The sequence below is a fragment of the Pseudomonas sp. JDS28PS106 genome (genome assembly GCF_036706555.1).
In the GTDB taxonomy this organism is placed as follows: Bacteria; Pseudomonadota; Gammaproteobacteria; order Pseudomonadales; family Pseudomonadaceae; genus Aquipseudomonas.
Genome location: NZ_JBAJGT010000001.1, coordinates 573,723 through 631,108 on the forward strand (window position 1 = coordinate 573,723; position 57,386 = coordinate 631,108).

General features: G+C 62.9%; 49 protein-coding genes and 4 pseudogenes (2 of these 53 cut by a window edge). 21 read left to right on the top strand and 32 right to left on the bottom strand.

All coding sequences use genetic code 11. The annotated features are described in order from the left end of the window. The 7 genes from TRP66_RS02445 to TRP66_RS02475 form a co-directional block, all read right to left on the bottom strand. Positions 1-605, bottom strand: the 5' portion of a protein-coding gene (locus TRP66_RS02445) for a DUF4892 domain-containing protein (RefSeq protein ID WP_333399726.1). Its footprint begins 214 nt before the window's first position; 605 of the gene's 819 nt are visible here — the first part of the coding sequence; it begins with the start codon at positions 603-605; its stop codon lies beyond the left edge, outside the window. Between the two features lie 139 nt (positions 606-744). After that, positions 745-1,599, bottom strand: a complete 855-nt coding sequence (locus TRP66_RS02450) for an alpha/beta fold hydrolase (protein WP_333399727.1) — start codon at positions 1,597-1,599, stop codon at positions 745-747. After that, positions 1,596-2,405 (bottom strand): alpha/beta fold hydrolase, encoded by an 810-nt coding sequence (locus TRP66_RS02455; protein ID WP_333399728.1) that lies wholly within the window; start codon positions 2,403-2,405, stop codon positions 1,596-1,598. The genes TRP66_RS02450 and TRP66_RS02455 overlap by 4 nt, the downstream gene beginning before the upstream one ends. Before the next feature lie 124 nt (positions 2,406-2,529). Then, positions 2,530-2,973, bottom strand: coding sequence for a hotdog fold thioesterase (locus tag TRP66_RS02460; protein WP_333399729.1), 444 nt, complete (start codon positions 2,971-2,973; stop codon positions 2,530-2,532). Between the two features lie 64 nt (positions 2,974-3,037). Further along, positions 3,038-3,496: a phosphohistidine phosphatase SixA gene (gene sixA / locus TRP66_RS02465; RefSeq protein WP_333399730.1), complete on the bottom strand. Its 459-nt coding sequence runs from the start codon at positions 3,494-3,496 to the stop codon at positions 3,038-3,040. Next, positions 3,493-3,837 (bottom strand): DUF4389 domain-containing protein, encoded by a 345-nt coding sequence (locus tag TRP66_RS02470; protein WP_333399731.1) that lies wholly within the window; start codon positions 3,835-3,837, stop codon positions 3,493-3,495. Before TRP66_RS02470 ends, sixA begins: the two co-directional genes overlap by 4 nt. Positions 3,838-3,848: 11 nt before the next feature. Beyond that, positions 3,849-4,874: an NAD(P)H-dependent glycerol-3-phosphate dehydrogenase gene (locus tag TRP66_RS02475; RefSeq protein WP_333399732.1), complete on the bottom strand. Its 1,026-nt coding sequence runs from the start codon at positions 4,872-4,874 to the stop codon at positions 3,849-3,851. A 315-nt stretch (positions 4,875-5,189) separates the two neighbouring features. Between TRP66_RS02475 and TRP66_RS02480 the strand changes: the two are divergent. The 4 genes and pseudogenes from TRP66_RS02480 to fabB all read left to right on the top strand — a co-directional run. Continuing rightward, positions 5,190-6,663, top strand: a pseudogene (locus TRP66_RS02480) (ATP-binding protein); the annotation flags it as partial. A 65-nt stretch (positions 6,664-6,728) separates the two neighbouring features. Next, positions 6,729-7,112 (top strand): annotated as a pseudogene (locus TRP66_RS23505) (response regulator); the annotation flags it as partial. A gap of 225 nt (positions 7,113-7,337) precedes the next feature. Then, positions 7,338-7,853, top strand: a complete 516-nt coding sequence (fabA, locus tag TRP66_RS02485) for a 3-hydroxyacyl-[acyl-carrier-protein] dehydratase FabA (RefSeq protein WP_125830753.1) — start codon at positions 7,338-7,340, stop codon at positions 7,851-7,853. Positions 7,854-7,863: 10 nt separating this feature from the next. Next, positions 7,864-9,084 carry a beta-ketoacyl-ACP synthase I gene (gene fabB, locus TRP66_RS02490; RefSeq protein ID WP_333399734.1) on the top strand — a complete coding sequence of 407 codons (1,221 nt, stop codon included), beginning with the start codon at positions 7,864-7,866 and terminating at the stop codon, positions 9,082-9,084. Positions 9,085-9,149: 65 nt separating this feature from the next. Here fabB and TRP66_RS02495 read toward each other — a convergent pair whose 3' ends face one another. Further along, a complete protein-coding gene (locus tag TRP66_RS02495) occupies positions 9,150-10,316 on the bottom strand; it encodes a DUF1624 domain-containing protein (RefSeq protein ID WP_333399735.1) in 1,167 nt (388 codons plus the stop codon). A gap of 66 nt (positions 10,317-10,382) precedes the next feature. After that, a complete protein-coding gene (gene folE2, locus TRP66_RS02500) occupies positions 10,383-11,288 on the bottom strand; it encodes a GTP cyclohydrolase FolE2 (RefSeq protein ID WP_333399736.1) in 906 nt (301 codons plus the stop codon). Between the two features lie 469 nt (positions 11,289-11,757). Here folE2 and oxlT point away from each other — a divergent pair, with 469 nt between their 5' ends. Together oxlT and TRP66_RS02510 are read left to right on the top strand one after the other, a co-directional pair. Further along, on the top strand, positions 11,758-13,032 hold the full coding sequence (oxlT, locus tag TRP66_RS02505) for an oxalate/formate MFS antiporter (RefSeq protein WP_333399737.1): 1,275 nt from the start codon (positions 11,758-11,760) through the stop codon (positions 13,030-13,032). Positions 13,033-13,084: 52 nt separating this feature from the next. Then, the gene (locus tag TRP66_RS02510) at positions 13,085-14,674 is read left to right on the top strand and encodes a gamma-glutamyltransferase family protein (protein ID WP_333399738.1); all 1,590 of its coding nucleotides are present in this window, start codon (positions 13,085-13,087) and stop codon (positions 14,672-14,674) included. 81 nt (positions 14,675-14,755) lie between these two features. Here TRP66_RS02510 and TRP66_RS02515 read toward each other — a convergent pair whose 3' ends face one another. The 5 genes and pseudogenes from TRP66_RS02515 to TRP66_RS02530 form a co-directional block, all read right to left on the bottom strand. Continuing rightward, positions 14,756-17,125 carry a glucose/quinate/shikimate family membrane-bound PQQ-dependent dehydrogenase gene (locus TRP66_RS02515; RefSeq protein WP_333399739.1) on the bottom strand — a complete coding sequence of 790 codons (2,370 nt, stop codon included), beginning with the start codon at positions 17,123-17,125 and terminating at the stop codon, positions 14,756-14,758. Positions 17,126-17,354: 229 nt separating this feature from the next. Then, positions 17,355-17,924 carry a phosphonate metabolism protein/1,5-bisphosphokinase (PRPP-forming) PhnN gene (gene phnN / locus TRP66_RS02520; RefSeq protein ID WP_333399740.1) on the bottom strand — a complete coding sequence of 190 codons (570 nt, stop codon included), beginning with the start codon at positions 17,922-17,924 and terminating at the stop codon, positions 17,355-17,357. Between the two features lie 186 nt (positions 17,925-18,110). Further along, a complete protein-coding gene (locus tag TRP66_RS23510) occupies positions 18,111-18,875 on the bottom strand; it encodes a methyl-accepting chemotaxis protein (protein WP_442965157.1) in 765 nt (254 codons plus the stop codon). Between the two features lie 90 nt (positions 18,876-18,965). Further along, a pseudogene (locus TRP66_RS23515) lies at positions 18,966-20,003 on the bottom strand (HAMP domain-containing protein); the annotation flags it as partial. Between the two features lie 1,045 nt (positions 20,004-21,048). Next, the gene (locus TRP66_RS02530) at positions 21,049-22,053 is read right to left on the bottom strand and encodes an alpha/beta fold hydrolase (RefSeq protein WP_333399741.1); all 1,005 of its coding nucleotides are present in this window, start codon (positions 22,051-22,053) and stop codon (positions 21,049-21,051) included. Positions 22,054-22,315: 262 nt separating this feature from the next. On the opposite strand from TRP66_RS02530, the gene TRP66_RS02535 reads away from it, so the two are divergent. Beyond that, positions 22,316-23,251: a LysR substrate-binding domain-containing protein gene (locus TRP66_RS02535; protein ID WP_333399742.1), complete on the top strand. Its 936-nt coding sequence runs from the start codon at positions 22,316-22,318 to the stop codon at positions 23,249-23,251. Positions 23,252-23,254: 3 nt separating this feature from the next. Here TRP66_RS02535 and pstB read toward each other — a convergent pair whose 3' ends face one another. From pstB to pstS, 4 genes are all read right to left on the bottom strand, one after another. Beyond that, entirely contained in the window at positions 23,255-24,034 is a 780-nt protein-coding gene (gene pstB, locus TRP66_RS02540) for a phosphate ABC transporter ATP-binding protein PstB (protein ID WP_333399743.1), read from the bottom strand. Beyond that, complete coding sequence (pstA, locus tag TRP66_RS02545; protein WP_333399744.1) at positions 24,034-24,918, bottom strand: phosphate ABC transporter permease PstA; 885 nt, start codon at positions 24,916-24,918, stop codon at positions 24,034-24,036. The genes pstB and pstA overlap by 1 nt, the downstream gene beginning before the upstream one ends. Then, positions 24,915-25,910, bottom strand: coding sequence for a phosphate ABC transporter permease subunit PstC (pstC, locus tag TRP66_RS02550; RefSeq protein WP_333399745.1), 996 nt, complete (start codon positions 25,908-25,910; stop codon positions 24,915-24,917). The genes pstA and pstC overlap by 4 nt, the downstream gene beginning before the upstream one ends. Before the next feature lie 86 nt (positions 25,911-25,996). Next, a complete protein-coding gene (gene pstS, locus TRP66_RS02555; protein WP_333399746.1) occupies positions 25,997-27,016 on the bottom strand; it encodes a phosphate ABC transporter substrate-binding protein PstS in 1,020 nt (339 codons plus the stop codon). Between the two features lie 421 nt (positions 27,017-27,437). Here pstS and TRP66_RS02560 point away from each other — a divergent pair, with 421 nt between their 5' ends. Both TRP66_RS02560 and TRP66_RS02565 read left to right on the top strand, forming a co-directional pair. After that, on the top strand, positions 27,438-27,746 hold the full coding sequence (locus tag TRP66_RS02560; protein ID WP_333399747.1) for a hypothetical protein: 309 nt from the start codon (positions 27,438-27,440) through the stop codon (positions 27,744-27,746). A 135-nt stretch (positions 27,747-27,881) separates the two neighbouring features. Continuing rightward, positions 27,882-28,175 (top strand): hypothetical protein, encoded by a 294-nt coding sequence (locus TRP66_RS02565; protein ID WP_333399748.1) that lies wholly within the window; start codon positions 27,882-27,884, stop codon positions 28,173-28,175. Between the two features lie 89 nt (positions 28,176-28,264). On the opposite strand, the gene TRP66_RS02570 is transcribed toward TRP66_RS02565, so the two are convergent. Next, on the bottom strand, positions 28,265-29,941 hold the full coding sequence (locus tag TRP66_RS02570; protein ID WP_333399749.1) for a VRR-NUC domain-containing protein: 1,677 nt from the start codon (positions 29,939-29,941) through the stop codon (positions 28,265-28,267). A 170-nt stretch (positions 29,942-30,111) separates the two neighbouring features. Here TRP66_RS02570 and TRP66_RS02575 point away from each other — a divergent pair, with 170 nt between their 5' ends. Beyond that, the gene (locus tag TRP66_RS02575; RefSeq protein ID WP_333399750.1) at positions 30,112-30,630 is read left to right on the top strand and encodes a nucleoside 2-deoxyribosyltransferase; all 519 of its coding nucleotides are present in this window, start codon (positions 30,112-30,114) and stop codon (positions 30,628-30,630) included. Positions 30,631-30,635: 5 nt separating this feature from the next. On the opposite strand, the gene TRP66_RS02580 is transcribed toward TRP66_RS02575, so the two are convergent. Next, positions 30,636-30,863: a hypothetical protein gene (locus TRP66_RS02580; protein ID WP_333399751.1), complete on the bottom strand. Its 228-nt coding sequence runs from the start codon at positions 30,861-30,863 to the stop codon at positions 30,636-30,638. A 121-nt stretch (positions 30,864-30,984) separates the two neighbouring features. Continuing rightward, positions 30,985-31,887 carry a LysR substrate-binding domain-containing protein gene (locus TRP66_RS02585; protein WP_333399752.1) on the bottom strand — a complete coding sequence of 301 codons (903 nt, stop codon included), beginning with the start codon at positions 31,885-31,887 and terminating at the stop codon, positions 30,985-30,987. Between the two features lie 111 nt (positions 31,888-31,998). On the opposite strand from TRP66_RS02585, the gene TRP66_RS02590 reads away from it, so the two are divergent. Continuing rightward, positions 31,999-33,087 (top strand): AbrB family transcriptional regulator, encoded by a 1,089-nt coding sequence (locus TRP66_RS02590; protein ID WP_333399753.1) that lies wholly within the window; start codon positions 31,999-32,001, stop codon positions 33,085-33,087. Here the strand turns inward: TRP66_RS02590 and TRP66_RS02595 are convergent. From TRP66_RS02595 to TRP66_RS23525, 4 genes and pseudogenes are all read right to left on the bottom strand, one after another. Continuing rightward, positions 33,059-33,712 carry an LpxA family transferase gene (locus tag TRP66_RS02595; RefSeq protein ID WP_333399754.1) on the bottom strand — a complete coding sequence of 218 codons (654 nt, stop codon included), beginning with the start codon at positions 33,710-33,712 and terminating at the stop codon, positions 33,059-33,061. The two genes, TRP66_RS02590 and TRP66_RS02595, sit on opposite strands and share 29 nt — an antisense overlap. A gap of 30 nt (positions 33,713-33,742) precedes the next feature. Next, positions 33,743-34,996: a D-mannose isomerase gene (locus TRP66_RS02600; protein ID WP_333399755.1), complete on the bottom strand. Its 1,254-nt coding sequence runs from the start codon at positions 34,994-34,996 to the stop codon at positions 33,743-33,745. Positions 34,997-35,092: 96 nt separating this feature from the next. Continuing rightward, the gene (locus tag TRP66_RS23520) at positions 35,093-35,956 is read right to left on the bottom strand and encodes a methyl-accepting chemotaxis protein (RefSeq protein ID WP_442965158.1); all 864 of its coding nucleotides are present in this window, start codon (positions 35,954-35,956) and stop codon (positions 35,093-35,095) included. After that, positions 35,951-36,718 (bottom strand): annotated as a pseudogene (locus TRP66_RS23525) (MCP four helix bundle domain-containing protein); the annotation flags it as partial. The gene TRP66_RS23520 and the pseudogene TRP66_RS23525, both read right to left, overlap by 6 nt. A gap of 208 nt (positions 36,719-36,926) precedes the next feature. Between TRP66_RS23525 and TRP66_RS02610 the strand changes: the two are divergent. Continuing rightward, the gene (locus tag TRP66_RS02610) at positions 36,927-37,409 is read left to right on the top strand and encodes a GFA family protein (protein ID WP_333399757.1); all 483 of its coding nucleotides are present in this window, start codon (positions 36,927-36,929) and stop codon (positions 37,407-37,409) included. A 212-nt stretch (positions 37,410-37,621) separates the two neighbouring features. Here TRP66_RS02610 and TRP66_RS02615 read toward each other — a convergent pair whose 3' ends face one another. After that, a complete protein-coding gene (locus TRP66_RS02615) occupies positions 37,622-38,758 on the bottom strand; it encodes a glycerate kinase (protein WP_333399758.1) in 1,137 nt (378 codons plus the stop codon). A 125-nt stretch (positions 38,759-38,883) separates the two neighbouring features. Next, positions 38,884-39,975, bottom strand: a complete 1,092-nt coding sequence (locus TRP66_RS02620; RefSeq protein ID WP_333399759.1) for a sugar diacid recognition domain-containing protein — start codon at positions 39,973-39,975, stop codon at positions 38,884-38,886. A gap of 210 nt (positions 39,976-40,185) precedes the next feature. Between TRP66_RS02620 and TRP66_RS02625 the strand changes: the two genes are divergently transcribed. Then, positions 40,186-41,307: an alpha/beta fold hydrolase gene (locus TRP66_RS02625; protein ID WP_442965159.1), complete on the top strand. Its 1,122-nt coding sequence runs from the start codon at positions 40,186-40,188 to the stop codon at positions 41,305-41,307. Positions 41,308-41,325: 18 nt separating this feature from the next. On the opposite strand, the gene TRP66_RS02630 is transcribed toward TRP66_RS02625, so the two are convergent. Then, the gene (locus TRP66_RS02630; RefSeq protein WP_333399760.1) at positions 41,326-42,039 is read right to left on the bottom strand and encodes a FadR/GntR family transcriptional regulator; all 714 of its coding nucleotides are present in this window, start codon (positions 42,037-42,039) and stop codon (positions 41,326-41,328) included. Positions 42,040-42,451: 412 nt separating this feature from the next. On the opposite strand from TRP66_RS02630, the gene TRP66_RS02635 reads away from it, so the two are divergent. The 7 genes from TRP66_RS02635 to TRP66_RS02665 all read left to right on the top strand — a co-directional run bounded on the left by TRP66_RS02635 (position 42,452) and on the right by TRP66_RS02665 (position 50,321). After that, complete coding sequence (locus TRP66_RS02635) at positions 42,452-43,777, top strand: MFS transporter (RefSeq protein ID WP_333399893.1); 1,326 nt, start codon at positions 42,452-42,454, stop codon at positions 43,775-43,777. Positions 43,778-43,811: 34 nt separating this feature from the next. Further along, entirely contained in the window at positions 43,812-45,164 is a 1,353-nt protein-coding gene (gene gudD / locus TRP66_RS02640) for a glucarate dehydratase (RefSeq protein ID WP_333399761.1), read from the top strand. A 226-nt stretch (positions 45,165-45,390) separates the two neighbouring features. After that, positions 45,391-46,356, top strand: coding sequence for a D-2-hydroxyacid dehydrogenase family protein (locus TRP66_RS02645; RefSeq protein WP_333399762.1), 966 nt, complete (start codon positions 45,391-45,393; stop codon positions 46,354-46,356). Between the two features lie 28 nt (positions 46,357-46,384). Beyond that, entirely contained in the window at positions 46,385-47,026 is a 642-nt protein-coding gene (gene pncA, locus TRP66_RS02650; protein WP_333399763.1) for a bifunctional nicotinamidase/pyrazinamidase, read from the top strand. 204 nt (positions 47,027-47,230) lie between these two features. After that, entirely contained in the window at positions 47,231-48,154 is a 924-nt protein-coding gene (locus TRP66_RS02655) for a formate/nitrite transporter family protein (protein WP_333399764.1), read from the top strand. Positions 48,155-48,247: 93 nt separating this feature from the next. Further along, complete coding sequence (locus tag TRP66_RS02660; RefSeq protein ID WP_333399765.1) at positions 48,248-48,931, top strand: response regulator transcription factor; 684 nt, start codon at positions 48,248-48,250, stop codon at positions 48,929-48,931. Next, on the top strand, positions 48,909-50,321 hold the full coding sequence (locus tag TRP66_RS02665) for a sensor histidine kinase (RefSeq protein ID WP_333399766.1): 1,413 nt from the start codon (positions 48,909-48,911) through the stop codon (positions 50,319-50,321). The genes TRP66_RS02660 and TRP66_RS02665 overlap by 23 nt, the downstream gene beginning before the upstream one ends. Positions 50,322-50,370: 49 nt before the next feature. Here the strand turns inward: TRP66_RS02665 and TRP66_RS02670 are convergent, their stop codons facing one another. The 3 genes from TRP66_RS02670 to TRP66_RS02680 are packed head-to-tail and all read right to left on the bottom strand — an operon-like array spanning position 50,371 to position 53,326. Further along, complete coding sequence (locus TRP66_RS02670; protein ID WP_333399767.1) at positions 50,371-51,216, bottom strand: amidohydrolase family protein; 846 nt, start codon at positions 51,214-51,216, stop codon at positions 50,371-50,373. 54 nt (positions 51,217-51,270) lie between these two features. Further along, complete coding sequence (locus TRP66_RS02675) at positions 51,271-52,554, bottom strand: MFS transporter (RefSeq protein WP_333399768.1); 1,284 nt, start codon at positions 52,552-52,554, stop codon at positions 51,271-51,273. Positions 52,555-52,594: 40 nt separating this feature from the next. Continuing rightward, complete coding sequence (locus TRP66_RS02680) at positions 52,595-53,326, bottom strand: GntR family transcriptional regulator (RefSeq protein WP_333399769.1); 732 nt, start codon at positions 53,324-53,326, stop codon at positions 52,595-52,597. Between the two features lie 278 nt (positions 53,327-53,604). Between TRP66_RS02680 and TRP66_RS02685 the strand changes: the two genes are divergently transcribed. Beyond that, positions 53,605-54,816, top strand: coding sequence for an MFS transporter (locus TRP66_RS02685; protein WP_333399770.1), 1,212 nt, complete (start codon positions 53,605-53,607; stop codon positions 54,814-54,816). Between the two features lie 30 nt (positions 54,817-54,846). Here the strand turns inward: TRP66_RS02685 and TRP66_RS02690 are convergent, their stop codons facing one another. Continuing rightward, positions 54,847-57,386, bottom strand: the final stretch of a protein-coding gene (locus TRP66_RS02690) for an amino acid adenylation domain-containing protein (RefSeq protein WP_333399771.1). It continues 6,136 nt past the right edge of the window; only the last 2,540 of its 8,676 coding nucleotides appear in the window; its start codon lies off the right edge, out of view — the gene reads right to left on this strand; its stop codon occupies positions 54,847-54,849.

Here is a 57,386-nt window from a genome sequence, read left to right on the forward strand (position 1 = left end):
TTTCCCGTGCTGCGCAACTGGCGCAGCAGAGTCGCCGAGGTCGGCAGCAGATCGCCCAGCGGCGCGGCGGCCTCCAGCTGTTCGACGTGCAGATAGGCGCGCCGGTTGCCGCGGGTAATCGCGTAGAGCGCCACCAGGGTATTGGCCTTGGGTTCGGCGAGTCGCAGTAGCAGGTATGCCTGCCGATCATCGGCGCCATACAGCCGGGCGTTGCCGAACACTTCATTGGCCCACAGGCTGCTTTCGCCACAGTCGCGTGCCTGGCACCAGAACAACAGCTCCGCGCCCTGCCCTTGCAGCGCCTCGCGGGCGGCGGTGAACGCAGCGTCGGAGCTGTGTTCGGCGGGTAACTGGTAGGTGACCGACGTCAGGTTGCCACGCGCACCAGCCTGATCGTCGAAGCGCAATTGGTTGCTGATCTTGCGGATCGAACTCATGGGGTAAATACGTTCCGCATCGGTGGCGGGACGGTAGTCGACAATCTGCGAGTCGGTCACGCGCGGCAGGATATCCAGATCCTGGCTGCCCGACGCGTCGGCGGCGGCAGCCGGAAGAACGGCAGTCATCAGACATAGGGCGAAAAGCGGAGCACAGGTTGAACGCATGGGTGCTCTCACTTGCGGGAAAAAAGATAAAGGAACGGGGCCGGGCCGTCCGGGCGGCACAGGCGCGAGGTTGCGGATAGGTCCATTTGCTTTGACTCCTGTTTCAACCCGCCCAGCCTCGGCAGTTGCCGGCCGCAAGTCAAGAAGCAGCGAAGAAGCGATTGAAACAGTCTGCAACAGCGCTCGCGCCTTCGGAGTCGTCCAGATGCAAATGATGCCCGCCGGGCAAGGTGCGGATTGCGAACGGCAGCCGCTCCAGCAATTCGCTGTTCTTTGCCAGCAGCCCGTCCCGGGCGACGATCAATTGCGTCGGGCATTCCACGCCTTCGACGAACGCCATCGCCTGCTCCGGCGTGAAGCGCACCGCCGAAGGCAGGGTCAGGCGACTGTCGCTGCGCCAGGTATAGCCGCCGGGGACCGGCATCAGCCCGCGCTGTGCCAGCAGCTCGGCGGCTTCGCGAGTGACGGCCAGCGTGCCGCGCATACGGGCCTGGACGGCACGCTCCTGCTCGGCATACACCGGCTTCTTCTTGTCGGCCAGCGCCAGCTGCGCCTGCATCGCCGTCCCAAGCCGCTCTGCGGAGGAATGAGCCTGACTGGTCAATGGCAGCACGCCGTCAATCAAGGCGAGACGCTTGACCCGCTCGGGCAGGGAACCGGCCAGCATCACCGAGATAATCGCCCCCAGCGAATGGCCAAGCAGGGAAAATCGCTGCCACCCCAGTTGCCCGGCGACCTGCAACACGTCGAAGACATAATCGGCCAGCGTGTAGCCGGCGCCGGGCGGCCTGTGGTCGGAGTGGCCATGGCCGGCGAGATCCAGCGCGACGATGCGCAGCCCTTTCAGGCGAGGCGCCAGCAGCGCGAAACTGTTCGCATTGTCGAGCCAGCCGTGCAGCGCGATCACCGGCTCGCCGTCCTCCGGCCCCGACAGGTGAGCGGCCAGTTCGATATGGCCCAGGTTCAGACGTACTTCTTCGACTGGATGAATCATGGAGAGGCTCTTGCGGTCAGCCGGGCATTCCAGCGGTTAAACAGGTCTTTGAGCAGTCGCGCGGTGTCATCCGGGCGTTCCAGAGGGAACATATGCCCGCCCGGTATCGACAGGTACTCGCCCTCGCGCAGGCGTTTGACCAGCAAGCCATGATGAGGCATGACCACCCGGCTGTGGCGGCCGCGAACCATCGCCAGCGGCACTCGCAGCCCGCGCGCGGGGCCGGGCCGGGTGTGGGGAACGCTGCGGTAGATGCTGATCTCGGTCGCCGGATCGAAGCGCAGGCGCAATTGCGCGCCGTCGGTCCGCAAACCGTGTTGCAGGTATGCATCGAAACATTCCGGATCGAAACGGCTAAACAAGGTTTTGCCGGCGAAGTAAGCGCGGGCCGCTTCCAGATCCTCGAACGCTTCCCGTCTGCCAAGGGTGCGGCCGGCGGGCGTGATGCGATCGATGAACCCCCAGCGCTTGGCGGCACGAATCAACAGCTGATCGGCCAGCCCCAGCACCGGTGAATCGAGCATGACCACGCCCCGATACAGCTCCGGACAACGCAGCGCGGCGTGAAAATGCAGCAGTCCGCCCAACGAATGGCCCACGCCCCACACAGGCGCCGGCTGCTCGCGCAGATGGTGAATCACTTCGTCGACCAGATAAGACCAGTTGTCGCTGACCGGAAAACGCGGGTCGTGGGCATGCTGCTCCAGATGAGCGACGCAAAATTCGGGCGCCAGCGCATCGAACAGCTTGCCGTAGGTGGCCGAGGGAAAGCCGTTGGCGTGGGCGAAGAAAATGGGTTCAGACATGCCGAAGCGCTCAGGGCCCGAAGGTTCATGATTGTGCGCAGCCGCCTCGCTCACCGGCAACGCGCGGAACTGCCATCGACGACGACACTCCGGCCAGCAAGGCAGGCGAGGCGGCGGAAAAGCTTCAGCGCGCCGGCGGTTCCTGACCGATCGGTACCACAGCGACTGTCAGGCGCGAGATGCAGGTCGGCTTGCCCTCCTCGTTCTGGATACGTATATCCCAGACATGGGTGGTGCGACCCAGATGAACCGGCCGGACCACACCGGTGACACGCCCGGTCTTCACGCTGCGCAAGTGGTTGGCATTCACTTCGATGCCGACGCAGAAAAACTTGTTGGAGTCGATCACCAGATAGCTCGCCATCGACCCAAGAGTTTCGGCCAGGACTACCGAGGCTCCGCCGTGCAGCAGACCGAACGGCTGATGGGTGCGGTGATCGACCACCATGCTGGCGGTCAGCGAATCTTCGGTGCAGGATTCGAAGCGGATATCCAGCGCTTCACCGATGGTGTTCTTCAGCGCGCCGGTCAAGGCGTCGGTGTCGGGAGGGGTAAGCCACACAGTCATTTCCATTCCTTTTGTCGTGAAGTGGGCGGCGCTACTCGGCTGTGGGCAGCGCCGTGTCGCGGGATCAGTCGCCGTGATGCAGACCGAGCAGCTCCATGCCGCCGGCGATCACGTCCTCGCCTTCCAGCTCGGCGAGGCTGGCGGTGCCCATCGGCTCGGCATGGCGATAACTGCCATGGGCCAGCAGGCCGACCAGGGCACCCACCAACGGCTGGTGGCTGACCAGCAGCACGGACTCGCCATCCAGTGCGTCGAGTTGCGCCAGCACGCCGCGCGGGTCGCTGTCGGGGGTAAGCCAGTCGACGATTTCGACCGGCCGGGCAAAATCCAGTGCCTGCCGAACCAGCTCGGCGGTCTGCCGTGCCCGTACATAGGGGCTGGCAATGATCCGGACCAGAGCAGCGCCGCGTAAGCGGGCGGCGCTGTGCAGCACCTGATCACGGCCATGCGCGGTCAATTCCCGAGCCGGGTCAGAAGCCGCCTTGGGCTGAGCCTCGCCGTGACGCAGTACCCAGAGTTTCATAGCCTGGGCTCGTCGTCGCGTACCGGGTGCGGCGCGGGTTCCACGTAATGGGCGATTTCACCGTCCGGGGAACGCGGCGCCGGCCAGTCGGCGAACGGCCAGGGTTTCTGGTCGGTATGGAAAGTACCGAAACGGCCGATCTGCGCCAGGAATTGGCTCAGGCTGTCGCCCAGGTTCATCAGGCTCAGGCTCGGGGCCCCGTAGAACAGCCGGTAGACCAGCTGGATCAGCACCACTGCCGCCAGGACAAGTTCCGCCACCTGCCAGACCACCAGATACACCAGCATCCAGAGGACGCGCAGCAGGATGGATTCATTCTTCTGGATCTTGGATTCGTTCAAAGCCTTCTCCGTTAATTGAAGCCGGTGGTCGAAATGAAATCGACGTCCGTCTTGGGCTCGGCGCGCATCAGCGCTTCGATGACCTGGTCGAGGGTACGACCTTCGAAAAGAATAGCGTGCAGGCCCGCGACCAGCGGCATGTACACCCCGGTCTCCTGGGCCTTGACCTTGAGCACCTTGAGCGTGTTGACGCCCTCGGCCACTTCGCCCAGGCGGGTTACCGCCTCGTCCAGGCTCAGGCCCTGCCCCAGCGCGTGACCGACCTGATAGTTGCGGCTCTTGGGCGAGGAACAGGTCACGATCAGGTCGCCCACGCCGGCCAGTCCCAGGAATGTCATGGGGTTGGCGCCCAGACTGACCGCAAAGCGGGTCATCTCCGCCAGCGCCCGGGTAATCAGCATGCTCTTGGTGTTTTCCCCCATGCCCAGCGCGACCGCCATCCCTGCCACAATGGCATAGACGTTCTTCAGCGCGCCACCCAGCTCGACGCCGAACCGGTCGGCGCTGGCATAGACCCGGAAGGTGCGACCATGCAGCGCTGCCTGGACTTCGCCACACAAGGCCTCGTCTTCGCTGGCCACCACCGTCGCGGTCAAGGCGCCCTCGGCGATTTCCCGCGCCAGATTGGGTCCCGACAGCACACCGATCCGGGCTTTGGGCACGATTTCTTCAAGGATCTGACTCATCAGCTTGAATGTCTGCGCCTCGATGCCCTTGGTCAGGCTCACCAGCATCCGGCCTTCGAGCACCGCGACATGCGGTGAAAGCACCGAGCGCAGCGCGCTGGACGGCAAGGCCACGAAGACCAGCTCACAAGCCTGCAAGGTGGCGCCAAGGTCGGTCACCGGCTCGACCTCCGGGCGCACCTTGATGCCCTTCAGATAGCGCGGATTCTCCCGATGGACGCGAATCGCCTCGGCCTGTTCGGGATCACGCATCCACTGAAGTACCTGGCGGCCGTTCTGCGCCAGCAGGTTTGCGATGGCGGTGCCGAAGCTGCCGCCGCCCAGCACCGCAACAGGTTGCTGTAGGGTCATAAAGCTTTCCATCCGGGGCCAGTCGACTGGCGATGGCCGCATTATACGGAGCGCCACGCTATCGGCCAGCGCTTCACGCATCGCGCGCCGGTATCGCCTTGCATCTTGAGCCGGTCGACGAGTTCACTGGCAAAGCTGTCTATCTCGGTTAACATGCGCCCACCGAATGACCTTATCGAGACGATCATTTTCCGGGTGCCGCCTGGCGGATGATCAGGATGCCATGACCAGAACCCTCCAGCGCACGGGCCTTTGCGCCATGAACCTGCCCGACGGCCACGCGCTTTCCGGCGGGCGACGCGGGAACTGCCGCCGATGATTCCACGCAGTTGGGACATTCATACCCGCACCCAGGTCATCAGCCTGGGCCCTGCCCTGCTGCTCACGCTGTTGTTGATCGGCTTCTTCACCTTCGTGCGCATCCAGGATTTGCGTCAGGAGCTCAATCACACCGGGCAATTGATCGCCAACCAGCTGGCGCCCGCCTCCGAGCCGGGCGTGGTGCTGGGCGACATGGATGCGCTGACCGGCCTGATGCGCGCCACGCTCTCGATGCCCAACGTGCGTTATGTCGAAATCCAGGACAGCGCCAACAATGTGCTGGTCTATATCGAACAACCGGTGCAGAACGACCATCAATCCCGCCAGATGGAGATTTTCCAGGCACCGATCCACGCGCCCCACGCCGGGCGCCTGCGCAACGCCGCCAGTGGCCGTGCCCATGAAGCGACCCTCGCGCCCGAGCATTATATGGGCCGGGTTCTGGTCGGAATGTCCAGCGAGGCCTTCAGCCGGCGGCAGCAGGAAATCCTGCTCAAGGCCGGAATCCTCGCGCTCTGCGCGCTGACGTTCACCTTTCTGCTGGCCCGGCGCCTGGCCAATAGTCTGGCGCAGCCGATCAGCGACATGGGCGAAGCGCTCAAGGCCATGCAGCAAGGCGATTACGGCACGCCGCTGCCGGTCAGCGACGACGCCGAGCTGGGCGCGCTGGCCCGGCACATCAACAATCTGGCGTTCAACCTGAACAAGGCCAGCCTGGAGCAGCAGCGTTCCATGGCCCAGTTGATCCAGACCCGCGAAGAAGCCGAGCAGGCCAACCGCGCCAAGTCCGACTTTCTGGCGATGATGAGCCATGAGTTGCGCACCCCCATGAACGGCGTGCTGGGCATGCTGCAGTTGCTCGAAACCACCCGAATGACCCACGAGCAGGCCGAATACGCCGCACTGGCGACCGAATCCACCGAGCACCTGCTGCGGGTCATCAACGACATCCTCGACTTCTCCCGGATCGAACGCGATGCGCTGCAGATAGAAGGCATCGAATTCAATCTGGCCGAGCTGATCAATGCTTCGGTGCATGCGTTCAGCCCGAGCGCGGCGCAACGCGGTCTGCTGCTGGACCTGCATATTCAGCCGGGGTTGCAGGACATCCACGTGCTGGGCGATCCGACCCGGATCCGGCAGATTCTGGTCAACCTGATTGGCAACGCGCTGAAATTCACCGAGGCCGGCAGTGTGCGGGTGGTCGTGACCTGGGAAAGATGGGGCCCTGACATGCTGGATTTCACATGTCGGGTCACGGATACCGGCATTGGCATCCAGCCCGATCGGCTGGAGTCGATGTTCGACGCTTTCCGACAGGCCGACAGTTCCATTTCGCGACGCTACGGCGGCACTGGTCTGGGACTGCCGATCGCCCGGACGCTGGCCGAGCGCATGAGCGGCAGCCTGGAAGCCCGGAGCGAAATTGGCGCCGGCTCGACCTTCACCTTGCGCATCCCGCTGCCGCTGGCGCCGGTCAGACACCCGCGCGCCGCGCTGCAGGAAATGTCCCTCGACCGCACAGACGGGCCTCGCAGGGTGTTGCTGGTTGAGGACAATGCTGTCAACCGTACCGTGGTCACCGCGATGCTGCACAATCTGGGCTGCGAGGTCGACGTTGCCGTCAATGGCGAGCAGGCCGTGAACATGGCTCGCGACGGACGGTATGGGCTGATTCTCATGGATTGCCGGTTGCCAGTCATGGACGGCTACCAGGCCACTCGTCAGATCAGACAGATTTCCGGCCGCGAAGCCGTGCCGATCGTCGCCCTGACGGCCAATGCGCTGCAAAGCGACCGCGAAGCCTGCCTACAGGCGGGAATGAACGATTATCTCGCCAAGCCCTTCAAACACGCCGATCTGCAGCAGATTTTGCAGCGCTGGCTTGCCATTCGGGCATCAGTGACTGGCGATTAATGCTAAATTGCGGCAGTCTTGTCGGACTGACAGACCAGCGTGGTCGTTCGGATGACGTATTTGAGTGCACAGGTGTACATTCATTTTTCCATGCACTGTGACTTTCACTACAACGCAACAGTCTATGACTAGGCTGCCAGACATGTCCTGGCGAAGCATTCCGTCAGGATTGGCGTTCGGGCCGGTGGCGCCCCAACTGCCGCACAAGAACATTGAGGAGCTCGCATGACCAAACAACACGCCTTTACCCGGGAAGATCTGCTGCGCTGCAGTCGCGGCGAGCTGTTCGGCCCAGGTAACGCGCAATTGCCCGCCCCCAACATGCTGATGGTCGATCGCATCACCTACATCAGCGAAGAAGGCGGCAAGTACGGCAAGGGTGAGTTGGTCGCCGAACTGGATATCAACCCGGACCTGTGGTTCTTCGCCTGCCATTTCGAAGGCGATCCGGTAATGCCGGGCTGCCTGGGCCTGGACGCCATGTGGCAGCTGGTAGGTTTCTACCTGGGCTGGCAAGGTAATCCCGGTCGTGGCCGCGCCCTGGGTTCGGGCGAAGTGAAGTTCTTCGGCCAGGTCCTGCCGACCGCCAAGAAAGTCACCTACAACATTCAAATCAAGCGCACCATGCGCGGCAAACTGGTCCTGGCGATCGCCGAAGGCACCGTGAGCGTCGATGGTCGCGAAATCTACAGCGCCGAGGGACTGCGTGTCGGCCTGTTTACTTCCACTGAAAATTTCTAAGGGTACTCGCATGCGCCGCGTCGTTATCACTGGTCTGGGTATTGTTTCCTGCTTGGGCAATGACAAAGACACCGTCACCGCTAACCTGCGTGCAAACCGCCCTGGCATCCGTTACAACCCGGAATATGCCGAAATGGGTCTGCGTAGCCAGGTTTCCGGCTCCATCGACCTCAACCTCGAAGAGCTGATCGATCGCAAGACGTTCCGCTTCGTCGGCCATGCGGCTGCCTACGCTTACCTGGCCATGAAGGACGCGATCGCCGACTCGGGCCTGACTGAAGAACAGGTGTCCAACGTCCGTACCGGCCTGATCGCCGGCAGCGGCGGCGCCTCGACACTGAACCAGATGGAAGCGCTGGACACCCTGCGCGAGAAAGGCGTCAAGCGCGTCGGTCCATACCGTGTGACCCGTACCATGGGCAGCACCGTGTCGGCCTGTCTGGCTACGCCTTTCAAGATCAAGGGCGTCAACTACTCCATCTCATCCGCCTGCGCCACCAGCGCACACTGCATCGGCAACGCGGTCGAGCAGATCCAGCTGGGCAAGCAGGACATCGTGTTCGCCGGTGGCGGTGAAGAGGAACACTGGAGCCAGTCCTTCCTGTTCGACGCGATGGGCGCGCTGTCCACCCAGTACAACGAAACCCCGGAAAAGGCATCCCGTGCCTACGACGCCAAGCGTGACGGCTTCGTGATCGCCGGTGGCGGCGGTATGGTGGTGGTCGAGGAACTGGAACACGCCCTCGCCCGCGGCGCCAAGATCTATGCGGAAATCGTCGGCTATGGCGCGACTTCCGATGGCTACGACATGGTCGCGCCAAGCGGCGAAGGCGCCATCCGCTGCATGCAGATGGCCCTGTCGACCGTCGATGGTTCCATCGACTACCTCAACACCCACGGCACCTCGACTCCGGTCGGCGACGTCAAGGAAATGGAAGGCGTGCGCGCTGTGTTCGGCGACAACCCGCCGGCCATCAGCTCCACCAAGAGCCTGTCGGGCCACTCGCTGGGCGCCGCCGGCGTGCACGAAGCGATCTACTGCCTGCTGATGATGCAGGACAAGTTCATCGCCGGTTCTGCCAACATCGACGAACTGGACCCGGCTGTCGCCGACATGCCGATCCAGCTCAAGACCGTCGAAGACGCCAAGCTGGATCTGGTCATGAGCAACAGCTTCGGCTTTGGTGGCACCAACGCCACGCTGGTACTCAAGCGCTGGCAGGGCCAGTGATACCCAGGTATCCGCAGCAATGAAAAGGCGCCCGTGAGGCGCCTTTTTTTATGGCCTTGCAGTGCTCAGAAGTACTTCAGCCAGCCAATGTCCCGACGACGTGCCTTCAGCTCGGCGAACCAGCGGACTGCGGGGAACAGCACGACCGCCAGTACCGCGGCACAGAGCCAGACCGCCCAGACGCCGTCGAACCCGAAGTAATCGCCCTGATTCGCGCCCCAGATCGCCAGTGCGATCAGATACAGAATCTTCAGGGCATACAGGTGCAGCAGATAGAAAAACATCGGCGCCGCGCCCAGGGTCACCAATGGCTTCAGCCAGCGCTGGTTCTGGTGGCGCTCGAACAGGATCAGGATCAGCAGACCGATTCCCAGAGTCAGGCTCAGGAACAGCAGCGACGGCGGGTATTTGGTGATGTTCAAAAAGCTCATCAGGGTTTGCAGCCCTGTTTCGCCGACCTGCCAGGGCTTCTCGCCGTAACCGTTGAGCAGACGCAGCACCAGGAACCCGATCAGCGCTCCGATACCCCAGCACGCCAGCTTCATGCGCCGTGAAGCGGCGTTCGCCTGGGCGCCGAACCACGGACCGGCGGCATACCCCAGCGCGATGACGCCGATCCACGGCAGCAACGGATAGGACGTGCGGAGCCGCAAGTTGTCGGACAGCTCGATCCAGCCACGGTCATGGAGAATCGCCCAGGGAATATGCAGCGTGGATTCGACCCCGAAGTGCACGCCATCGAGCAGGTTATGGCCGGCCACGATCAGCGCGCCAAGAGTCGCGATGGCCCAGCGCGGCAGAAACACTAGCGCCGACAGCGCAACCATGCTCAGCCCGATCGCCCAGATCACCTGGAGGTAGATCACCGTGGGCGGGAATTTGAAAGTCCAGGCGAAGCTGACCAGGGTGAATTCCAGCGCAATCAGAAACAGGCCGCGCTTGAGCAGAAATGCCGAGACGTCCCGGCGTCCGCTGTGCTTTTCGCCATAGAGATAAGCAGAAAGCCCCGTCAGCAGGACGAACAGCGGCGCGCAGAGATGCGCCAGCATGCGACTGAAAAACAGCTCCGGGGCCGTGGCACTGACGTCCATCGGATCGCCCACCTGGCGATGCAGAAAGAAGGTCTCGCGCACGTGGTCGAGCAGCATGAACAGAATGATCAGCCCGCGCAGGGCATCGATGGAGCGCAGTCGTGATGAGGGAGTCAGGTCAGGGTGAACGGCGGTAGTCATTGCAATAGAGAATCCATGGTAAAGGGCGGGCACGTCATGTGCGGCGATGGGCGAGTGAGAAAAGCTTCAGCGCAGATAATTGGAAGCCTGAGCCGTCGCGTCATGGGGGTGCAGACTTTCGAGGTGGCGAACGCTCACGCTTGCGGCCGGATAGCCATGTTCGAGCGCCTGCTGAATCCTGCGTGCGGCATCTTCCACATACATCAGATTGGCGCCGTTGAGCCGGGCGAAGGCCTGTTCGTCGGCACGCTTGACGGCAGTCTGCACAGGCGTGCCAAGCGCGTCTTCCACCGCGTCGATCAGCCGCGACAGAACCAGTTCGTCCTGCCTCGACGGGACGCGAACTCGCACTCGCGCCACGCTGCGCTGGCTGTGGGGCGTGGCGAACGAGCCGTGTTTCAGCAACCACTGGCTGACCGTTTCTGGCGTGACGGATGTCTTGTCGCCGAACTGCGTGGCGAACTCGTCGCTGAGCAGCTGACGCGAGAGCGCCGCCGAGCAGGGACAGGTCGAGGAGTAAGCGACATCCAGCGTCACGTCCAGGACCAGCCTGCCCTCCTGCCAGTGGGCGTTCAGACTGACCGGATAACGCTTCCAGCCGCTCAGGCCTTCGGTGACGAGCGCCGGCCGGCGCTGCATGAAGTCGAAACGCAGCCGCAGACGGGCTTTCGTCGAACGGCAATTGGCGTGACTGGCGACCATCGCCTGAAGCAGTTCGGCAATTCTGGAGACATCGAGGATCGCTGGCGCTTCGATCATGCCGAGCAGCCGATACAGTCGCGACATGTGAATGCCTTTGATGCCCGGATCAGGCAGGTCTACGTCCACATCGGCGCGCGCGTGCAGCGGCCAGGTGGTGCCAGCTTCGCCGAGCAGGATCGGCAGATCGATGCCCGACATTCCGACCCAATCGAGGGGCAAGGTGATGGCAGACGCCTCGCTAAGGGCGACGTCGGGTAATGGGCGGTGCATGAAATGGCTTCTCACTACAGATTCGAACAAAGCGGGCGTCGCACTCCAAATTGCAGCGCCTCGGTTACACTATAACATCTACATTTTTTGAAACAGCTTTGTTCATGGGCGCCCTGCAGCGGTGCGTCCGCCTCTTTGCGGGGCATGATGGGGCGAAGCGGCGCCACACGGATTTTCATTTTGTCCGTTAGGCGACATAGCTTGGCTCGTTAGCGGTAGATGACCTGCAATGGAAAGCGTAGAGTCATTGCCGCTGCCATTTATATTCTGAAGTTTCCCAAGATCATTTTGACTGTATTAGTTGCAGGGATTTATCGTGGGCATGGAGTTTTCCTTTTACGACTTCCGATTCAGACTCAACTTAGCGCGCAAGTTCATAGTTCGTAAATGGCACACCCCTTGCTAATTACAGATCAACCGGCCTGACATTTTGATCCGGACGATCCGTTTATTCAGCGAGGACTCTTTCATGATCAGCAAAACGCTCGATCTCAAGGTAGAAAGCACCGCCGGCGCTCAATCGCGCTGGTTCCAGCTGGTTGCCGCCATGGTGTGCATGATGGCTATTTCCAGCCCTCAATATGTCTGGACGCTGTTCACCGGCCCTTTGACCGTTAAACTGGGCGCGTCACTGGCGCAAGTTCAAATTACGTTTTCATTGTTGATTGTCCTGCAAACTTTCTTTTCCCCGGTGCAGGGTTTTCTCGTCGACCGTTTCGGTATTCGCAAACTGATTGCCGTCGGTTGTGCGGTGTCCGGCCTAAGTTGGGTGCTGGCGAGCCATGCCACTTCGCTGACCGCGCTTTATCTGACTTACGGCCTGCTGGGCGGCCTGGGAACAGGCATCGTCTATGTCGGCATCATCGGCCTGATGGTTCGCTGGTTTCCGGACCGTCGTGGTCTGGCGGCCGGCGCGGTGGCGGCTGGCTACGGCATGGGCGCGATGATCACCACCTTCCCGATCAGCAATAGCCTGCGGGATGTCGGCATGGAAAGCACCATGACCACCTTCGGCATCATCCTGGGCGTGGTGGGCCTCGCGGCTTCGCAATTCTTGCGTCAGCCACCGGCGACTCAAGAAATCGCCCAGCCTAAAGTGGTGTCCACCGTCGCCGATTTCACCCCGAAACAGATGCTCAAGACCAAGGTGTTCTGGCTGATGTTCGCCATGTTCACCATGATGTCCACGTCAGGCCTGATGGTGACCTCGCAGATGGCCAGCTTCGCCAAGGATTTCGGCATGACCGATGTCATGGTGCTGGGCATGGCTGCCCTGCCGCTGGCGCTGACCATCGACCGGATCTGCAATGGCCTGACCCGGCCGCTGTTCGGCTGGATCTCGGACCGCTGGGGTCGTGAGAACACCATGGCGTTCGCGTTCTTTTTCGAAGGGATCGCCATGACGCTGTGGCTGACCACCAGCGACAACCCGGTTCTATTCGTGCTGTTGTCTGGCGTTGTGTTCCTGGGCTGGGGCGAAATTTTCTCGCTGTTCCCCTCGACCCTGACCGACACCTTCGGCACCAAAAACGCCACCACCAACTATGGTTTCCTGTACATGGCCCAGGGCATCGGCTCGATTTTCGGTGGGCCGGTCGCGGCCCTGCTGCACCAGTACACCGACAGCTGGACCCCGGTGTTCGCCGTCGCCATCAGTTTTGACATTATCACCGCGTTCCTGGCCTATTTCGTCCTCAAGCGCATGCGCGCCAACTGGGTCGCGAAACACGCCACTGCTGCCTGAAAACGCCGGGCTGGCCTGCCGGCCCGGTCAGTGTAAACAAGGAATCCGCATCATGCTCAACACCACCCTCGCCGCTCGCGGTATCGCCGTCGCACCCCACAGCCTTGCCGCGCAGTCCGCGCTGGCAGTCCTGCGCGAAGGCGGCAACGCCATCGAAGCCATGGTCGCGGCGGCTGCCTCCATCGCCGTGGTCTACCCGCACATGAACAGCCTGGGTGGCGACGGTTTCTGGTTGATCGTACCCCCCACAGGCGAACCGGTCGCCATCGATGCCAGCGGCCCGGCTGGAAGTCTGGCTACGCTTGCGCGCTACGCCGGGCAGACACGTATCGCCACTCGCGGCCCGAACGCAGCATTGACCGTCGCGGGCACCGTCGGCGGCTGGCAGGAAGCCTTGACGGTCTCCAGCGAACTGGGGGGCAAGCTGCCGGTGTCGCGCTTGCTGGAAGACGCGATTCATTACGCCAGCGCGGGCATTCCGGTCACCGAGTCGCAGCATTCCGCGACCCGCGCCAAACTTGCCGAGCTTCAGGACATACCAGGTTTTGCCGAAACCTTTCTGGAGGACGGCCAGGTGCCGGCCGCCGGAGCGCTGTTCCGCCAGCCGCGACTGGCGCAGACCCTTCGCAGCTTGGTCGAAGACGGCCTGGACAGTTTCTACCGGGGCGCGCTGGCCGAGCGCATCGCCGCTGACCTGCACGCGCTGGGCTGCCCGGTCACTCGCGCGGACCTGAGCGAATATCGGGCCAGACGCGTACAGGCTCTTGAACTGGCGCACAGTGCCGGTACGGTCTACAACTTGCCGCCGCCCAGCCAGGGTCTGGTGTCGCAACTGATCCTGGGCATTGCCGACCACGCCGGGCTGGGGGATTGCGAAGCGGAGAGCGCGGCGCATGTCCATACGCTGGTGGAAGCCACCAAGCTGGCCTTCGCCGTGCGCGACGAACATATCACCGACCCGCGGGACATGACCCTCGACGCACAGGCCTGCCTGACTCCCGAGGCGCTGCGCGAGATGGCAGACAGAATCGACCCGCAACGCGCCGCCCCGTGGGGCCAGGGCAAAGGCCCGGGCGATACCATCTGGATGGGTGTGATCGACAGTCAGGGTCTGGCGGTGTCGTTCATCCAGAGCATCTATCACGAATTCGGCAGCGGCGTGGTCCTGCCGGACACGGGGCTGAACTGGCAGAACCGAGGCGCCTCGTTCAGCCTTGATCCGGCTCACGTACTGGCGCTGCGTCCAGGCAAGCAACCCTTCCATACGTTGAACCCGGCCGCGGCCCGGCTGGCGGACGGCCGCACGCTGGTCTACGGCACCATGGGCGGCGACGGCCAGCCGCAAACCCAGGCCGCGGTGTTCAGCCGCTATGCGGTGTTCGGTCAGTCGTTGCAGCAGGCAGTCACTGCCCCACGCTGGCTGCTTGGCCGTACCTGGGGCGAAAGCACCGACTCGTTGAAACTGGAATCACGCTTCGCGCCCGAGGTGGTCGATCGCCTCAAGGCGCTGGGTCATGACGTCGAGGTGCTGGGCCCATTCACTGAAACCATGGGTCATGCCGCCGCTGCGGTACGTACGCCGCACGGCCTGTTCGAAGGTGCTTTCGACCCGCGCAGCAATGGCGCGGCCGCAGGTTACTGAGGGGTACGAAAAAGGCCCTGTCCCGCGTGGGAACGCAGAACAGGGCCTTGCGCCAGGGCGCAAAACCCTCGTCAGGTATCGTCAGCGCGGCAAGGCGTAGGCGATCACGTAGTCCCCGCGATCCGGCGACTGACGCGCGCCGCCGGCGGTCAGCAGGATGTACTGCCTGCCGGTCTTGGGCGACACATAAGTCATCGGCCCCGACTGACTGCCCACCGGCAGACGCGCCTTCCACACTTCGTCACCGGTGCCGCTGTCGAATGCACGCAGGTAGAAATCCTGGGTGCCGGCGAAGAACAGCAGCCCCGACTGGGTAGCGAGCGAAGCGCCCAGGGTCGGCATACCGATAGGAATCGGCAGTCCCATGCGGATGCCCATGGGGCCCGTATCCTTCACAGTGCCGACCGGTACCTGCCAGGCGATCTTCTTGGTCTTGAGATCGATCGCCGACATGGTGCCGAACGGCGGTGCCTGACATGGAATGCCGACGGCCGACAGGAAACGCTGACGCATTGCGCCGAATGGCGTACCGACCTGCGGCACGACGCCCATTTCAATCCCGCTGGCGCCCGCGCCGATCTGGTCCCGAGGGATCATGTAGTTGGCGAGGCCCAGACGCATGTCATTGACGAACATGTAGCTGTTGGTCGGATCCACCGCAACGCTGCCCCAGTTCATCCCGCCCAGGGAACCCGGGAATTGCAGCGCATGGTCCATGCCCGGCGGCGTGTACACGCCCTCATGGCGCATGCCCTTGAACGCGATGCGGCACATCAACTGGTCGAAAGCCGTCGCACCCCACATGTCCGATTCCTTGAGGGTCTGGTTGCCGATCGACGGCATGTCCACGGAAAACGGCTGGGTTGGCGAATAACGCTCGCCAGGCACGTTGCCCTGAGGGACGGGACGCTCTTCGACGCGGGAAATCGGTTCGCCGGTTTCCCGGTTGAGCAGGAAAATCTCACCCTGCTTGGTCACTTGCGCGAGCGCCGGCTGGGTGCCGCCCTTGCCGTCCGGCAGATCGTAGAGCAGCGGCTGCGCGGGAATGTCGAAATCCCAGAGATCATGGTGGGTTGCCTGGAAGTGCCAGCGCACGCGGCCTGTCGCTGCGTCCACCGCCACGATCGACGACGACCACTTGTCGTCCTGCTCGGTACGGGTGCCGCCGAAGAAATCCGGCGTCGCGTTGCCGGTCGGCAGATAGATCAGGCCCAGTTGCGGGTCATAGGACATGGCCGACCAGACATTGGGCGTGCCACGGGTGTAGGTCTCGCCGGCCGGCGGACGCTTGGTGGTCGCCGGGTTGCCCGGATCCCACGCCCAGACCAGTTCGCCGCTGTGCACGTCGAAGGCACGCACCACGCCCGGCGGTTCGCCGGTCGAGTAGTTGTCGGCGATCCTGCCGCCGATCACCACCAGATTGCCCGCAACCAGCGGCGTCGAGGTCTGCTGGTAATAGCCTTCCTTGACCTCGCCCATGTCGGTCTTGAGGTCCACCACACCCTGATTGCCGAAATCCGGACAAGCCAGACCGGTATCGGCGTCGAGCGCGATCAGGCGTGCATCGCCGGTCGGCAGGAACAGGCGACGAGTACAGGCCGCTGGTTGCGCGGCAGCACTCCGGGCCGGCGAGACGCCTTCATCGGCGAAGTAACCCAGGCCCCGGCAACGTTGCCAGTTGGGCGCGCTGCCCTGGGGATCGAATTTCCAGCGCTGGGTGCCGGTGTCGGCATCCAGGGCGAAGACTTTGCCGTAAGCGGTGCAGGTGAAGACGGTATCGCCGATCTGCAGCGGGGTGTTCTGGTCTTCGGCACCCGCCCCGGTGCTCTGCGGAATGTCGCCGGTGCGGAACGTCCAGGCGACCTCCAGTTGATCGACGTTGGTCTTGTTGATCTGATCCAGCGCGGCGAAGCGATTGCCCGCGGTCGTGTTGCCCCAGTGCGCCCAGTCTTTCTGCTCGGTGCCAGGTGCGACCGGCACGATCTGCGGCGCGCTGTCGGCGGAAATCACGTGGGTCGGCACGAACATGTAACCCAGCGTGGCGAGAATCCCGATCGCCAGCACACCCGCGATGCCACGCGAAGCATGCCCCGGCGTGTGGCCGGATGCCCGGACCAGCGCCGGGTAGATCAAGGCGACGACCAGTCCGATCACTGCGAAAGTCAGTACCCGCGACACCAGCGGCCAGAAATGCAGGCCCGCGTCCCACAGCGCCCAGAGTGCCGTGAGTATCAATGCCGCGCCATAAATCAAGGCCCCCTTCGGCCTGCGCTTGGCGATCAGCACGCCGCTGACCAGCATCGCCAGGCCCATGAGCAGGAAGAACCAGCTCCCGCCCAGACTCACCAGATAGCCGCCACCGCCTGCCAGGCCAAGCCCGATCAGTGCAATCAGCACCCCTAATCCCGACAGCAACAGTCTGCCGCCTACCCCTGCGCCTTGCGTACTCATGATGTTTTCAGCCCATCTGTTCAAACAGCCGCGCAGAATGTACCAAACAGTTCATTTTGACAAATTGTCGCACCCAGGCGACGGGGTAAGGATAGTCGTTTCGCAGCGGCGTAAAGACCGCGCATCGGCCCGAAGGCCGCGCAGCATGGGGCCTCTGAGATTCGGTGCGGTTATCGAACACGATTTTTTGCCGGGCGAACGGTCACGCGGATACGCCGACCGGGAGTGTTCAGGCGGCGCGATGCGGGTCTGGCTGAATGATGTGCAGGAGCTGCGCAACGGTGTCTTGCAGATCGCCAGAATTATCCAGCAGCACCACCGAGGGATTGTTCGACAGCAATTCCCCGGCGAATCGCGCATTGCGTTGCAGACGGGCTTCGATTTCGTCGCCGGTTTCGCGGCCGCGGGCCAGCAGACGCTGGCGCAGGACGTTCTGGTCCACGCTCAACAGCACCGCCGTCAGGTCCGGATAGCGGCGCTGGGCCTGGTCCAGGTGACCGCGCGATCCATTGACCAGCACGTCATGTCCCTGCTCCAGCCACTGATCGATCTCGACCGGTATGCCGTAGTGCAGACCGTTGGCCTGCCAGCTCAGGGCGAAGGCGCCCTGGTTCTTGAGCGTTGCGAACTGCTCGACGCTGACCGCGCGGGCCGCCTCGCCCACCGCTTCGGCCGACCGAGTAATGACCCGGCGAACCACCCGGCAGCCCCGCGCCGCAAGGGTTTCCCGGGCAGCGTCCAGCAGGCTGTCCTTGCCTGAACCGGACGGCCCGATGAGATAGATCAACCTGCCACGCATCACGATAATCTCCCGCTGATGGGCGAACGACCTCCACGTCCGAGACGACGGGGATCATCCACACAGAGTCGCAGCCAGTAAGGGCTGGCCGGATGATAGTCGCTGGGGAAGATAACCTGTAGTGCTTGGTGACCCGATTCGCCCATCACGATGATGGGCGAATCGGATCCTGACATACAGCTGGCGTCAGATTCGGAAGCTGCCGACCAGCTGCTGCAGGCGCGCTGCCTGCTCTTCGAGCGAATTGCAGGCATCGAGGGTCTGGCGCAGGTTGTCGACACCCTGCTGGTTGAGCGTATTGATCTGGTTGATGTCGACGTTGATCGACTCCACCACCGAAGTCTGCTCCTCGGTCGCGGCCGCCACCGACTGGTTCATGTCGTTGATCTCGTCGATCCGTCGCGTCACGCTGCTCAGACGCTCACCGGCGCGATTGGCGATGCTGACACTGCCTTCGCTCTGGCGCTGGCTTTCGGTCATATTGCTGACCGCGTCGCGGGCACCGACCTGCAATTCTTCGATCATGGTCTGCACTTGCTGCGCGGAATCCTGGGTGCGGTGCGCAAGGTTGCGCACTTCATCGGCGACCACCGCGAAGCCGCGCCCCGCTTCGCCAGCGCGTGCGGCTTCGATGGCCGCGTTGAGCGCCAGCAGGTTGGTCTGCTGGGAGATGCTGGTGATCACTTCCAGAATCTGCCCGATGTTGGCGGTCTTGTCGTTGAGGGTTTCGATATTGGCGCAGGAATCGCTGATCTTGCCCGACAACTCATGCATTGCCGCGATGGTCTGCTGAACCACGCTCTGCCCCTCTCCCGCCAACTGGCTGGCATCGCTGGACTGCTGCGAGGTGCGCGCCGCGTTCTGGGCGATTTCCTGGGCGGCGGCGCCGAGCTGATTGATCGCGGCCGCAACGCTCTCAGTGCGGTAGGACTGCTGATCGGAATTGTTCATTGAGGCATTGGACACCTGCACCACCCGAGTGGCGACCTGGCCCAACTGGCCCGCGGTGCTGGCCACTTCGCGGATCGACGCATGAATGCGCTCGACGAAATGGTTGAACGATTGCGCCAGCGCGCCGAACTCGTCCCCGGAGGTGATCGCCAGACGCTTGGTCAGGTCGCCTTCGCCGTCGGCGATATCGCGCATGGCGCGGCCCATCTGGTGCAAAGGCTGCATCAGCACGCGGATCAACAACCCCAGTAGCAGGATGATGCCCAGCACCACCACGACCATTGCCGTGACGGCGGAGGTACGGAATTCGCTCAGCATCGCGTAGGCCGCGTCCTGCTCAAGCGCCAGGCCAACGTACCAGTTGGCGGAGGAAACGCCTTGTACCGGGGTAAAGGAAATGATCTCGGACTTGCCGCCCGACTCGATCTCGGTCACGCCTGCGGCAATGCGCGGCGTGTCGGTCGGATAAGCTTCGCTGACGTTCTTGAGCACCAGCTTGCTGTCCGGATGCACCAGAATCTTGCCCTCGGCGCTGACGATGAACGCATAACCGTGACCGCCGAAATTGAGCGAGTTGATGGTCTTGCTGATGCTGTCCAGCGAAATGTCAGCGCCGGCAACGCCGGCCAGTTGGCCTGCGATCTTGACCGGCGTGGCAAGCGTGACCACCAGCTTGCCCGACGAAGCGGCGATGTAGGGTTCGGTCACGATGGTGCCGGGCGCATTCTGCGCGGCCTTGTACCAGCCGCGTGCGCGAGGATCGTAGTCAGCCGCGCGGTTGCCGGCCGGAATCGAAAACATCGCTCCGGCGGTGCTGCCGAAATAACTCAGCTGGAAGTTGTCGGTGTAGGCGGCCAGGTCAATGGCACGCTTGAGCTGCGGCGTGTCGTAGCCATCCACCGCAATCTGCTGGGCCATCGACTGCAACAATTGCATGCGGCTTTCCAGCCAGGTCTGAATATTCTGTGTAGTCAGGCCGCCCAGTTGCTGCAGGTCCGACTGGACGCTGGTTTTCAGTGACTGCCTTTGCCGGTAGTCGTTGACGACGATGAAACCACTGAAAGCAACGACCACGATCAACGCGGCCGCCAGAAGAATTTTCTTGCTGAAACCCAAACTTCTCATCATCTCGAGCACGTCCACGGCGATAACTAATACGGTGATCCGGGTGGTCACCTTTGAACTTCAGGTTGTGCCGTCGATATGCAACACGGGTGAGCGGACACCACAGTGCCTGTCACAGAGCGCAAGCCACAGCCTTGCGCATGCGAACATGTCACATTGATATCACCCACTCAAGTAGTTTTCATGACGCTGCATGGACCTGGTAATCCCTGTATCGGCAGGTCAGAGCGAGACTTGCGTCACATTGCGCCCTCATGTACCGGTAGGAGCGGATTCATCCGCGATCTGCCGCGAAGCGGCAGCAAACCGGAACGCGCGGGATGTCAGGCAAACCGCGTCATCGTTCATCGCCAGCAAGCTGGCTCCTACAGAGTGCGTGGCGCACACAGACCTTGTGGGAGTGAGCTTGCTCGCGATCTGCCGCGCAGCGGCAGCAAACCGGACCGCGCGGGATGTCAGGCAAACCGCGTCATCGTTCATCGCCAGCAAGCTGGCTCCTACAGAGTGCGTGGCGCACACAGACCTTATGGGAGTGAGCTTGGTCGCGATCTGCCGCGCAGCGGCAGCAAAACCGGACCGCGCGGGATGTCAGGCAAACCGCGTCATCGTTCATCGCCAGCAAGCTGGCTCCTACAGAGTGCGTGGCGCACACAGACCTTGTGGGAGTGAGCTTGCTCGCAATCTGCCGCGAAGCGGCAGCAAAACCGGACTGCGCGGGGTGTCAGGCAAACCGCGTCATCGTTCATCACCAGCAAGCTGGCTCCTACAGAGTGCGTGGCGCACACAGACCTTGTGGGAGTGAGCTTGCTCGCGATCTGCCGCGAAGCGGCAGCAAAAACGGACTGCGCGGGGTGTCAGGCAAACCGCGTCATCGTTCATCGCCAGCAAGCTGGCTCCTACAGAGTGCGTGGCGCACACAGACCTTGTGGGAGTGAGCTTGCTCGCGATCTGCCGCGCAGCGGCAACAAAACCGGACCGCGCGGGATGTCAGGCAAACCGCGTCATCGTTCATCGCCACAAGCTGGCTCCCACGAAATATCAGTCACCGCTACTTGCTCTCCAACCCACTCACCAACGCCTTGTTGAACCCCACCGGATCCTCCATCTGCGGCGCATGACCCATGCCCTTGAATTCCACCAGCTGCGCGCCGGGAATCATCTGCGCGACCTGCTTGCCCAGCACCTGATACTTGCCGATTCGCGCCTTGACCTCCGGCGACGCGATATCGCTGCCAATCGCCGTGGTGTCGGCATCGCCGATCATCAGCAAAGTCGGCACCTTGAGTTTGGGGAATTCGTAGAACACCGGCTGGGTGAAAATCATGTCGTAGATCAGCGCGGAGTTCCACGCCACGATCTGCTTGCCCGGGCCATTGCTCAGGCCGGCAAGCATGTCGACCCATTTGTCGTATTCAGGCTTCCAGCGCCCGTCGTAGTAGGTCTTCTGTTCGTACTGGCGAATGCCCTCGGCGGTAACCTTCAGCTCGCGCTCATACCACTGATCGACCGTGCGGTACGGCACGCCAAGCGCTTTCCAGTCCTCCAGGCCAATCGGATTGACCATGACCAGCTTCTCGGTCTGCTCCGGGTACATCAGCGCATAGCGGGTGGCGAGCATGCCGCCGGTGGAATGGCCGATCACCGAAACCTTGTCGACACCCAGCTTCTGCAGCAAGGCGTGGGTGTTGGTCGCCAGCTGGTGGAAGCTGTACTGGTAATGCTCAGGCTTGGTGGAAGTGCAGAAGCCGATCTGGTCAGGCACCACCACGCGATAACCCGCGGCGGCCAGCCCCTTGATGGTGTCTTCCCAGGTTGCCGCGCAGAAGTTCTTGCCGTGCATCAGCACGGCCGTGCGGCCGTTGGCCTTGCCGGTAGGTGTAACGTCCATGTAGCCCATCTCCAGGTTTTGGCGCTGGGACTGGAACGCGAACTTGTTCAACGCATGCGGATAGGCGAAGCCTTCCAGTTGCTGGCCATAACTCGGGGTCTGGGCCAATGCCGCGCAGGGCAGCGTCAACGACATCAACATACCGGCAATCTTTGCAACCCGCATGCGGGCACCTCCTGTTCGTGTAGGTCGGGGAATGCGCGAGTGGCAAGCGCGACTCGCAAGCCTGCAAGTAGACATTATTTCCTACCGCCGTTTCGCCTGATTCCTACATGAAATATCAAGATTAAACGTAAGAAGACATTGCGCCGGCTGCCCGCAGCAAGGCTCTGAACCGCGGCAAATTACTGGACGCTTGGTCCTGCGCTTCCCTAGACTGACCCGACCCGACCAGGACGGGCGACGTATCCGCTGCCAGGGAATAACAATGAACCGAAACGAATTGCGCAAGGCGGACATCAACCTGATGGTGGTCTTCGAGACCCTGATGCAGGAACGCAATGTGACCCGCGCCGCCGAGAAACTCTTCCTCGGCCAACCGACCATCAGCGCGGCGCTCAACCGGCTGCGCAACTTGCTCAACGATCCGCTGTTCATTCGCGTCGGTCACCGGATGGAGCCGACCGCTCGCGCCCATGAGATCCTCAAACACCTGACTCCCGCGCTGGACGCCATGTCCGCCGCGCTGAGCCTGAGCACCGACTTCGATCCGTCGGTCAGCAAGATGACCTTCCGCATCGGCCTGTCCGATGACGTCGAATTCGGCTTGCTGCCCGCCATGCTGCATGCGATTCGCCAGGAGGCTCCCGGAGTAGTGATCGTGGTCAAGCACGTCGATTATCTGAATATCTCGGACGTCCTGATGTCCGGCGACATCACTGTGGGCGTGTGCCTGACCCGCGACCTGCCAGCCAACGCCAAGCGCAAGACGCTGCGCAACGTCAAACCCCGGCTGGTTCGGGCCGACAAGCCCGTACGCCCCATGACTCTGGACGAATACCTGGCGCGGCCGCATGTGGTGGTCTCCCACGTGGCGAGTGTCAGCAGTTTTGCGGATGAATGGCTGACAGCGCTGGGTCGCAAGCGTCAGGTGGTGCTGTCGGTGCCGCAGTTCACGACCTTGCCGGCACTGATGGCCGGCACCGACCTGATCGCCGGGCTATCCGACTATGCGGCGAGCGCGATGAGCGCCCTGGGTTTGCTGTACGACGAAGCCCTGCCCTTCGAAACGCCGGGCCTGGATTTGTCGATGACCTGGCTGAGCGTGATGGACAACGATCCCGCCGAACGCTGGCTGCGCGGCAGGATCGAGGCGTTCATGGGCGAGCAGCAAGGGCTGCCCGCCCTGACCGTGGCCGGCTGAGGCTCAGCCGAAACGACCGGTGATGTAGTCTTCGGTCTGGGTCTTGGTGGGTTTGGTGAAGATGGTGTCAGTATCGCCGTGTTCGATCAGCTCGCCCATGAACATGAACGCGGTGTAGTCCGAGCAACGCGCCGCCTGCTGCATGTTGTGAGTCACGATGATCACTGTGAACTGCTCCTTGAGCTCGGTGATCAGCTGCTCGATGCGGCCGGTCGAGATCGGGTCCAGTGCCGAGGTCGGTTCGTCCAGCAGCAGAACCTGCGGGCGCAGCGCGATGGTGCGGGCAATGCACAGACGCTGTTGCTGACCGCCGGACAGGCCGGTGGCGCTCTGCTTGAGCTTGTCCTTGACCTCATCCCACAGCGCGGCGCCACGCAGCGCCTGCTCGACGCGATCTTCCATCTCGCGGCGCGACAGTTTCTCGTGATGCTTGATGGCGTAAGCGATGTTGTCGAAGATCGACATCGGAAACGGCACCGGCTTCTGGAACACCATGCCGACGTGGCTGCGCAGGCGGTTCATCGAATAACCGGGGGCCAGGATGTTCTCGCCATTGAGCAGCACTTCGCCGCGCGCTTCCTGCTTGGGGTACATCGCGTAGATACGGTTGAACACGCGCAACAGGGTGGACTTGCCGCAACCCGACGGCCCGATGATCGCAGTGATGCGCTTCTCGGGGATGATCATGTCGATGGACTTGAGCGACTTTTGCTGGTTGTAGAAGAACTCGAGGCCACGAACCTGGATCTTGGTCTTTTCGTTGGCAAGGGAAAGGTTGTTCATCAGGACGCCCTATTGCGCAGAAGAATTAAGCGAGAAAACAGACTCAGGATCAGTACGAACAGCGTCATGACCAGCGCGCCGGCCCAGGCCAGGGAATGCCAGTCGTCGAACGGGCTCATCGCGTACTGGAACACCACCACCGGAACGCTGGCGATCGGCTTGAGCAGGTCGCTGCTCCAGAACTGGTTGCCGAACGCGGTGAACAGCAACGGGGCGGTTTCCCCGGTGATCCGCGCCAGGGCCAGCAACACGCCGGTCACCACGCCCGCCTTGGCGGCGCGCAAGACGATCTGCAAGGTCAGTTTCCACTGTGGAACACCCAGCGCCAGCGCGGCTTCGCGCATGGTCGAGGGCTGAAGCTGCATCATTTCATCGGTGGTGCGGACGACGACCGGAATCACCAGCAGCGCGAGCGCAATGGCACCGGCGATGGCCGAGAACCCGACCTGATGGCCGCTGAGCGAGTTCAGCGGAAGCACCACGACGGTGTAGACGAACAGGCCAAGCACGATCGAAGGCGCCGACAGCAGAATGTCGTTGATGAAGCGCACCGCGTTGCCCAGCTTGGTGTAGCGGGCGAATTCAGCCAGCCAGACACCCGCCATCAGGCCGATCGGCGTGCCGATCAGCAGACCGATGCCGGACATCAGGATGCTGCCGTAGAACGCGTTCGCCAGACCGCCTTCGGCGCCGGGTGGCGGGGTCATGCCGGTGAACAATTGCAGGTTGAGCGCGTCGATGCCTTTGACGATGGTGGTCAGCAGAATCCACACCAGCCACAACAGGCCGAACGCGGTGGCGCCGCAACTGAGCACCATCGCGATCTTGTTCTTGAAGTTGCGAATGCGATACAGGCGTTCGCTGGCTGCCATGTCTTTACTCATAACCCCTCCTTGCGCGACAGGCGCGAAAGCATCAGACGTGCGAGGGCCAGCACGATGAAGGTCACCACGAACAGCAAAAAGCCCAGCGCGATGAGCGCCGAACGATGCAGGTCGGTGTAGGCCTCGTTGAATTCGTTGGCGATCACGGACGCGATCGAACTGCTCGGCATCATCAGCGATGCGGAGAACTGGTGCGCGTTGCCCAGCACGAAGGTCACGGCCATGGTTTCACCCAGCGCGCGGCCCAGACCCAGGAAAATACCGCCGACCACCGCCGAGCGGGTGTACGGCAGTACGATGTCCCAGACCACTTCCCAGGTGGTGCCGCCCAGCGCGTAGGCCGACTCCTTGAGCGTGGTAGGTACGGTGCGAAACACTTCCTGCATCACGGAGGTGATGAACGGCGTGATCATGATTGCCAGCACGATGCCGGCGGTCAGCATGCCGATCCCCAGCGGCGGGCCCTGGAAAAGAACACCGATGAACGGCAGGCTGCCGAGGTTTTCGGTGATCCATGGCGAGAGGTTTTCAGCCATGAATGGCCCGAAGATGAACAGGCCCCACATGCCGTAGATGATCGACGGGATGCCCGCCAACAGTTCGATCGCGGAGGCGATCGGCATCCGCAGCCACGGCGGCGCAACTTCGGTCAGGAAAATGGCGATGCCGAAGCTCACCGGTACGGCGATCAGCAGCGCCAGGAAAGAGGTCACCAGCGTGCCGTAGATTGGAACCAGTGCGCCGAACTTGCCGGCGTTCACGTCCCACTCGGTACTGGTCAGAAACTCCAGGCCAAACGTCTGAAAGGCCAGACTGCCGCCCCACAGGGTCGACAAGGCAATACAACCCAGCAAGGCCAGCACCAGCATGGCGGCGCCTTGCAATGAACGCTTGAACCAGACGTCGTGACGGTGATCCCGCTTGGCGCGTTTTTCACTTTCGGATTCGACATCGGAAACGGCAGCGGACAGATAGTGGGTGTTTTCGGTCATGTTGAGTCCACTCGCAAGGAAAAGCCCCTGTCACCAGGTCGTTATCACGACCGATGACAGGGGTTGAGCTACAGGCTTTGATTCACTTATTTAGTGAATTCGGTTTTCCAGTAGTTTTCTACACGATCAACCAGCGACTTCGGCAGGGCCACATAGTCCAGCGACTCGGCTTGCTTCTGGCCGTTCTCCAGGGACCATTTGAAGAAGTCGAAGGCAGCCTTGCTCTTCTCTTCGTTCTTGGCCTGCTTGTACATGATGATCCAGGTGGTCGCGGTGATTGGCCATGCACCTTCGCCCGGTGCGTTGGTCATGATCAGACCGAAGTCCTTGGCGTTTGCCCAGTCAGCGGTGTCGGCGGCTGCGGCAAAAGCCTTGGCGTCAGGCACGATGAACTTACCGGCAGCGTTTTTCAGCTGGGTGTAGGACAGTTTGTTAGTGACAGCGTAGGAGTGCTCTACGTAGCCGATCGAACCTTTGATCTGCTTCACGTAAGCGGACACACCTTCGTTACCCTTGCCGCCTACACCGGCTGGCCACTGAACGGTCGAGCCGAACTTGAGCTTCTCGTTCCACTCAGGGCTGACTTTGCTCAGGTAGTTGGTGAAGTTGTAAGTGGTGCCCGAACCGTCCGAACGGTGAACGACAGTGATGTTGCTGTCTGGCAGGGTCACGCCGGAGTTCAGGGCGACGATCGCAGGATCGTTCCACTTCTTGATTTCGCCCATGAAGATCTTGGCGAGAGTTTCGCCGTCCAGCTTCAGTTTGCCGCTTTCCACGCCTTCGACGTTGACGATCGGCACGATACCGCCAATCACGCTCGGGAACTGACCCAGGCCGCCGGCCTTGAGGTCCTCGGCGGACATGGGGGCGTCGGAAGCGCCGAAGTCAACGGTCGCTGCCTTGATCTGAGCGATACCACCGCCCGAACCGATCGACTGATAGTTGATACGGTTCGGAGAGTTCTTGCTGTAGTCCTGCGACCACTTGGAGATGACCGGGAAAACGAAACTCGAACCAGCGCCGGTTACATCAGTCGCGTGGGCAGCACCGCTGAGGCACAGCGAAGCGATCAGAAGCGACAAGCGTTTTTTAGTCAGCAGTATCACGGTAATACCTCAGTCCAGGAGAGTGTTTGGTGGTCCCATCAGGGAGGCCCGAGGCGGATTTAAAACCTGAAATGTTGCTGTTTAATGACAATCTGGCGAATGGAGGGCGGAAGGCGCCGATTTTGTAGGTTATTTCCTACGTATCAGCCGATAAAAATCTGAAAAAAATCCTCTGAAAGCAATGCTTTAAAGGACTATGGAAAGCAATAGCAATAAGCCACTACACAGTGCTAGCTCGGTGCCATATTTCAAAAGATCGCCAGCAAGCCGGCTCCTACAGAAGGCGTGGGAGCCAGCTTGCTGGCGATTCTTGCGACTCCAACCATTTTGATATCAAAATCATACCGTTCGTCGGGATCAGCGGCACGAAACAGGGGCTCGCCATGACAAATGGATACTACAACCCCAATGGAGTAGACACATGTTCAAGACCAAGATGGCAGCCCTTACCCTTGCAGGCCTGATGGCCGCGACCAGCGGAATCGCTCTTGCCGACAGCAACTCCTCTTCCGCGACTCCGGAAGCCGGCGTGAACAAGAACGCCACCAAGCTGCCCGGCAACAACACCGCGCCTTCGGACCGCAACGCATCCAGCACGCCTGGCGCGCAGACCGGCACCAAGGAATCCGGCGTCACGCCGCAGACCGAGACCTCGCACGGCAGTGCCGCTCATGGCGACACCCATGACAAGACCAGCACCGACACCGGTTCCGGCAAGACCAGCAACTGATTCCTCCTTCAGGTGGGCCGGCTGCGGCCCGCTCGCCTGAAAGATCGCTGAGCGTAACCCGCGTCTTGCTTTATGGACGCAAGCGCCCAGCCGAACGCTGTGGTATCGATCAAACATTCACTGGAGGTTTGCATCATGATCCGCAATCGATTGGGGGCCCTGAGTCTGGCAGCGCTGCTGGCATGCTCGTCCGGCGCATTCGCAGGCTCGACCGGCCCCACCAACCCCGAAAACGACGGACCCAAAGTACCGGGTACCGGCATGGAAAAGAACACCGACGGCACCTCGCCCGGCGCCAAGGGCACCAGCCCAGGCACCAAAGGCATGGACCCGGCCCCTGGCGACAGCACCATCGGCACCGATCGCACCCCTGACCCAAGGGCAAGCGACGATACGGACGATGATGAAGACGATGACAACGCGCCATGACGTCCAGGCGTTGCGAATGAATGCGCGGCGGTCATCCTCACGGCTGAAACGACCGCCCGGTCCATTCCAGATCCGTACCGATCCGCGCCTCAAGCGCTCATCGGTTGCTCGGCCACTTCGGCCCATTGCACGTAGCAGACCTGCACTGGCATATCGTGTTTAGCGCAGAAATCCAGCCAGCGAAGTTGGTTGTCCTGCAACCGGTCCCCCGGTCCCTTTACTTCGATCATCAAATAGCGCCGCTCTTGCGGGTAGAACTTGATGAGGTCCGGCATCCCGGTACGATTGGCCTTGATATCCTGCAACAGGCGCTCGAACCAGCGACGTAGATGCACTGGGGGAAGACAATGCAGCGCCTGCTCCAGCACCTGCGGGCTCAGGCTGCCCCAGAACACGAACGGCGATTGCAGCCCGGCCTTGCTGACGAAGCGCTCACGAATCGTCGCCAGATAACGACCATCCTCCAGCTCTGCAAAGCACTGCTCGAACAGGCTTGCGCGACGCTCATGGAAATCCGGGCTGTGCAGGTCGGCCGGCGCGCTGTGAAACGGATGAAAAAATGCGCCCGGAATCGGCGCGAAGATCGCCGGCCAGCACAGCAGGCCGAACAGCGAGTTGATCAACGTGTTCTCGACGTAATGAACCTCCGCGCCCTCTTCCGCCAGGTGCTCGCGCATCAGCCATTCGACGCTCATGCCAGGCACCGGCTCGACGATCAGGTCAAGCCGCGATACCGGCCGGGCGGCGGCGCGCCGCTCGACGGCCACGCCCAACTTGCGCTGCAACCTGGGCAGCACCCGCAGCAGATGTTGAACCTCGGCGTCGGTACGCGGCGCGCGGCGGACCTCTTCAAGCAGAATCATCGCCTCGCTGTACTGGGCACCGCGCTCTAGCACGCGGATCTGCCGGGAGCGCGAACCGGGATAATCGCTCTGGCGATAGACCTTCAGCGCCAGCGCCCAGTCCTGCACGCGCTCGGCCTGCTGGCCGATGCGGAACAGCAGCTTGGCGCGGCGCATATCCAGCCAGGGGTTGGCCGTCTCGATAGCGAGGGCCTGTCGAGCCAGACCCGCAAGGTCCGGGGTGGTCTCCAGCGCTTCGCGGCAGGCATGCAACTGCAGACAGACATCGATATCGGCCCGCTCGGCAATCCCGCGTGAATCCAGTGTGAAATCGACCGTCTCGTAACGGAAAATGCCCAGGTCCGCGAGGACGAACTCCGACCACTCCTGATACAGATTGCCGAAATACAGCAGCCGCAACCGGTCGCACAGCGGCATGACCTTCAGGCAGAAAGCCTGCTCGTCCAGTTCGGGGTGCCATTCGGCCAGCGTTCGGGGTTGGTCATGCAGGGGCAGCAGCCGTTCGAACCACTGGTCCTTGCGCTCCGCCCCCTTGCCGGCGGTGGATTTGCCCTCGGATTTGAAACAGCCGCGCAATTCGTCCTTGCGCAGTAGATGGAACAGTTCGCGCAGGTCCAGCGTCGGATCGCCGTCGACCCAGCCCAGCGCCAGCAGCGGCTGGACCGCCGCGCGCGTGTCGCCGATCTCAACGTAGCTAAGCTTGGTAGCACGGAACAGGGTGCCCTTGCGCATCACCATGCGCACCAGCAGACCCTGGGCAGGCAGCGGCAGAGCGCCGAACTCGCGAATGAAGTCCCGCTCCACCGGATCGAGCAGATCGTCATACCGCTGGGCGATCCAGCCGAGTACCTGGCGGAAGTTTTCCAGGTAATAAAAGGGATTTTCGAGAGGATTCGTGTCCAAGGCCTGACGTCACGCTGGGGAAACACACCGGCCAAGCATACTGGTTATGCGTACAGATTCCAGCCTTGAGGACCGTTCCAGAGGGGATGGCCGATCAATGGCATGATTCCGTCAGCTAGCGAGGACGCCCAGCATCCGATTCAGTCAAGATTTCAACGGAGGGAACAGACATGCATAAACCCCTGATCTACCTCGCCGGATTCGATGTATTCAGGCCGGATGCCGTGGAGCGCGGTCATTACCTCAAAGCGCTGTGCACCGCCCATGGGCTGGAGGGCCTCTACCCCTTCGACAACGAGGTCGCGCCGGGCCTCTCGAAACAACAGACGGCGCGGCAGATCTGTTCGATGAACATCAACATGATCCGGCGTTGCGACGCCGTACTTGCCAATCTCAATCTGTTTCGCGGCCTGGAGCCGGATTCCGGGACTGCATTCGAAGTCGGCATGGCCAGCGCGCTGGGCAAGCCCGTCTGGGCCTGGTTCGAACCCATCGCGTCGTTGCGCCAGCTGGTGCCCCACGATGAGCAAGGCATTGATGAGCAAGGTCATCAGGTGGAAGATTTCGGGCTGCCGCGCAATCTGATGCTGGCGTGCAGCTGGGCGGGATGCAGCTCGACCGTCGAGCTGGGCGCCGAAGCACTGGCCCTGCACCTCAGACATGCGGCGAAGGCCAGGCGCACCGTCTGAGCAGATCACCCCAGCGTGGAGGAACCGATATCACCAGTCAGAGAAGGGTCGAGTTTGTCGGCGTCGACGAACTCGTCCAGGCCGAGGATCTCGAGGTCAAGATATGCCTCAGGATCGCGATCCTCGTCTGCGTCCGCATCGTTAAGGGGCGACTGGTCGCCACCGAAGTGATAGAGAGGGAGATTGAAGCCAGATGACGTTACCTGATCCGCCGGGGTGAACGATGCCTGCATCGGTGTGTTGCTCCTGAGTCATTGAAAGGAAGTGAGCCAGCCAGTTCCAGGCTCGTTGGCGTCAAGGCTACCTCAGCCGGAACATAATGTGGGCACCCGGCGATCACTGATCGTCAACCGGTCAGCTCCAGCCCAGGAAGTCGCCCCCGTTATCACGCAGCAACCGCAACATGCTATGGGCTGCGGGCGACAGATAGCTGCCGCTGCGGATGGTGACGCCGATCGTTCGTTTCATGGTGGTCTCTTGCAGTGGCACTTCGCGAAGATCACGCATGGTGGTGCCGAACTCCAGCGTCTCGCGAGCCAGGAAGCTCAGCAGCCTGCCCTGCACGATCAGTCCCGGCAGCAGCGAAATGGAGTTGGCCTCGATCTGCACGTCAGGCGCCGCCAGGCTCCGGGCGGCGAATACCGAATCGAGCCACTTTCGTGACGACACACTGACCGGCGGCAGCACCCAGCGCCAGTTGCACAGCTCACTCAGGGTGATCGGCGCCTGGAAGATGGGGTGATGCTTGCTGGCGACCACCACCGCTTCATCCTGAAAGATCGGGAAACTGGTGACATGCTCGTCGTCCGGGATCAAGCCGCAGATGATCAGGTCCAGCTGGCCGGAACCCAGCGACTCACGCAACAGGTCGTCCTGGCCGATCACCAGCTTGAAGGTGACATCGGGGCTGCGTTGCAACAAAGCCGAGGTGAGCTTGGGCATCAGGTATTCGGCCATGCTGGCCGCGCAGCCTACGCGGATAGTGCCGACCATCCCGCTGGAAAAATCCCGCACCTCTCGTTGCGTTTCGGCGATCCGCTGCTGCAGCTCTTTGCCCCGTGCCTGCAACAGTTCACCGACCGGTGTGAGCTTGATCCGTCGGCCGTCGCGCTGGAACAACCGGGTGCCAAACGCCTCTTCAAGACGCTGAATGCTCTTGGTCAGAGCAGGCTGGCTGCGGTTGAGCTTTTCAGCGGCCCGACCCAGGTGGCCGAGCTCGGCGATGGTTTCGAAATAGTTGAGGTCACGCAGGTCCATACCGATCAACCAAAGTTATCAATTCATGATTATTAGAAAATAGACTTGATAGATCGCGCTGTCGATAATCGCTTCGTTCACTTCTGATCCAGCCGACTTCGGAGAACCTCCTTGTCACGCGCGTCACGGTTGTCGCTTGTTACCCTCCCCCTGCCGGCCCAATGGACGGCGCTGATCGTTCTCGCCGGCGCCGCCGGTCATCTTCTGAAAATCCTGCATCTGCCCGCCGCTCAGTTTTTGGGCCCCATGCTGGTGTCGATCGGCTTCGGGGTCGCCGGCGCCACCATCCGGATGCCCAAGCCACTGTTCCAGCTCGGCCAAGGCACGGTCGGCGTGCTGATCGCTCACGCCATGTCCGTCAGCGTGCTGCTCACCGCTCTGGCCTCCTGGCACATCATGCTGTTCGCCACGGCGCTGACTGTCCTGCTCAGCGCTGCCGTCGGCCTGCTGCTGGTGCGTTTCGCCGGCATCCCGAGCAACACCGCGGCCTGGGGCACGTCCCCTGGCGCGGCTTCGGCGATGGTCGCGATGTCCGAAGATTACGGCGCCGATTCCCGCGTGGTGGCCACCATGCAATACGTTCGCGTGGTCTGCGTGGTCATGGTCGGCGCACTGGTAAGCCGCTACCTGGGCGCGCCTAGCGCCGGCGGCGCGGCGCACGGCACGGAAGTCGTGCTGCACAGCCTGAACCTGATGGATTTCGGCTTGAGCCTGGCGGTGATCGGCATGGGTGTCTGGCTGGGCGCGCGGTTGCCGGCCGGCGCATTGCTGGTGCCGCTGCTGCTGGGCGGTGCATTGCAACTGACCGGCGTGCTGCAGATCACCATTCCCGACTGGCTGTTGCCGCTGGGATACGGCGCGATCGGCTGCTACGTGGGCCTGCGGTTCGATCGGCCGACCGTGATGTACGTCTGGCGGCGGCTGCCGATGATGGTCGTAGCGTCCATGCTGCTGATCGTACTCTGCGCACTGTCCGCCTGGCTGATTGCAACGCTGCTGGACAAGGATTTCCTCTCGGTCTACCTGGCGACCAGCCCCGGCGGCCTGGACACCATGGCCATCATCGCCATCGACACCCATGCCGACGTCGGCTTCGTGCTGGCGATGCAGACTCTGCGCCTGTTCGGTGTCATCCTCACCGGCAGCTTCCTCGCCCGGCAGATCATTCGTATCAGCGACCGCCGCCTGCTGCCGCACTGAGCGCGGCCTGATGCTGCGCCTCGGCGTCGAAGACCTCGCCGCGGCCCACGACGAAACCGGCCTCGATGATCGCGCCTGGCGCCAGTACTGCATTGGCGCCCAGCCGGACACCGTCGCCCAGCAAAGCGCCGAACTTCTCGCAGCCGGTATCGTGCAGCCGGTCGCCGATCCTGACGCGCACCTGCTTGTCATCACGTTCGTTGCGGTAGTTGCAGATAATGCTGCCGGCTTCGAGATTGACGTTGGCCCCCAATACCGAATCGCCGATGAAGTTGAAATGAGCCAGCTTGGTGCCGCTGAGCAGCACCGATGTCTTGAGTTCCGCTCCGGGCCCGATGATGCACCGCTCGCCCAGCCAGCCACCACCGCGCAGATAGGCGCCGGCGGCCACGAAACAATGCGGACCGACGATCAGCGGCCCCTTGAGCACCGCGCCCGGCTCGATCAGCGCCGTGCGATGCACGGCGACATCCGCCTCGATGACGTAATCCTGCGTCGGCAATTCGCGCAGCAAGTGCGTCACCACCTCAGCAAGCTGAGCGACCAGCTCCCATGGCGCATCCTGGCGCCGGGACGCCAGTGCGGTGGCCGATATCCCGGCGGTGAAATCTTCGATCCGTATCAAGACGCCCTACTCCCTGTCATCCAGCAATGATCAGCCCGGCCAGCCCGATCGCGCCAGTGCCGTGGTCATGCTCGGCGACAGCGGCAGCACCGGCAACAGCGTCGCCTGATAAGCGTGATAGAGGTCCGGTTTGCCGGGCCAGATATCTTCGCTGGGCACGTTGCGTTCGTTCAGCTCATGCCGCCAGCTGCCGTGCTCCAGGTCGATGAACAAGGTTTCGTTGAACTCCCAGAAGCGCCGGTACCACTCTTCGTACTTATGTTCCCCGGTACGTTGCAGGAAGGCGGCCGCGGCAGCCGCCGCTTCGCAGTGGGTCCAGTGCAGGCGGTGGCGGACCACCGGACGGTTTTCCCAGTCCAGCGTGTAGACGATGCCCGGCTCGCCGTCGACATGCCAGCCATGCTCGCAGGCCTGGGCGAACAGTTGACGCGCATCCCCAAGCAGCCAGTCCGGCGCATCGCGTCCGGCACTGCGCAACGCCGACTCCAGATGCAGCATCAGCCGCGCCCATTCGAAGGAATGGCCGGGGGTGGTGCCGAAGGGTCGGAAACCGTCGGCCGGGTTATCGCGGTTGTAGTCCGGCAGGGGCTGCCAGTCCTGAGTGAAGTGTTCAATGACCTGGAACCGGTTGGCGGCGGCCTGCTGGTGGATCACCCGGTCGACAATGCGCAGCGCCCGATCCAGCCACTGCGCATCGCCGGTCACATCGGCCAGTGCCAGGAAGGCTTCGGTGCTGTGCATGTTGCTGTTGGCGCCCCGGTAGGCCTCTTCCTGCTGCCAGTCGCGGGCGAAGGATTCGCGCATCGCGCCCTCCTCATCGCTCCAGAAGTGCGTCTGGATGACCTGAATGACCGCCGACAGCAAGGCTTGCGCGCCGGGACGCTCGGCCACCACGGCGGAGCTGGCCGCCAGCGCCACGAACGCGTGCAGGTAAGCCTGCTTGCCAGTCGCGCCGCCTTCTTGCAGCGGCGCATCGAACCAGCCATCGTGTTCGGCATCGCGCAGCGCGCCGCTCAGCGCAGCCACGCCGTGATCCACCAAGGCCGCGCAGCCCGGAATGCCCTGCACATGGGCCATCGCGAAACAGTGAGTCATGCGTGCGGTGTTCATGGTCTGCGCGGTGGCGCCGACCATCAGGCGACCGTAGTGATCGAGGCTGCCGAAGCCGTGTTCGAGCCTCGCGGCCTTGGCGAATGCCAGGAGGCGCCGGCCCTCGTGGGCTAGCCATTGATGATGCGCCGGAGCGCGCAGCCAACTGCTGAAGCTGTGATTCTCGATGTCCATGCCGCCTGCCGCCTCCGTCGCCTTTGATAGGGTCTGACCGACCGAGCGCCATAATGCGCGTTGGGTCGGTCAGCGGCAAGCAGGCCAGCGTCAGCGTTACACCTTGAAGCGTGCCACCACCTGGTTGAGGTCGACCGCCAGGCGCGACAGCTCGTGGCTGGAAGCGCTGATCTGGTTGGCGCCATCGGTGGACTGGGTCGACAGATCGCGGATATTGACGATGTTGCGATCCACTTCGCGAGCCACCTGGGCCTGCTCCTCGGCGGCGCTGGCGATGACCATGTTGCGCTCTGAAATCTGGTTGATCGACGAGGTGATCTCGGTCAGCGACGCACCCGCGCCCTGAGCCAGCTCCAGAGTGGAGCCTGCGCGGTCGCGGCTGGTGTTCATCGAATCCAGCGCCTGGGCCGATCCGCTGCGCATGGCGTTCACCATCGAGTCGATTTCCAGCGTCGATTGCTGGGTCCGATGGGCCAGCGCCCGCACTTCGTCGGCCACCACTGCGAAACCGCGTCCCGACTCGCCGGCCCGCGCTGCCTCGATGGCCGCGTTGAGCGCCAGCAGGTTGGTCTGTTCAGCGATGGAGCGGATGACATCCAGCACCTTGCCGATGTCCTGCGACTGATCGGCCAGGTTCTGAACCAGCGCAGCGGTCGCCTGGACGTTCTCGGTCAATGTCTGGATCGACGCCACGGTTTCGATGACCCGCGCCTGTCCGGCCTGGGCCGATGCGCTGGAGTGATTGGACGCATCGGAGGTGGACACTGCGTTGCGGGCCACCTCTTCCACCGCCGAGGTCATTTCGTTGATGGCGGTCGCGGCCTGATCGATCTCGGCGTTCTGCTGATTCAACCCGCGATAGCTGTCCTCGGTCACCGAGTTGAGCTGGGTGGCCGCCGATGCCAGCTGGCTTGCAGAGCTGCCGATGTGGCGCATCGCACCGCGCAGGTTGTCCTGCATGGTCGCCAGCGCACGGAACAGACGGGTGACCTCGTCCTCGCCATCGGCCTGGATGGAATGGGTCAGGTCACCCTGGGCCACGTACTCGGCCGCCACGACAGCACGTTCCAGCGGGCGCACGATGCTGCGGGTCAGCACCAGTGCCAGCACGATGGTCGCCAGCGCGGCCAGCACCACGAAAATCATCACCACTTGCCTGGAGTTGTCGTACTGGGCGGCGGCCGCCTTGCCCTCCTCGTCGATGCGCGCCGCGTAGAACTCGGCCAGGTCGTTGAGCTGCTTGCCCGAGCCGTCGACGATCTGCTTCATGTCCACCAGCAGCAGCTTGTTCATGCCCACGGTGTCGTTCTGGCCCGCCAGCACGAAGGACTGCTCCAGCGCTTTCTGGTATTGGCCCAGCGTCACGCGGAACTGGTCGTCGAGTACCTTTTCCTCGGGCGTGTCGACAAACTTGCTCAACACCTGCAACCGATTGGCCAGATCCTGATTACGAACGTCGAGCTGGCTGCGGTAAGTCGGAATGCTCTTGGGGTCCGGGTCCAGCGCCATGCGCAGGGAAATGGTGCGGATACGTAGCATGATCTCGCGAATGTCGCTGACGGCGCGCATGCTTGGCAGCCAGTTGGTTTCGACTTCCACCTGACTCTGGCGGATGGTCGACATCTGCGCCAGCGCGAACCAGCCCAGCACGGCAACCAGAAGGGAGATCAGGGTGAAACCCAGGCCCGCGCGGCGAGCGATGGTGAGACTGCGTAGATTCATGGCCGTAGCTCTGTTCTTATTGAGGGGGGCTGCGGACGACGGAGCAGTTGTCCGACAACTTTTAAGCCTATCGGCGTGCCGTCAGGCTTCTTGAGCAACAAGCCGTAACATTTATCTCGCCGACGAACGACCCCGCTCGTTTGCCGGCCAGCCCTGTCTAGACTTGCAACGTCATCGACCAAGGCTCTCGGAGCCGTGGAGGTTTGTCATGCATCTGGAAGGATCCTGCCACTGCGGCGCCGTGGAGTTCAGCCTCACTAGCGCGCATCCCTATCCTTATCAACGCTGCTACTGCTCGATCTGCCGCAAGACCCAGGGCGGCGGCGGTTATGCGATCAACCTGTCCGGCGATGCCACGACGCTCAAGGTCAAGGGCCGCGAGAACATCACCCTCTATCACGCGAGGATCCGCCAGGATCACCACGTGGACATCAGCGAAGCCGAGCGGCATTTCTGCAAGCATTGCGGCAGCGGGTTATGGCTGTTCAGTCCGCAGTGGCCGGAACTGATCCACCCGTTCGCCTCGGCCATCGACACCCCCCTGCCGACACCGCCGGAAAGCACCCACATCCTGCTCGACTCCAAGGCTTCCTGGGTGGAGGTGGATGCGAAAGACAACGACCAGAAATTCGAGGGTTACCCGCAGGAGTCCATCGCCGCGTGGCATGAACGGCTGGGGTTGGTGCGCTAAGCCCTTATCGCCAGCGAGCTGGCTCCCACAGCTGTAGGAGCCAGCTTGCTGGCGATGAGGACCGGGCGGGCGAAGGCCGGAGCGCGCAGATCCTTTATGACCACCGCCTGTAGGAGCGGATTTATCCGCGAAAAAATGTATCCGACTCCGCCAGTGTGTCGGCCTTTACGACCCTTCGCGGATAAATCCGCTCCTACAGGACGTGATAAGAATCAGCGCGCTGCCAATCGCCAGACTCTCGCCAGATCACGCGCGCGATCGTGCAGCAGGCTGGCGGCTAGGTCGCAGGCTTGTTGCAGCGTGCAGGGCCCACTGACCAGCGCGAAGGCCGCGCTGATGCCGTGGTCATACAAGCGCTCGTAACCCTCGCCCAGGGTACCGGCCAGAACAATGACCGGCACCGCGCTGCGCCTGGCGATGCGTGCCACGCCGAAGGGGGTCTTGCCGCGCAGGGTCTGGGCATCGAAGCGCCCTTCCCCGGTGATGACCAGATCCGCGCCCTGCAACGCCCGCTCAAGCCCGGTCAGGTCGGCCACCACTTCAACGCCGGCCCGGAATGAGGCTCCCAGCCAGGCCTTGGCCGCGAAACCCATGCCGCCCGCCGCGCCGCTGCCCGGTTCATCGCGCAGGTCGCGACCCAGCGTCTGCGCCGAATGATCGGCGAAGTGGCCCAGCGCCGCATCCAGTGCCAGCACCTGATCCGGGGACGCGCCTTTCTGCGGGCCGAAAATGTGCGAAGCGCCATTCGGGCCACACAGCGGATTATCGACGTCGGCAGCGATTTCGAATCGCACCTCGGCCAGACGCGGATCGATCCCGCTCCTGTCGATCCGCGCCAGACGCGCCAGAGCCAGGCCGCCCGGCGGCAGCGGCTGGTCCTGTGCATCGAGAAAACGCACCCCCAGCGCGCCCAACATGCCGCTGCCACCGTCGTTGGTGGCGCTGCCGCCGATTGCCAGAATCACCCGTTGCGCACCCGCATCAAGCGCTTCGCTGATCAATTGACCGGTGCCAAAGGTGCTGGTGATGCAGGCATCGCGCTGTCCGAGGGTCAGCAACTGCAAGCCGCTGGCGGTGGCCATCTCGATGATCGCGGTACGGCTCTGTTCGAGCCAGCCCCATTGCGCCTCGATCTCCACGCCCAGCGGACCGCTGACCCGCGCGCTTTTCCATTCGCCGCTGCAGGCGTCCAGCACGGACTCGATGGTGCCTTCGCCACCGTCGGCCATGGGACATTTGATCAGTTCGGCATCCGGCCAGACGTCAGCCAGGCCTGCTGCGATGGCATCCGCAGCCGCCTGGGCGCTCAAGCTGTCCTTGAAAGAATCGGGGGCGATAACGACTTTCATTATTGTTCTCCATATCCGGTTGCCTGATCTTCGCACTGCCCGCAGCGATTTCCGCCTGACCTTCGCACAATCCTCCGGGTTATCGCTCGTTCATTTGAACAAAGCCCGCAGTGAACAGACCGGGCTCAACCCACCTGCGCGCTGGTCCGCACGCCCAGATACAGGCGCAGCAGATCGTCGGTGCGATACGGGCTGCAATCAGTGATTTCGGCGATCCTGTCGAGCCGATAGCGCAAGCTATTGCGATGAATACCCAGGGCTTCGGCGCACGCCTGGCTCTCGCTGTTGTGGGTCAGCCAGCTTGCCAGGGTTTCCAGCAGCTGGGGATGCTGGTGCAGACGCGCAACCGGTTCGAGAATCTGTGCAGCCAGCCAGTCGTCCCGGTGACGCCAGAACAGCAGTGCCAGTCGATGATCGGCCAGCCGCAGCAGACGCTGATCAGGCAGCGACTGCCGCGCGTACTTCAGCAGATCCCGCGCCGCCGCGCAGGCGTGGCGCAAGGCGGGCAGGTCCGCCGATGGCTCGACCGTGGCCATCCGGACCGCCGGCCAGCCGTGCTCGGCGAACTGCTTGAGCAGCGCTTCATCGTCCGGCTCGCGACTCGTGGTCCGGCACCAGTACAGCAGGGTCGGTTCGTGCAGCACGCACCAGCTGTCGGCATGCCGCGAGCACAGCCAGGCGGCGACGGCAGCGGTGGAATCAAGTTGTTCGGCAAGCTCGATGAGGACCGCCTGCCGGGCCAGTTGCGGCTGCAGACCCAACTGGCGTGCCTCATCCACCAGGCTGTCGGGACAGTCCTGAAACAACAGTCGTGACAGGAGATCCTCGCTGCGGCGCTGGCGCCATTGGCGATCTGCCTGCTGACGGCGCTGCTCCATGAGCATTTCGGCGGTCATCTTCACCAGTTCGCCATAGACCCGCACTTCCTCGGGTTCTCCGGTGATGCCCAGCACGCCGACCAGCTTGTGGTCGAGCATCAATGGCAGGTTGACGCCGGGCCTGACCCCGCCCATCCGCGCAGCGGCGCCGGAATCGATCTCGACCATCCGGCCATTGGCGAGCACCAGCTGCGCGCCTTCATGACGCGTGCAGAGCCGCTGTGCATCGCCGCTGCCGATGATGACGCCCAGATAGTCCATGACATTGACGTTATAAGGCAGGATCGCCATCGCCCGGTCGACGATGTCCTGGGCCAGCGCGCGGTCAAGAGCGAACATGGGCGGTTTCCGGATCGAGAAGGAAGCTGAAAGAGTGGATCATGCGCGGCATTTTTGTTGAATTTATCGGCTCTAGAGTGTGCCTGAAAGTGGCGGCCGGCGCGATCCATGCCGGGACGCCAGGCCCGCCGCGCGCCATAATCACCGATTCATTGCCGCTGGAGTCCGTCGACCTTGATCCGCCCTCCTATCCTGCGCCTGCTTCCATTGATGGCCCTGCAAGCCTGCACATCGCTGGCCGGCAACGAACAACCGCACGAAAACTTCGACGCCTATCGCGAGCAGACCCTGGCGCTGATCCGGGCACAGCGCGATTTTCAGACCGACGACCACGCCGCCGAGCTGGACTGGAACGCGCCCCAGGAGTGGCGACCGACCGGCGCACCCCGGGGCGGCATCTTGCTAGTACATGGGCTCGGCGACTCGCCATGGTCCTTCCATGACGTCGGCCGGATGCTCGCCGATCAGGGTTACCTGGTACGCACTGTGCTGCTGCCCGGCCATGGCACCAAACCTCAGGACATGCTGGACGTCAGTCTGGCCCAATGGCAGCAATTGGTCCGCGAACAGGCCGCGCTGCTCAGCGATGAAGTGCCGCAGGTCTTTCTCGGCGGATTCTCCACCGGCGCGAATCTGGTTCTGGATTACGCCTATGAGCATGACGAAATCGCCGGACTGGTGTTGTTCTCCCCGGCCTTCCGCTCCGACAGCGCCTATGCCTGGCTGACGCCCTGGATCGGCTGGGCCAGACCCTGGCTGGCGGCGCCCAATGACGGCATCCGGCCGATGCAGACACCGGTGCGTTACCTGAACGTCCCCACCAACGGGTTCGCCCAGTTCTACCGCAGCAGCGCGCTGGCGCAGAAAAGGCTGTCTCAGCGCAGTTTCGACAAGCCGGTGTTCATCGCCATCACCCAGCACGATTCGGTGCTGGATACCGCGTATGTGCTCGACACCTTCAACCAGCGCTTCGAGCATCCGGCCAGCCGGCTGATCTGGTACGGCGACAGCCCGGCGCCGGCCGCGCAGACGCCACGCATTGAAGTGCGCAAGGATTACCTGCCCGAATACCGGATCAGCCAGTTTTCCCACATGGGCCTGATGTTCGCCCCGGACAATCCGTTGTACGGCGTGGAGGGCACGCAACGCATCTGCTGGAACGGCCAGACCACGCCCGACATGCAGCAATGCATTGCCGGCGGCCCGGTGTGGTTTTCCGACTGGGGTTATCGCGAACCGGGCAAAGTCCACGCGCGGCTGACCTTCAATCCTTGGTTCGACTGGCAATCGCGGATCATGCTCAAGGTGCTGGCTGCCGCGTCGCAACCTTGAAAAGGTCCGCTGTCAGGGTCATTCCCGAGGCGCCAGCCGCTCGCGGCTGTTGCTCAGATGCGTCCACATGGCGGCGCGGGCGGCGTCGGGGTCCTTGCGGCGGATCGCGCTCAATATGACCTCATGCTCAAGGTTTGCCAGATACCCGTGGCGCGCCAGGCTGGTGCCGGCCCGTTCGGTGGAGGCGATCCGGGTCCGGGGAATCACCGCGCTGCCCAGGTGCTGCATGATTTCGATGAAGTAGGGATTGCCGGTCGCCTCGGCGATCAGCATGTGAAAACGTTTATCGGGCTCGACGCAGCTGTCCTCGTTCGCCAGCTGGTCCTGATAATCGTCCAGCGCCTGGCGCATGTCGGCCAGTTGCTCATCGGTACGGCGCACGGCCGCCAGCGCCACAGCCTGGGTTTCCAGGCCGAGCCGCAGTTCCAGGATGTCGCGCACCCGCGACACCGTCTCGACCTTGAGGCGCAACCCGGTCTGATCGGCGCGCTCCAGCACGAAGGTCCCAACCCCGTGATGGGTGACCACCAGCCCCGAGGCCTGCAATTTGGAAATGGCTTCACGAACCACGGTACGACTGACGCCGTGCTCGCGCACGATCTCGTTCTCCGAGGGCAGTTTCTGGCCGGGCGCGATCTTGCCCATCAGGATGCGCTGGCTCAGCTCGGTGACCAGATCGGTGGCCAGGCTGTGCTGGCGACGCTTGGGAGCGGAACTGTCGGATTCTTGCATGGGAGTTATCCGGGACTGGAGATGACTGGCCTGGCGCGCCGCGATCATAGCACCGGAGTGCGGGGCAGCGCGGTGGTAACTTGTCTTACTTGTCATACAAGCTTAGCCATAAAACGCTTATCGCGTATCGCTTCCAAGCCGTGAGCCAGCGTGCCGGCTCACCTATCCGGTCGCTCCAAATGACCCTGGAACCTCATGAACATCCCATAAACACAGCGTATCCGGCTACTTAACCTCCGCCACGGCATCAGCCTTTCGTCGTAGCCTCTGCTTTTTTAGCCTTGGCGTGACATCAGGGGCTTGCGCGGCTCACTCGAACTTGTATGATGACTTACATGCAAAGAACATCCTTTGCCAACCCGCATAAAAACAACGAGTGGGAGATTCACCTGTGAGCACGTCCAATCTCGGGATGGCGAGCGGCGCGGATCCGGTTCTGCAATCGGCCGTTTCCAAAGTCAAACGTCACGTCCTGCCGCTTTTCGTCATCATGTTTATCGTCAACTACATCGACCGGGTGAACATCGGTTTCGTGCGCTCGCACATGGAAACCGACCTGGGTATCGGTGCCGCGGCCTATGGCTTTGGCGCCGGACTGTTCTTCATCGGCTATGCGTTGTTCGAAGTCCCTTCCAATATCCTGCTGCAGAAAGTCGGCGCGCGCATCTGGCTGACCCGGATCATGCTGACCTGGGGTCTGGTGGCCTCATGCATGGCCTTCATCCAGAACGAAACTCACTTCTACATCCTGCGTTTCCTGCTGGGTGTGGCCGAAGCCGGCTTCTTTCCGGGGGTGATCTACTACTTCACTCGCTGGTTGCCCGGCGTAGAACGTGGCAAGGCGATCGCCATCTTCCTCAGCGGCTCGGCCATCGCGTCGCTGATCTCCGGCCCGCTTTCCGGTCTGCTGTTGCAGATCACCGGGCTTGGCATGAAAGGCTGGCAGTGGATGTATTTCATCGAGGGCATGTTCTCGGTGGGCCTGTGCTTCTTCGTCTGGTTCTGGCTCGACTCCAAGCCTCACGATGCCAAGTGGCTGACCCGCGCCGAACAGGACGCCCTGGTCGCGGCCATCGATGCGGAACAGGCAGCGCGAGAAGCCGCCACCCCGATCAAGCCGTCGATCGGCAAGCTGCTCAAGGACAGCCAGATCATTCTGTTCTGCCTGATCTACTTCCTGATCCAGCTGACCATCTATGCCGCGACCTTCTGGCTGCCGAGCATCATCAAGAAAATGGGGAGCCTGAGCGACTTCGAAGTCGGAATGTTCAACTCCATTCCGTGGCTCCTGTCCATCGTCGGCATGTACGCCTTCGCCGCTTTGTCGGCCAAATGGAAGCGCCAGCAGGCGTGGGTGGCGGCAGCGCTGCTGATCGCGGCGGCCGGGATGTTCATGTCCACCACTGGCGGTCCGATCTTCGCGTTCGTCGCCATCTGCTTCGCGGCGCTGGGCTTCAAGTCCGCCTCGTCACTGTTCTGGCCTATTCCGCAGGCTTATCTGGATGCACGCATCGCCGCCGCGGTCATCGCGCTGATCAACTCGGTGGGCAACCTGGGCGGTTTCTTCGCCCCGACCACCTTCGGTCTGCTCGAACAGCACACCGGCTCGATCCAGGGTGGCCTGTATGGCCTGACCGCCACGTCGATCCTCGCCGCAATCATCGTGTTCGCCGCGCGCAACAAGCCCAAGCCCGGCGCGACTCCGGTCACCGCGGTGCAGACCTCGACCCAACATTGATCATCAGGCCCATAACAACTCGAAGGAGACGCCCATGAACGCTCAGAACGCGCAACTCGCCGGCACGACACCGGTCATCACCGAGATCCAGGTCATCCCGGTTGCCGGCCACGACGACATGCTGCTCAACCTCAGCGGCGCCCACGGCCCTTACTTCACACGCAACATCGTCATCCTCAAGGACAACGCCGGCAATACCGGCGTGGGCGAAGTACCGGGCGGCGACCGCATTCGCCAGACCCTGGAAGACGCCCGCTCGCTGGTGGTCGGCAGCAGCATCGGCAACTACCAGAAGATTCTCAACGACGTGCGCAAAGCCTTTGCCGAGCGCGATTCGGCCGGTCGCGGCCTGCAAACCTTCGACCTGCGCATCACCATCCATGCCGTGACCGCGCTGGAAGCCGCCCTGCTCGACCTGCTGGGCCAGCACCTGCAAGTGCCGGTTGCCGCCTTGCTGGGTGAAGGCCAGCAGCGCGACAGCGTCGAAATGCTCGGCTACCTGTTCTACGTCGGCGACCAGGGTGTCACCGACCTGCCCTACCGCAGCGAGCCGGACGCCGATAACGACTGGTTCCGCGTTCGCCATGAAAAGGCCCTGACACCCGAAGCCGTGGTGCGTCTGGCCGAAGCCGCGCAGCAGCGCTACGGCTTTCAGGACTTCAAGCTCAAGGGCGGCGTACTGCGCGGTGACGAAGAAATCGAAGCCGTGACTGCACTGGCCGAACGTTTCCCGGATGCGCGCATCACCCTGGACCCCAACGGGGCCTGGTCGCTCAAGGAAGCCATTCGTCTGTGCCGCGACCAGCATCACGTACTGGCCTACGCCGAAGATCCGTGCGGCGCGGAAAACGGCTTCTCCGGTCGCGAAGTCATGGCCGAGTTCCGCCGCGCCACCGGCCTGCGCACCGCCACCAACATGATCGCCACTGACTGGCGTGAAATGGGCCACGCGATCCAGCTGCAATCGGTGGACATCCCACTGGCCGACCCGCACTTCTGGACCATGCAGGGTTCGGTACGCGTTGCGCAAATGTGCAACGAGTGGGGCCTGACCTGGGGCTCGCATTCCAATAACCACTTCGACATTTCGCTGGCGATGTTCACCCATGTGGCCGCTGCCGCGCCGGGCGATATCACCGCCATCGACACCCACTGGATCTGGCAGGACGGCCAGCGCCTGACCAAAGAGCCGCTGCAGATCGTCGGTGGCCATGTGGCCGTGCCGAAAAAACCGGGCCTGGGCGTTGAACTGGACATGGATCAGGTGCACAAGGCTCACGAACTCTACAAATGCATGGGCCTGGGCGCCCGTGACGACGCAGTCGCCATGCAATTCCTGATCCCCGACTGGAAGTTCAACAACAAGCAGCCTTGCCTGGTGCGTTGAACCCGACCCGCTTCAACTGACTCGCCATCGGACTGGCAATCGGCGCGCAACCCCCTTGCGCGCCGTTTTTTTTTACACCCCGCTGTAGGAGCCAGCTTGCTGGCGATCAACGGCGACGCGTATTCCTTTGACACACAGCATCGTCTGCATCGCCAGCAAGCTGGCTCCTACACAGTCGCATATCCGCGGCGTATGCTCGCTCATCATTCGCATGAGGAGGCCCGGCATGACCCCAATGACAATCGCGGTGCTCGACGACTGGCAGGACGTTGCCAGCGGTGTGGTGGACTGGACGGTGCTCGAATCGCTGGGCAAGGTCAGCTTCCTCCATGACTACCCCGCCGATACCGCCGCGATGGTCGAGCGGCTGCGAGGCTTCGACGTGATCTGTGTCATGCGCGAGCGGACCTTGTTCGATGCCGCACTGATCGAACAACTGCCCAACCTGAAACTGCTGGTGACCGGCGGCATGCGCAACGCTGCTATCGATCTGCCGGCCGCCGCGCGTCAGGGCGTTATGGTCTGCGGCACCGACAGTTACAAGCATGCCGCGCCCGAGCTGACCTGGGCGCTGATCATGGCCGCGACCCGCAATCTGGTAAGCGAAGCCAATTCCCTGCGCGCCGGAAACTGGCAGACCGGTCTGGGAGCCGACCTGCACGGCCGTACCCTGGGCATCCTCGGTTTGGGCAGCATCGGCAAATGGATCGCCCGCTATGGGCAGGCATTCGGCATGAACGTCATCGCCTGGAGCCAGAACCTGACCGAACAGGCCGCCGCCGGGGCCGGGGTTACTCGGGTCAGCAAACAAGCACTGTTCGAGCAGGCCGACGTGCTGTCCATCCACCTGGTGCTCGGCGACCGCAGCCGTGGCCTTGTGGACGCCGAAGCACTGGGCTGGATGAAGCGCGACGCCTGGCTGGTCAATACCTCCCGCGGGCCGATCGTCGACGAAAGCGCCCTGCTCGCCGCGCTGCGCGAGCGGCGCATCGCCGGCGCCGCGCTGGATGTGTTCGAACAGGAACCCTTGCCCGTCGATCACCCGTTCCGCACGCTGGACAACGTGCTCGCAACGCCTCATGTGGGCTATGTTACGCAGAACAACTACCGGATGTTCTTCAGCCAGATGATCGAAGACATTCAGGCCTGGCACGCCGGCGCTCCGATCAGGGTGCTGGGCGCGCCGAAGTGACCGCCTGCGCCACACGAGGAACCCAACCATGACGCTTCCCTTCCAGCCCGCCGACCCACGCTGCGCCTTGCTGGTCATCGACATGCAGTACGATTTCATGCCCGGCGGTAGTCTCGCGGTCGCCGACGGCGATGCCGTGCTGCCGGTCATCAACCGTCTGGGCGCGGCCTTCGGGCGAGTGGTGGTGACCCAGGACTGGCACCCTGCCGGGCATATCTCTTTCGCTTCCAGCCATGCGGGGCGCCAGCCGTTCGACAGCATTACCCTGCCCTACGGACCCCAGACCCTCTGGCCCGATCACTGCGTGCAAGGCAGCGACGGCGCCCGGCTGCATGCGGACCTCGACCTGCCCCACGCGCAGTTGATCCTGCGCAAGGGCTGCAACCCCGGGATCGACAGCTATTCGGCGTTTCTGGAAGCGGACCGGACGACCACGACCGGGCTGGCCGGGTATCTGAAAGAGCGCGGGGTCGATACGCTGTTCGTGGTCGGCCTGGCGCTGGATTTCTGCGTCGCCTGGTCGGCGCAGGATGCCCGCGCCGCCGGGTTCACGACCTACGTCATCGAAGACGCCTGCCGCGCCATCGACATGAACGGCTCGCTGGATGCGGCCTGGGAAAGCATGCAGGCCGCGGGCGTGCAACGAATCCAGAGTGCACAACTCCTCTAAATTCTCCCACACACCTGTAGGAGCCAGCTTGCTGGCGATGAACGATGACGCGGAATACCGGACATTTCACGGTGTATTTGCGGCATATCGCCAGCAAGCTGGCTCCTACGGGACCGTGTGTCCAACACCGAACGTCCGTCCTCCGCGCGGGTCTGAACCCCACGACCCGGCGGGTTTCCCGTCATTTGTGCGAAGGAAGCGGTTATGGACCAAGAACCTGATGGCAAGACTCCCGGCCTGTCCGCCGAGGAAGAACGCGAGATCGATGACAAGCAGCCACCCAGAGCGGTGGTATTACACGAGACGATCCGCATCCAGGGCGATCACGAACTGGAGCGCAGCGCCGCCGCCTTGTGGTGGTCGGCACTGGCGGCGGGGTTGACCATGGGCCTGTCGCTGATGGCAATGGGTCTGTTCAAATCCCGTCTGGCGGGGATCGAGGGCAGTCATGTCATCACCAGCCTTGGCTATTCGGCGGGCTTTCTGGCAGTGATCCTGGCGCGCCAGCAATTGTTTACCGAAAACACCATCACCGCCGTCCTGCCGGTGATGAGCAAATTCACCCGCCACAATATCTACCGGCTGTTCAGACTGTGGTCGGTGGTACTGGTCGGCAACCTGTGCGGCACTTTGCTGGTGGCCTACGTCATGCTGAATTTGCCGATCTTTGACGCGGACACCGACAAGGCATTTCTGGAAATCGGCCGCAAGGTGCTGGAAAACGATCTGGGCCAGATGTTTTCCAAGGGCATCATTTCCGGCTGGATGATCGCCACCATGGTGTGGATGATTGCGTCGATGGAAAGCGCCAAGGTGGCGATCATCGTCATGATCACTTACCTGATGGCGCTGGGCGATTTTACTCATATCGTGGTCGGGTCGGCCGAGGTTTCCTATGTGGTGTTCGCCGGCGAAGCGAGCTGGAGCGACTTCTGGCTGCACTTCGCGGCGCCGACGCTGGTGGGCAATATCATCGGTGGCAGCTTTATCTTCGCCGTGATCAGTCATGCGCAGATTCGCAGCGAGCATGACACCGATGCCCGCCTGGAGCGCGAGCGCGAGGCGCGCAGGCAGGCGCAGCGCAAAGAGGATGTCGAGAAAGCCGTCAAGGACGCCGAGAGCACCTGATCGCCCCGTTCTGCCGATTAAACTTTCTTTCAGGAACCCGACAAGGCTTTATTGGCAGAATGCTGGCTCCATCGACTCCATCAGGCCCAGACCATGACCCGAATCCTGGCAATCGAAGATGATGCCGTTACCGCGAAGGAAATCGTCGCCGAGCTGAGCAGCCACGGCCTGGACGTGGACTGGGTCGACAATGGCCGCGACGGGCTGGCGCGGGCCGTCAGCGGCGACTACGACCTGATCACCCTGGACCGCATGCTGCCCGAGGTCGACGGCATGACCATCGTCACCAGCCTGCGCGCCCAGGGGATCGCGACACCTATCCTGATGATCAGCGCGCTGTCGGACGTGGACGAACGGGTCCGGGGCCTGCGCGCCGGCGGCGACGACTACCTGCCCAAGCCTTTCGCGTCCGACGAAATGGCGGCGCGGGTCGAAGTCCTGTTGCGCCGCAGCAATCCGGCGGCCGCGGCGAAGACCATGCTGCAGGTGGGCGACCTGACGCTCAACCTGATCAGCCGCGAAGCGCGTCGGGGCGATCAGCCGCTGACCCTGTTGCCCACCGAGTACAAATTGCTGGAATTCCTGATGCGCAACAGCGGCCAGGTCATCACCCGAATGATGATCTTTCAGGAAGTCTGGGGTTATCACTTCGACCCCGGCACCAACCTGATCGACGTGCACATCGGTCGCCTTCGCAAGAAAATCGACCAGCCCGGCCACGCACCGCTGATCCAGACCGTGCGAGGCTCGGGCTATGTCATTGCCGAACCCGTCTGAAGGCTGGCATTCCTCCACTAGTCGACTCCTGGCGCTGTACAGCTCGCTGTTCGTCGCCTGGAGCGCCATTCTGCTGGGCGTGCTGTACTGGGAAGTCACCTCCTACCTGAACGACCTGGCGCGCCATTCGCTGATGCAGCGCCAGCAACTCTTTGCCCGTTTCGAAGGCCCGGCGCTGGACGATGCGCTGGCCACCAGCATGACCTTCGACATGCGCGCCGTGGACGCCTATGGCCTGTTCGACGCCGCGCTCAAGCCCGTTTCCGGGCCGATCAGCCAGATACCCGCCAAGCTGCCACTGGACGGCCAGATCCACGAGCTGGGCGACTGCACCGGTTCGGACAATCCTGACCTGCCGCAAAGCAGTTGCGATGCCGTGGCGACCCAGACGTCCGACGGGCGCTGGCTGGTGCTGGTGCGGGAGAACGGCTCGCTGTTCGCGGTCAGCACGCTGATTCTTCGCGCCTTGTTGTGGGGCATTTCCCTGACCATCATCCCTGGCGTCGCCGGCTGGCTCCTGTTGCGCCGACGACCGCTGCGCCGGATTCGCGCCATCCAGGCCAGCGCCGATGCCATCGTCGCCGGCGACATGGGCGCGCGACTGCCAGTGTCCAACCGGCGCGACGAGCTGGACATGCTTGCGGTCATCGTCAACGCGATGCTCGATCGCATCGAGAAGCTGATGAACGAAGTCAAAGGCGTCTGCGACAATATCGCCCATGATCTGCGCACCCCGCTTACCCGCCTGCGCGCGCAGCTCTACCGCATCCAACAGCAGGCGCCGGACAACTCCGACCAGGCCGCGCAAATGGCAGGGGTGATCGCCGAGGCCGACACCCTGATGGCGCGCTTTCGCGGGCTGCTGCGGATTTCCGAACTGGAAGATCGCCAGCGCCGCTCGGCCTTCGTGGAACTGGAGTTACAGCCGCTGTTGCAGGAGCTCCACGACTTTTACCTGCCGCTGGCCGAAGAAGCGCAAGTTACATTGCTGCTGGAGCTGAAAGAGCCTCTGCCCAGTCTGGTGGGCGATCGGGCTTTGCTGTTCGAGGCGCTGACCAACCTGCTGGGCAACGCGATCAAGTTCACCCCCGCGGGCGGCACGGTCGAAGTCAGGGCTTATGCGGCGGCCAATGGGCTGTCCCCCTGCATCGCAGTCGAGGACTCAGGACCCGGGATCGCGCCGGCCGAGCGCAGCGCGGTGTTCCAGCGCTTCTACCGCAGCGACGGCGGACGCGGCGATGGCGGCGATGCGCAGAGCGGTTTCGGGCTCGGACTCTCGGTGGTGGCGGCCATCGTCAATCTGCATGGCTTCACCCTGGAGATCGGTACCAGCCGCCACGGCGGCGCCAGCATGGTGCTGACCTGCAGCCCGACCCGGGCGCTGGGCTGAAACAGGCGGATCGAAGGCAGCCCCGGCTGTCTGCCGGGGCCCGTGGGAGTCAGGCCGAAGCCCCGGAGAAATCGAACAGTTCGCGGGGCGCGTCGATCAGCAGACTGCGCTTGACCGGGTCCGGGCAGTCCAGCTGCCGGAATTGCTCGACCACCGAGGCGTAACTGACCTGCTCTTCATGCTGGGTATGCGGCCAGTCGCTGCCCCAGACCAGCCGTCCCGCGCCGAAGGTGCGCACCAGCAACGGCAGCGCTGCATTGGCGAACGCCGTGTTGAGTTCTACGCTTGCGCCCAGACGATAGATCGCCGACACCTTGACCCAAACCTGACCGGTCAATCCCAATTCAAGCAATGCCTGAAACGCCGGATCATCGACTCCCAGACCCGCGTCCGGCCGCCCGAAATGATCGACCACGATCTTGCACCCGAACGGCAGCAGCCCCCGGATCAGGCCCGGCAGGTCCTGCACATGGCGATGCAGCTCGACATGCCAGCCCAGCGCGGCGACCTGTTTCAACAGCGGCGCCCAGTGCGGCTCGCTGAAATCGGGCAACGGCTTGCCCATCAGGTTGAGGCGAATGCCTACCACGCCTTGCGCGGCCATGGCGTGGAGAACCTCGGCGTCGATCCCCGGCTCGACCACCACGACCCCACGCAGACGATCCGGCGCTTGCGCCAGTGCATCGAGCAGGTACTGGTTGTCGGTGCCCAGGAAGCTGGGTTGCACGAGCACGCCGTGACTCAGTCCGTTGGCATCCAGATGCGCGAGATAGTCCGGCAAGATTGCGTCGTAATCGATGGTGTAGCGTCGTCCTGACGCAAGACTCAAGCTGCGGGTGAAGACATGAGCATGGGCATCAATGCCAGAGATGGGCGTGGAGCGGACGTGGGTCATGAAACTCATCTTTGAAGGCGCGCGACGCAGGTGCGTCGCGCAGGAAGAATGCGATCAGGCCTGCTGGGCAGCGGGCTTGTCGGTCGGTTCGGGAGATACGCCGGCCTGCAGGCTGCGGCCGCGGGTTTCGGGCAGGCAGAACGCCGCCACCATGGCCACGCCGTAGGCAATACCGGCGTCAATACCGATGGCCGACCCCAGCGACATGGATTCGCTCATGTGACCGACCAGGAACGGGAACAGCGCCGACAGCACGCGGCCGAAGTTGTAGCAGAAGCCCACCCCAGCCCCGCGCACGTCGGCCGGATAGAGTTCGTTGAAGAACGAACCCAGGCTTGCCGGAATACCCGCAGCGAAAAAGCCGAGCGGGAAGCCCAGGAACAGCATCTGGGTATTGGTCAGCGGCAGCATCAGGTAGCAGTTCACCGTGATCACGCAGCACAGCGCGAACAGCATGATGTTCTTGCGGCGACCAATGCGGTCGATGAGCATGCCGCTGGTCACGCAACCGCACCAGAAGGCGAAGATGATCACCGCCAGGTAGCCGCCGGAGCTGAGCACCGACAAATTGCGCTCGGTTTTCAGAAAGGTCGGCAGCCAGGTCATCACTGCGTGGTAACCGCCGTGAGCGCCCAGGCCCAGCAGACCGCCCAGCAGGGTCACGCGCAGCAGCTCGGGACGGAAGATACCGGCCATGGACTGGAAGAAATTGCCCTTGGGACCGTTGAGCTTCTGCATGCGCTGGAAGCTGTCGGGTTCTTCGACGTTACGGCGTACCCAGATGATCATCAACGCAGGCAGCAAACCGACGAAGAACATCACCCGCCAGGCATAGTCCTGCGGCAGGAACGAGTAGATCAGGGTGAACAGCACCACCGCCAGGCCCCAGCCCACGGCCCAGGCGCTCTGCACCGTGCCCATCACCTTGCCGCGATATTTCGACTGGATGGTTTCGGCCATCAGTACCGCGCCGGCCGCCCACTCGCCGCCGATGCCGAAGCCTTGCAGGGCCTTGACGATCAGCAACTGGTTGAAGCCGGTCACGAACGCCGACAGGAAGGTGAAGAACGAGAACCACAGAATCATCCACTGTAGCGTGCGCACCCGGCCGTAACGGTCCGACAGGGTGCCGCCCAGCCAGCCGCCCAGCGCCGAAGTCACCAGGGTCACGCCGCTGATCAGACCCGCGTCGCCCTTGGTCAGGGCGAACGCCGCGATCAGCGCCGGAATCGCCAGGCCGAACATCTGCACTTCGAGCGCATCGAGCGACCAGCCGCCGAAGCAGGCCCAGAACGTCTTGCGCTCCTTGGAAGTGATTTCGCGGTACCAACTGAACATGGTTATTGTCCTTGTAAGGGGAAACGTTGGAGGGGCGCTATCAGCGAATCTCGACGCTGTAGCGGAAATGGCTGGCATGCCCACGCGAACGACGCCATTCCAGTGGTTCGCCGGCGTAGTTGCGGGCCAGGCGTTCGATCACCACCACCGGGCTGCCGGCGGGCACCTGCAGGAGACGGCCGTAAACGTCGTTGACGGCTTCGGCGGTCAGGCTTTCCTGGGCATACGCCACGACCTGACCACAAAGTTCTTCGTAAATGGGGTACAGCAGCGGGCCGCGCGCGTTGATGTCGATGTCCAGCAGACTCTGGAACTGAATACGCGGCAGCCAGATCTCTTCAGCCAGCACAGGCTGGGCATCGAGCAGGCGCAGCCGAACCAGGCGGATCACCGGCGCGCCGGCGACCAGGCCCAAGGCCTGGCTCACAGCCGAGGGCGCGGTCACGGCCTCGATGCTCAAGACCCGGCTCTCGGGCATCTGACGCTCGCCGGCGGCGGTCTGGAAACGGAAGAAACGAAACAGAGATGACTGGAACTGCGGGCGTCGGATGAAAGTGCCGCGCCCCTGCTGGCGTTCGAGGATGTTGTCGTTGACCAGCATATCGATGGCCTTGCGCACCGTGCCGGTGGACAGGCAGTACTCGGCGGACAGCGCCGCTTCGGTAGGAATCGCCTCGCCCGGACGCCAGCGATTATTGGCGATCTGCTCGGCGAGCTGATCCCGCAAACGTTGATAAAGGGGCAATCTGTCGTCGCTGGAAAGCTTGTTCATTTTTGTATTTATCCAGTCATCTATATGAATATGGGCGGAGTATTGTCTCGTAACAAATGCCGCGTCAAGAGGTCGCAGGACGCACCAAACCAGGGCAAATACCGTTCAAGGGCTCTATTTCAACCGTCTTGCGGGGCCATTAGCCATCAATCTCGGAAATATCTTGTATCATCCTGACACGCCTATTGCGAGTCTGACGAAACCGTTAGCCTTCTGCTCACCTCATCCGCCCGGCCCGCGCAGCTATCGGCCGGCCCTTTGCACGAGCGAGACTCCCGATGACCCAACACTCTGTCGCCACTCCCGGCAGCCATACCCTGACCCGGGGCCTGGTGCTGCTCTTCGCGTTCTGCTGCGGCGCGATTGTCGCCAACATTTATTACGCCCAGCCGATTATCGAGATGATCGCGCCGGACATTGGCCTGTCCAGCACCGCCGCCAGCCTGATCGTGTCGCTGACCCAGATCGGCTATGCATTGGGCCTGTTTTTTCTTGTACCGCTGGGAGACCTGCTGGAGAACCGCCGGCTGATGCTGCTGACCACGATGCTGGCGATACTGAGCCTGCTGGGCGCGGCCTTCGCGCAGCAGCCCAACCTGTTTCTGGTGGTCTCGTTGCTGGTCGGTTTCAGCTCGGTCTCGGTGCAGATGCTGATTCCCCTGGCCGCCCACCTGGCGCCGGAAGAAACCCGCGGCCGAGTCGTCGGCAGCATCATGGGCGGCCTGTTGCTGGGTATCCTGCTAGCGCGACCACTATCGAGTCTGATTGCGGACCACTTCGGCTGGCGTGCGGTGTTCGGCGCTGCCGCTGTGGTCATGCTTGGCATCAGCCTGGTACTGGCGACCACCATCCCCAAGCGCATCCCCGACCATCGCGCTTCCTACGGCCAACTGCTGTTCTCGCTCTGGACACTGCTGCGCCGCCAGCCGGTCCTGCGCCAGCGGGCTTTCTACCAGGCCTGCATGTTCGCGACCTTCAGCCTGTTCTGGACTGCGGTGCCGCTGGAATTGTCGCGTAATCATAGCCTGTCGCAGAGCCAGATCGCCCTGTTCGCCCTGGTGGGTGCGATCGGCGCCTTCGCCGCGCCGATCAGCGGCCGGCTGGCGGACGCCGGACATACCCGGATCGCGACGCTGGGCGCGCTGCTGCTGGGCGCTTTGAGTTTCCTGCCGGCGCTGATCCACCCCGCCTTCGGCGTGATCGGCCTGGCCGTCACCGGCGTGGTCCTGGACTTCTGCGTGCAGATGAACATGGTGCTCGGCCAGCGCACGGTCTATGCGCTGGACGCCGCCAGCCGTAGCCGTCTGAATGCGCTGTACATGACCAGCATCTTCGTGGGCGGCGCCATTGGTTCGTCCATCGCCAGCCCGCTGTTCGACCATGGCGGCTGGACCTGGGTGCTGATCGCCGGCACCGCCCTGCCCCTGATCGCGCTGCTGGCCTTCCTCAAGGATTCGGCGGCGACACGGCGGATCGGTGTCAACGCCTGACTTCGAATCAGGCGTGACCGGCGATAGCCGTTACGCCACGGCGTCCGATTCAGGCACGGACGCCGCCTCCCTCACGCCGAGGCGCTGTCGCACGCTGTCCAGAAACGCCTGCGTCAGCACGATATTGTCGTGACGCTCAGGCAAGGTCAGCGAGCAACCCAGGCCCCGCACCGAACATTGTTCGCGCAGCACGGCTTCAGCCCTGGCGATTTCCGCCGGCTCGCGGCTGTCACCCGCCCACCAGCAATCGGCTTTCACCTCCAGCGCATGCAGGGCAAAGGCCTGGCTGAGCCGCGCGTTGGCATGCAGCAGCTTGTAACCGGTTTCGATCTCGTCCTGCACGGCGATGTCCTGATAGACGCTGCGCAACCCGTCGGCACTGATACCCGCGTCTTGCGCGACCTGCTCGATCACCCGATCGGCGACCCGCTGCGGGTCGGCCTCGCTCACGCGTGCCGCCTGGATCAGCGCCAGTACCCGCTCCTGCTGTAAACCGGGCACAAAGGCCTGCAGGCTCTTGATCAGGCTGAGGTGGAAGTTCTCTTCCTGGTGACGGGCGCGGACCTGCGGGTCTTCCTCGACCCACTTGACCCCGGCCGACGCGGGCAGCATGGAGTCCACCAGCCCGAGGAATTCGACCGTTTCACCGCCCTGCTCCAGCAAATGCGCAACCTCGATGGCCAGCGCGCCACCCAGCGACCACCCCAGCAGGCTGTACGGCCCGTGGGGCTGGACGCCGCGAATCTGCTCCACGTAATACTCGATCATCTGCCGCCAGTCGGTATCGAACCAGCCCGGCACCACGTAGGCCTTGTTGACCAGCCCAAGCACGGGCCGCTCGGCGGCGAGCCGGCCGGCCAGCGGGTAATAGCAATAGGTTCCGCCGCCGCCCGGCGGCAGACAGAACAGCGGCGCCTTGCCGGACGCGCAGTCATTCATGCGGATCACCGCGGATTTGACCTTCGCTTCCCCGGCGCGCAGAAAGTCCGCCAGCTCTTCGAGGGTCTGCATCAGTAGAAAGTCATGCAGTTTGATCGAGACGCCGAATTCGTCGCGAATCCGGCCCGCCAGCGCCACCGCCAGCAATGAATGCCCGCCCAGCGCGAAGAAATTGTCGGCAAGGCCCACCCGCTCCACCTGCAACACCTCGGACCACAAAGCCGCCAGCCGCTGTTCGAGATCGGTACGCGGGGCGACATGCGCTTGCGCCGCGCGGTTGACGTCGGGCCTGGGCAGCGCGCGACGATCCAGTTTGCCGTTGGCGCTCAGGGGCATGGCGTCCAGCAGCATGAAGTGGCTGGGCACCATGTAGTCCGGCAGTTGGGCATCGAGGTGCTGTTTCAGCGCGTTGCGCAGGCTGGCCGGGTCGCTGTCTGCCTGCATCGGCACCAGATAGGCGACTAATTGCTTGCCCAGCGGCCCGTCGACGTCGATGACGTGGGCTTCGCGCACCTCGGCCAACTCGCGCAGCCGCGCCTCGATTTCACCCAGTTCGATGCGCAGGCCGCGAATCTTGACCTGATGGTCGATCCGGCCGGCGTATTCGATCACGCCGTCGGCGGCATAGCGCGCCAGATCGCCGGTACGGTACAGGCGCCCGCCGCAGGTCGAAAACAGATCGGGCACGAAGCGCTCGGCAGTCAGCGCCGGGCGGTTGTGGTAGCCACGTGCCAGGCCGACGCCGCCCAGGTAAAGCTCGGCCGCCACGCCCGGTGGCGCGGGCAGCAGGCCGGCGTCGAGGATGTGGGTCTTGAGGTTATCGATGGGCCGGCCGATGGGCACGCTGATCCTGTCCTGCGCCGTGCAGGTCCAGTGCGTGACGTCGATGGCTGCTTCGGTCGGGCCATAGAGGTTGTACAACCTGACACAAGGCAGGCGCTCCAGGACCTGCGCGGCCAGTTCCGTCGGCAGCGCTTCGCCGCTGCAGATGACCCGGCGCAGGCTGGCGCAGCCGTTCGCCTGCGGGTTGCCCATGAACGCCTGCAACATCGAAGGCACGAAATGCAGGGTCGTGACCCGGTGCTGATGGATGGTTTCCACCAGCCGTTGCGGATCGCGATGATCCCCCGGCAAGGCAATCGCCAGCCGGGCTCCGGTCATCAGCGGCCAGAAGAACTCCCAGACCGACACGTCGAAGCTGAATGGCGTCTTCTGCAAGACCGTGTCGCCGGCCTCCAGTCGGTACGCGCGCTGCATCCAGTTCAGGCGATTGACCAGCGCGCGATGGCTGTTGCCCGCGCCCTTGGGTTTGCCGGTGGAACCCGAGGTGTAGATCAGATAAGCCAGGTCCAGCGGATGACTGAGATCGGGCAGGTTGTCATCGCCGTGGTCTTCCAGTCCGTCGTCCGGCTGGTCCAGGCACAGACTGCGCATCCCGGCCGCCAGCGGCAGGCGCTGGAGCAACGCGGTCTGGGTCAACAGCAGGTCGATGCCGCTGTCCTGCATCATGTACGCCAGCCGGTCTTCGGGATAGTCGGGGTCGAGCGGCACGTAAGCGCCGCCCGCCTTGACGATCGCCAGCAGGCCGATTACCAGTTCCAGACTGCGCTCGGCACAGATGCCGACTCGCG

Bases quoted from the DNA above. Each gene is read 5' to 3' on its own strand.
- TRP66_RS02585 (WP_333399752.1), bottom strand. From the start codon at position 31,887: ATGGACCTGCGTGACCTCAACTATTTCGAAACCATCGCCGAGCTCGGC.
- TRP66_RS02645 (WP_333399762.1), top strand. From the start codon at position 45,391: ATGACCCCAATGACAATCGCGGTGCTCGACGACTGGCAGGACGTTGCC.
- TRP66_RS02460 (WP_333399729.1), bottom strand. From the start codon at position 2,973: ATGACTGTGTGGCTTACCCCTCCCGACACCGACGCCTTGACCGGCGCG.
- TRP66_RS02455 (WP_333399728.1), bottom strand. From the start codon at position 2,405: ATGTCTGAACCCATTTTCTTCGCCCACGCCAACGGCTTTCCCTCGGCC.
- folE2 (WP_333399736.1), bottom strand. From the start codon at position 11,288: ATGCACCGCCCATTACCCGACGTCGCCCTTAGCGAGGCGTCTGCCATC.
- TRP66_RS02510 (WP_333399738.1), top strand. From the start codon at position 13,085: ATGCTCAACACCACCCTCGCCGCTCGCGGTATCGCCGTCGCACCCCAC.
- TRP66_RS23520 (WP_442965158.1), bottom strand. From the start codon at position 35,956: ATGCAGGACAACCTGCGCGGTGCGATGCGCCACATCGGCAGCTCTGCA.
- TRP66_RS02655 (WP_333399764.1), top strand. From the start codon at position 47,231: ATGGACCAAGAACCTGATGGCAAGACTCCCGGCCTGTCCGCCGAGGAA.
- TRP66_RS02535 (WP_333399742.1), top strand. From the start codon at position 22,316: ATGAACCGAAACGAATTGCGCAAGGCGGACATCAACCTGATGGTGGTC.
- TRP66_RS02600 (WP_333399755.1), bottom strand. From the start codon at position 34,996: ATGGACATCGAGAATCACAGCTTCAGCAGTTGGCTGCGCGCTCCGGCG.
- TRP66_RS23510 (WP_442965157.1), bottom strand. From the start codon at position 18,875: ATGAACAATTCCGATCAGCAGTCCTACCGCACTGAGAGCGTTGCGGCC.
- pstC (WP_333399745.1), bottom strand. From the start codon at position 25,910: ATGACCGAAAACACCCACTATCTGTCCGCTGCCGTTTCCGATGTCGAA.
- TRP66_RS02530 (WP_333399741.1), bottom strand. From the start codon at position 22,053: ATGCGGGTTGCAAAGATTGCCGGTATGTTGATGTCGTTGACGCTGCCC.
- TRP66_RS02610 (WP_333399757.1), top strand. From the start codon at position 36,927: ATGCATCTGGAAGGATCCTGCCACTGCGGCGCCGTGGAGTTCAGCCTC.
- TRP66_RS02665 (WP_333399766.1), top strand. From the start codon at position 48,909: ATGTCATTGCCGAACCCGTCTGAAGGCTGGCATTCCTCCACTAGTCGA.
- fabB (WP_333399734.1), top strand. From the start codon at position 7,864: ATGCGCCGCGTCGTTATCACTGGTCTGGGTATTGTTTCCTGCTTGGGC.
- sixA (WP_333399730.1), bottom strand. From the start codon at position 3,496: ATGAAACTCTGGGTACTGCGTCACGGCGAGGCTCAGCCCAAGGCGGCT.
- TRP66_RS02475 (WP_333399732.1), bottom strand. From the start codon at position 4,874: ATGACCCTACAGCAACCTGTTGCGGTGCTGGGCGGCGGCAGCTTCGGC.
- TRP66_RS02625 (WP_442965159.1), top strand. From the start codon at position 40,186: ATGGCCCTGCAAGCCTGCACATCGCTGGCCGGCAACGAACAACCGCAC.
- gudD (WP_333399761.1), top strand. From the start codon at position 43,812: ATGAACGCTCAGAACGCGCAACTCGCCGGCACGACACCGGTCATCACC.
- TRP66_RS02515 (WP_333399739.1), bottom strand. From the start codon at position 17,125: ATGAGTACGCAAGGCGCAGGGGTAGGCGGCAGACTGTTGCTGTCGGGA.
- fabA (WP_125830753.1), top strand. From the start codon at position 7,338: ATGACCAAACAACACGCCTTTACCCGGGAAGATCTGCTGCGCTGCAGT.
- TRP66_RS02675 (WP_333399768.1), bottom strand. From the start codon at position 52,554: ATGTTCAGTTGGTACCGCGAAATCACTTCCAAGGAGCGCAAGACGTTC.
- TRP66_RS02450 (WP_333399727.1), bottom strand. From the start codon at position 1,599: ATGATTCATCCAGTCGAAGAAGTACGTCTGAACCTGGGCCATATCGAA.
- phnN (WP_333399740.1), bottom strand. From the start codon at position 17,924: ATGCGTGGCAGGTTGATCTATCTCATCGGGCCGTCCGGTTCAGGCAAG.
- oxlT (WP_333399737.1), top strand. From the start codon at position 11,758: ATGATCAGCAAAACGCTCGATCTCAAGGTAGAAAGCACCGCCGGCGCT.
- TRP66_RS02635 (WP_333399893.1), top strand. From the start codon at position 42,452: ATGGCGAGCGGCGCGGATCCGGTTCTGCAATCGGCCGTTTCCAAAGTC.
- TRP66_RS02670 (WP_333399767.1), bottom strand. From the start codon at position 51,216: ATGACCCACGTCCGCTCCACGCCCATCTCTGGCATTGATGCCCATGCT.
- TRP66_RS02685 (WP_333399770.1), top strand. From the start codon at position 53,605: ATGACCCAACACTCTGTCGCCACTCCCGGCAGCCATACCCTGACCCGG.
- pstA (WP_333399744.1), bottom strand. From the start codon at position 24,918: ATGAGTAAAGACATGGCAGCCAGCGAACGCCTGTATCGCATTCGCAAC.
- TRP66_RS02615 (WP_333399758.1), bottom strand. From the start codon at position 38,758: ATGAAAGTCGTTATCGCCCCCGATTCTTTCAAGGACAGCTTGAGCGCC.
- TRP66_RS02495 (WP_333399735.1), bottom strand. From the start codon at position 10,316: ATGACTACCGCCGTTCACCCTGACCTGACTCCCTCATCACGACTGCGC.
- TRP66_RS02630 (WP_333399760.1), bottom strand. From the start codon at position 42,039: ATGCAAGAATCCGACAGTTCCGCTCCCAAGCGTCGCCAGCACAGCCTG.
- pncA (WP_333399763.1), top strand. From the start codon at position 46,385: ATGACGCTTCCCTTCCAGCCCGCCGACCCACGCTGCGCCTTGCTGGTC.
- TRP66_RS02560 (WP_333399747.1), top strand. From the start codon at position 27,438: ATGTTCAAGACCAAGATGGCAGCCCTTACCCTTGCAGGCCTGATGGCC.
- pstB (WP_333399743.1), bottom strand. From the start codon at position 24,034: ATGAACAACCTTTCCCTTGCCAACGAAAAGACCAAGATCCAGGTTCGT.
- TRP66_RS02565 (WP_333399748.1), top strand. From the start codon at position 27,882: ATGATCCGCAATCGATTGGGGGCCCTGAGTCTGGCAGCGCTGCTGGCA.
- TRP66_RS02660 (WP_333399765.1), top strand. From the start codon at position 48,248: ATGACCCGAATCCTGGCAATCGAAGATGATGCCGTTACCGCGAAGGAA.
- TRP66_RS02620 (WP_333399759.1), bottom strand. From the start codon at position 39,975: ATGTTCGCTCTTGACCGCGCGCTGGCCCAGGACATCGTCGACCGGGCG.
- TRP66_RS02575 (WP_333399750.1), top strand. From the start codon at position 30,112: ATGCATAAACCCCTGATCTACCTCGCCGGATTCGATGTATTCAGGCCG.
- TRP66_RS02680 (WP_333399769.1), bottom strand. From the start codon at position 53,326: ATGAACAAGCTTTCCAGCGACGACAGATTGCCCCTTTATCAACGTTTG.
- TRP66_RS02580 (WP_333399751.1), bottom strand. From the start codon at position 30,863: ATGCAGGCATCGTTCACCCCGGCGGATCAGGTAACGTCATCTGGCTTC.